The organism is Bradyrhizobium sp. WSM1417 (genome assembly GCF_000515415.1).
Classification (GTDB): domain Bacteria; phylum Pseudomonadota; class Alphaproteobacteria; order Rhizobiales; family Xanthobacteraceae; genus Bradyrhizobium.
On the sequence record NZ_KI911783.1, the window covers coordinates 2300912 to 2358582 of the forward strand.

The 57671-nt window shown below is 59.1% G+C and carries 44 protein-coding genes, 17 pseudogenes and 1 other annotated feature (2 of these 62 running past the window's edge); of the genes and pseudogenes, 39 read left to right on the plus strand and 22 right to left on the minus strand.

Annotated features, from left to right (window positions below; translation table 11 throughout):
• The 6 genes and pseudogenes from istB to BRA1417_RS0111010 form a co-directional block, all read right to left on the minus strand.
• Positions 1-85, minus strand: partial view of an IS21-like element helper ATPase IstB gene (gene istB / locus BRA1417_RS0110985; protein ID WP_027515747.1) — the beginning only. 677 nt of this gene lie to the left of the window's left edge; 85 of the gene's 762 nt are visible here — the first part of the coding sequence; it begins with the start codon at positions 83-85; its stop codon lies off the left edge, out of view.
• A gap of 19 nt (positions 86-104) precedes the next feature.
• Positions 105-1646 carry an IS21 family transposase gene (gene istA / locus BRA1417_RS0110990; RefSeq protein WP_027515849.1) on the minus strand — a complete coding sequence of 514 codons (1542 nt, stop codon included), beginning with the start codon at positions 1644-1646 and terminating at the stop codon, positions 105-107.
• A 688-nt stretch (positions 1647-2334) separates the two neighbouring features.
• Positions 2335-3566 (minus strand): IS3 family transposase gene (locus BRA1417_RS0110995; protein ID WP_156948677.1). Its coding sequence is split into 2 segments (ribosomal slippage): positions 2335-3275 and positions 3275-3566, totalling 1233 coding nucleotides; the frame shifts between segments, so codons are not numbered across the junction.
• Positions 3166-3282: a sequence feature (AL1L pseudoknot), on the minus strand. It overlaps the preceding gene by 117 nt.
• Before the next feature lie 1240 nt (positions 3567-4806).
• On the minus strand, positions 4807-5934 hold the full coding sequence (locus BRA1417_RS40015; protein ID WP_051448317.1) for an acyl-CoA dehydrogenase family protein: 1128 nt from the start codon (positions 5932-5934) through the stop codon (positions 4807-4809).
• Positions 5935-6494: 560 nt separating this feature from the next.
• Positions 6495-7596, minus strand: a pseudogene (locus tag BRA1417_RS42490) (IS3 family transposase); the annotation flags it as partial.
• A gap of 159 nt (positions 7597-7755) precedes the next feature.
• Positions 7756-7977: a hypothetical protein gene (locus tag BRA1417_RS0111010; RefSeq protein ID WP_027515851.1), complete on the minus strand. Its 222-nt coding sequence runs from the start codon at positions 7975-7977 to the stop codon at positions 7756-7758.
• Between the two features lie 588 nt (positions 7978-8565).
• On the opposite strand from BRA1417_RS0111010, the gene BRA1417_RS0111015 reads away from it, so the two are divergent.
• Entirely contained in the window at positions 8566-9498 is a 933-nt protein-coding gene (locus tag BRA1417_RS0111015) for a TauD/TfdA family dioxygenase (protein ID WP_027515852.1), read from the plus strand.
• Positions 9499-9825: 327 nt separating this feature from the next.
• Positions 9826-10187, plus strand: a pseudogene (locus tag BRA1417_RS0111020) (IS21 family transposase); the annotation flags it as partial.
• A gap of 1037 nt (positions 10188-11224) precedes the next feature.
• On the opposite strand, the gene BRA1417_RS45460 reads toward BRA1417_RS0111020, so the two are convergent.
• Positions 11225-11428: a hypothetical protein gene (locus BRA1417_RS45460; RefSeq protein ID WP_245286187.1), complete on the minus strand. Its 204-nt coding sequence runs from the start codon at positions 11426-11428 to the stop codon at positions 11225-11227.
• Between the two features lie 24 nt (positions 11429-11452).
• Between BRA1417_RS45460 and BRA1417_RS40020 the strand changes: the two genes are divergently transcribed.
• From BRA1417_RS40020 to BRA1417_RS42500, 10 genes and pseudogenes are all read left to right on the plus strand, one after another.
• Positions 11453-12244 carry a hypothetical protein gene (locus tag BRA1417_RS40020; protein WP_245286188.1) on the plus strand — a complete coding sequence of 264 codons (792 nt, stop codon included), beginning with the start codon at positions 11453-11455 and terminating at the stop codon, positions 12242-12244.
• Between the two features lie 804 nt (positions 12245-13048).
• Positions 13049-13489, plus strand: a complete 441-nt coding sequence (locus tag BRA1417_RS40025) for a transposase (RefSeq protein WP_245286189.1) — start codon at positions 13049-13051, stop codon at positions 13487-13489.
• 1049 nt (positions 13490-14538) lie between these two features.
• Complete coding sequence (locus BRA1417_RS0111045; RefSeq protein WP_027515855.1) at positions 14539-15762, plus strand: condensation domain-containing protein; 1224 nt, start codon at positions 14539-14541, stop codon at positions 15760-15762.
• A 304-nt stretch (positions 15763-16066) separates the two neighbouring features.
• The gene (locus BRA1417_RS0111050; RefSeq protein ID WP_027515856.1) at positions 16067-17119 is read left to right on the plus strand and encodes a KamA family radical SAM protein; all 1053 of its coding nucleotides are present in this window, start codon (positions 16067-16069) and stop codon (positions 17117-17119) included.
• Positions 17120-18488: 1369 nt separating this feature from the next.
• Positions 18489-19382 carry a 3-keto-5-aminohexanoate cleavage protein gene (locus tag BRA1417_RS0111055; protein ID WP_027515857.1) on the plus strand — a complete coding sequence of 298 codons (894 nt, stop codon included), beginning with the start codon at positions 18489-18491 and terminating at the stop codon, positions 19380-19382.
• 105 nt (positions 19383-19487) lie between these two features.
• A pseudogene (locus tag BRA1417_RS45975) lies at positions 19488-19712 on the plus strand (3-hydroxyacyl-CoA dehydrogenase); the annotation flags it as partial.
• Positions 19713-19804: 92 nt separating this feature from the next.
• Positions 19805-19882: pseudogene (locus BRA1417_RS45980) on the plus strand (3-hydroxyacyl-CoA dehydrogenase NAD-binding domain-containing protein); the annotation flags it as partial.
• 36 nt (positions 19883-19918) lie between these two features.
• A complete protein-coding gene (locus BRA1417_RS45470; RefSeq protein ID WP_027515859.1) occupies positions 19919-20200 on the plus strand; it encodes a 3-hydroxyacyl-CoA dehydrogenase family protein in 282 nt (93 codons plus the stop codon).
• Positions 20188-20442, plus strand: a complete 255-nt coding sequence (locus BRA1417_RS45475) for a hypothetical protein (protein WP_027515860.1) — start codon at positions 20188-20190, stop codon at positions 20440-20442. The genes BRA1417_RS45470 and BRA1417_RS45475 overlap by 13 nt, the downstream gene beginning before the upstream one ends.
• 846 nt (positions 20443-21288) lie before the next feature.
• Entirely contained in the window at positions 21289-21489 is a 201-nt protein-coding gene (locus BRA1417_RS42500; RefSeq protein WP_245286350.1) for a hypothetical protein, read from the plus strand.
• An 86-nt stretch (positions 21490-21575) separates the two neighbouring features.
• Here BRA1417_RS42500 and BRA1417_RS0111075 read toward each other — a convergent pair whose 3' ends face one another.
• Complete coding sequence (locus BRA1417_RS0111075; RefSeq protein ID WP_027515861.1) at positions 21576-22844, minus strand: aminotransferase class I/II-fold pyridoxal phosphate-dependent enzyme; 1269 nt, start codon at positions 22842-22844, stop codon at positions 21576-21578.
• Between the two features lie 1042 nt (positions 22845-23886).
• Positions 23887-24222, minus strand: a pseudogene (locus BRA1417_RS43820) (IS21 family transposase); the annotation flags it as partial.
• A 226-nt stretch (positions 24223-24448) separates the two neighbouring features.
• Here BRA1417_RS43820 and BRA1417_RS0111090 point away from each other — a divergent pair.
• From BRA1417_RS0111090 to BRA1417_RS40045, 6 genes and pseudogenes are all read left to right on the plus strand, one after another.
• Positions 24449-24907 carry a transposase gene (locus BRA1417_RS0111090; protein ID WP_027515863.1) on the plus strand — a complete coding sequence of 153 codons (459 nt, stop codon included), beginning with the start codon at positions 24449-24451 and terminating at the stop codon, positions 24905-24907.
• Positions 24900-25253, plus strand: coding sequence for an IS66 family insertion sequence element accessory protein TnpB (gene tnpB, locus BRA1417_RS0111095; protein WP_027515864.1), 354 nt, complete (start codon positions 24900-24902; stop codon positions 25251-25253). The genes BRA1417_RS0111090 and tnpB (BRA1417_RS0111095) overlap by 8 nt, the downstream gene beginning before the upstream one ends.
• 52 nt (positions 25254-25305) lie before the next feature.
• On the plus strand, positions 25306-26877 hold the full coding sequence (locus tag BRA1417_RS0111100) for an IS66 family transposase (RefSeq protein ID WP_027515865.1): 1572 nt from the start codon (positions 25306-25308) through the stop codon (positions 26875-26877).
• Between the two features lie 92 nt (positions 26878-26969).
• Positions 26970-27173 (plus strand): annotated as a pseudogene (locus tag BRA1417_RS43825) (TauD/TfdA dioxygenase family protein); the annotation flags it as partial.
• An 87-nt stretch (positions 27174-27260) separates the two neighbouring features.
• Positions 27261-28121: pseudogene (locus BRA1417_RS42510) on the plus strand (IS21 family transposase); the annotation flags it as partial.
• Positions 28118-28462: pseudogene (locus BRA1417_RS40045) on the plus strand (ATP-binding protein); the annotation flags it as partial. The pseudogenes BRA1417_RS42510 and BRA1417_RS40045, both read left to right, overlap by 4 nt.
• 34 nt (positions 28463-28496) lie before the next feature.
• On the opposite strand, the gene BRA1417_RS46195 reads toward BRA1417_RS40045, so the two are convergent.
• From BRA1417_RS46195 to BRA1417_RS0111135, 3 genes are all read right to left on the minus strand, one after another.
• Positions 28497-28868, minus strand: a complete 372-nt coding sequence (locus BRA1417_RS46195) for a helix-turn-helix domain-containing protein (RefSeq protein ID WP_371260018.1) — start codon at positions 28866-28868, stop codon at positions 28497-28499.
• 116 nt (positions 28869-28984) lie between these two features.
• The gene (locus BRA1417_RS40050; protein WP_084462187.1) at positions 28985-30565 is read right to left on the minus strand and encodes a recombinase family protein; all 1581 of its coding nucleotides are present in this window, start codon (positions 30563-30565) and stop codon (positions 28985-28987) included.
• A complete protein-coding gene (locus BRA1417_RS0111135) occupies positions 30546-30734 on the minus strand; it encodes a hypothetical protein (protein WP_027515839.1) in 189 nt (62 codons plus the stop codon). The genes BRA1417_RS40050 and BRA1417_RS0111135 overlap by 20 nt, the downstream gene beginning before the upstream one ends.
• 303 nt (positions 30735-31037) lie before the next feature.
• Between BRA1417_RS0111135 and BRA1417_RS40055 the strand changes: the two are divergent.
• A pseudogene (locus BRA1417_RS40055) lies at positions 31038-31514 on the plus strand (ATP-binding protein); the annotation flags it as partial.
• A 170-nt stretch (positions 31515-31684) separates the two neighbouring features.
• On the opposite strand, the pseudogene BRA1417_RS43830 reads toward BRA1417_RS40055, so the two are convergent.
• Positions 31685-31812, minus strand: a pseudogene (locus BRA1417_RS43830) (transposase); the annotation flags it as partial.
• A 958-nt stretch (positions 31813-32770) separates the two neighbouring features.
• Here BRA1417_RS43830 and BRA1417_RS43835 point away from each other — a divergent pair.
• The 7 genes and pseudogenes from BRA1417_RS43835 to BRA1417_RS0111185 all read left to right on the plus strand — a co-directional run bounded on the left by BRA1417_RS43835 (position 32771) and on the right by BRA1417_RS0111185 (position 37736).
• Entirely contained in the window at positions 32771-32947 is a 177-nt protein-coding gene (locus tag BRA1417_RS43835) for a hypothetical protein (RefSeq protein ID WP_156948678.1), read from the plus strand.
• 265 nt (positions 32948-33212) lie between these two features.
• Complete coding sequence (locus BRA1417_RS46200; RefSeq protein WP_371259986.1) at positions 33213-33584, plus strand: hypothetical protein; 372 nt, start codon at positions 33213-33215, stop codon at positions 33582-33584.
• 672 nt (positions 33585-34256) lie between these two features.
• Positions 34257-34679 carry a transposase gene (locus BRA1417_RS0111160; RefSeq protein ID WP_027515869.1) on the plus strand — a complete coding sequence of 141 codons (423 nt, stop codon included), beginning with the start codon at positions 34257-34259 and terminating at the stop codon, positions 34677-34679.
• Positions 34676-35029 (plus strand): IS66 family insertion sequence element accessory protein TnpB, encoded by a 354-nt coding sequence (gene tnpB / locus BRA1417_RS0111165; RefSeq protein WP_027515870.1) that lies wholly within the window; start codon positions 34676-34678, stop codon positions 35027-35029. The genes BRA1417_RS0111160 and tnpB (BRA1417_RS0111165) overlap by 4 nt, the downstream gene beginning before the upstream one ends.
• A 62-nt stretch (positions 35030-35091) precedes the next feature.
• Positions 35092-36662 (plus strand): annotated as a pseudogene (locus BRA1417_RS46205) (IS66 family transposase); the annotation flags it as partial.
• 268 nt (positions 36663-36930) lie between these two features.
• Positions 36931-37152: a transposase gene (locus tag BRA1417_RS41720; RefSeq protein ID WP_245286352.1), complete on the plus strand. Its 222-nt coding sequence runs from the start codon at positions 36931-36933 to the stop codon at positions 37150-37152.
• A gap of 344 nt (positions 37153-37496) precedes the next feature.
• The gene (locus tag BRA1417_RS0111185; RefSeq protein WP_027515874.1) at positions 37497-37736 is read left to right on the plus strand and encodes a hypothetical protein; all 240 of its coding nucleotides are present in this window, start codon (positions 37497-37499) and stop codon (positions 37734-37736) included.
• Positions 37737-37903: 167 nt separating this feature from the next.
• Here BRA1417_RS0111185 and BRA1417_RS0111190 read toward each other — a convergent pair whose 3' ends face one another.
• Positions 37904-39349 (minus strand): CoA-binding protein, encoded by a 1446-nt coding sequence (locus BRA1417_RS0111190; protein ID WP_027515875.1) that lies wholly within the window; start codon positions 39347-39349, stop codon positions 37904-37906.
• 570 nt (positions 39350-39919) lie between these two features.
• Positions 39920-40084, minus strand: a pseudogene (locus tag BRA1417_RS45505) (IS630 family transposase); the annotation flags it as partial.
• A 93-nt stretch (positions 40085-40177) separates the two neighbouring features.
• Here BRA1417_RS45505 and BRA1417_RS44710 point away from each other — a divergent pair.
• A complete protein-coding gene (locus BRA1417_RS44710) occupies positions 40178-40891 on the plus strand; it encodes a helix-turn-helix domain-containing protein (RefSeq protein ID WP_198034815.1) in 714 nt (237 codons plus the stop codon).
• 96 nt (positions 40892-40987) lie between these two features.
• Positions 40988-41320, plus strand: coding sequence for a transposase (locus BRA1417_RS44715; RefSeq protein WP_198034917.1), 333 nt, complete (start codon positions 40988-40990; stop codon positions 41318-41320).
• Between the two features lie 26 nt (positions 41321-41346).
• On the opposite strand, the pseudogene BRA1417_RS40080 reads toward BRA1417_RS44715, so the two are convergent.
• Both BRA1417_RS40080 and BRA1417_RS43840 read right to left on the minus strand, forming a co-directional pair.
• Positions 41347-42286, minus strand: a pseudogene (locus tag BRA1417_RS40080) (IS630 family transposase); the annotation flags it as partial.
• Between the two features lie 351 nt (positions 42287-42637).
• Positions 42638-42874 (minus strand): hypothetical protein, encoded by a 237-nt coding sequence (locus BRA1417_RS43840; RefSeq protein ID WP_156948679.1) that lies wholly within the window; start codon positions 42872-42874, stop codon positions 42638-42640.
• Between BRA1417_RS43840 and BRA1417_RS46210 the strand changes: the two are divergent.
• Positions 42873-43016 (plus strand): annotated as a pseudogene (locus tag BRA1417_RS46210) (transposase); the annotation flags it as partial. The gene BRA1417_RS43840 and the pseudogene BRA1417_RS46210 sit on opposite strands and share 2 nt — an antisense overlap.
• Before the next feature lie 51 nt (positions 43017-43067).
• Positions 43068-43355, plus strand: a pseudogene (locus BRA1417_RS46215) (transposase); the annotation flags it as partial.
• Positions 43356-43509: 154 nt separating this feature from the next.
• On the opposite strand, the gene BRA1417_RS42525 reads toward BRA1417_RS46215, so the two are convergent.
• A complete protein-coding gene (locus BRA1417_RS42525) occupies positions 43510-44028 on the minus strand; it encodes a GNAT family N-acetyltransferase (RefSeq protein WP_084462190.1) in 519 nt (172 codons plus the stop codon).
• Positions 44029-44277: 249 nt separating this feature from the next.
• Here BRA1417_RS42525 and BRA1417_RS42530 point away from each other — a divergent pair, with 249 nt between their 5' ends.
• Positions 44278-44766 carry a GNAT family N-acetyltransferase gene (locus BRA1417_RS42530; RefSeq protein ID WP_084462191.1) on the plus strand — a complete coding sequence of 163 codons (489 nt, stop codon included), beginning with the start codon at positions 44278-44280 and terminating at the stop codon, positions 44764-44766.
• Between the two features lie 91 nt (positions 44767-44857).
• Here the strand turns inward: BRA1417_RS42530 and BRA1417_RS0111215 are convergent, their stop codons facing one another.
• The 3 genes from BRA1417_RS0111215 to BRA1417_RS41725 form a co-directional block, all read right to left on the minus strand.
• Complete coding sequence (locus BRA1417_RS0111215; RefSeq protein ID WP_084462192.1) at positions 44858-45979, minus strand: IS3 family transposase; 1122 nt, start codon at positions 45977-45979, stop codon at positions 44858-44860.
• 749 nt (positions 45980-46728) lie between these two features.
• Entirely contained in the window at positions 46729-47457 is a 729-nt protein-coding gene (locus tag BRA1417_RS0111220; protein WP_084462193.1) for a hypothetical protein, read from the minus strand.
• A gap of 220 nt (positions 47458-47677) precedes the next feature.
• The gene (locus BRA1417_RS41725; protein WP_051448318.1) at positions 47678-48124 is read right to left on the minus strand and encodes an SET domain-containing protein-lysine N-methyltransferase; all 447 of its coding nucleotides are present in this window, start codon (positions 48122-48124) and stop codon (positions 47678-47680) included.
• Positions 48125-48935: 811 nt separating this feature from the next.
• Here BRA1417_RS41725 and BRA1417_RS41730 point away from each other — a divergent pair.
• The 3 genes and pseudogenes from BRA1417_RS41730 to BRA1417_RS0111250 form a co-directional block, all read left to right on the plus strand.
• Positions 48936-49208 carry a hypothetical protein gene (locus BRA1417_RS41730; protein WP_027515880.1) on the plus strand — a complete coding sequence of 91 codons (273 nt, stop codon included), beginning with the start codon at positions 48936-48938 and terminating at the stop codon, positions 49206-49208.
• 1749 nt (positions 49209-50957) lie between these two features.
• A complete protein-coding gene (locus tag BRA1417_RS43845; protein ID WP_156948680.1) occupies positions 50958-51515 on the plus strand; it encodes a hypothetical protein in 558 nt (185 codons plus the stop codon).
• Between the two features lie 169 nt (positions 51516-51684).
• Positions 51685-51942, plus strand: a pseudogene (locus BRA1417_RS0111250) (transposase); the annotation flags it as partial.
• Positions 51943-51944: 2 nt separating this feature from the next.
• On the opposite strand, the gene BRA1417_RS0111255 reads toward BRA1417_RS0111250, so the two are convergent.
• Positions 51945-53327 carry an IS110 family transposase gene (locus BRA1417_RS0111255; protein WP_027515847.1) on the minus strand — a complete coding sequence of 461 codons (1383 nt, stop codon included), beginning with the start codon at positions 53325-53327 and terminating at the stop codon, positions 51945-51947.
• A 228-nt stretch (positions 53328-53555) separates the two neighbouring features.
• Here BRA1417_RS0111255 and BRA1417_RS43850 point away from each other — a divergent pair.
• From BRA1417_RS43850 to BRA1417_RS43855, 5 genes and pseudogenes are all read left to right on the plus strand, one after another.
• Positions 53556-54432: pseudogene (locus BRA1417_RS43850) on the plus strand (IS3 family transposase); the annotation flags it as partial.
• A gap of 515 nt (positions 54433-54947) precedes the next feature.
• Positions 54948-55238, plus strand: coding sequence for an ATP-binding cassette domain-containing protein (locus BRA1417_RS45515; RefSeq protein WP_371259987.1), 291 nt, complete (start codon positions 54948-54950; stop codon positions 55236-55238).
• Positions 55239-55250: 12 nt separating this feature from the next.
• Positions 55251-55703, plus strand: coding sequence for an ABC transporter ATP-binding protein (locus BRA1417_RS45520; protein ID WP_245286193.1), 453 nt, complete (start codon positions 55251-55253; stop codon positions 55701-55703).
• Positions 55704-56016: 313 nt separating this feature from the next.
• The gene (locus BRA1417_RS0111270) at positions 56017-57201 is read left to right on the plus strand and encodes a Xaa-Pro peptidase family protein (protein WP_027515884.1); all 1185 of its coding nucleotides are present in this window, start codon (positions 56017-56019) and stop codon (positions 57199-57201) included.
• 269 nt (positions 57202-57470) lie between these two features.
• Positions 57471-57671, plus strand: the 5' end (the start) of a protein-coding gene (locus tag BRA1417_RS43855) for a hypothetical protein (RefSeq protein ID WP_156948681.1). Its footprint extends 363 nt past the window's final position; only the first 201 of its 564 coding nucleotides appear in the window; it begins with the start codon at positions 57471-57473; its stop codon lies off the right edge, out of view.

Below are 57671 nucleotides of genomic sequence, written 5' to 3' on the forward strand. Positions count from 1 at the left end.
GTTGGCGTTGCTGATCATCGAAGGCCTTGGCCATTCCGGCGAGCCCGAGAGCGGCGAGACGTTCGTGGGTATGATTGCTGAGCATAATGCCTCCTTGTTGCTGGTCAGTGGTAGTAGTCGCGGCCACGGATGTTACCGTGCTGGATGGGATCGGCGTCGGGGGTGGTGTCGGGAAGGAAGGACTTGTCCAGGCCGGTCTTGAGGATCGAGGCAATCGACCGATAGCTCGCTGAGCCGATGCTGATCCCGCGGCGGCAAGCGGCTTCGAGACGTTGCGTCCCATAGGTCTTTTCCAACCGCAGGATGCCGAGACAGGATCGGAAGCCCTGCTCGGGATGCGGCTTTGTCCGCATGATCGCCTCGCACAGCGCGATTGTGGACGGACCGACTTTCTCAGCGGCGGCCAGCAGACGCGCCGGCGTCCAGAAGGCGTATCGGCGATGCGCGCTCGGCATGTGCTCGGGGATCGTGGTGTGGCGGCGCTTCACCCCCGAGCGTGCATGGCTGGCGATGCGGGTGCCGCGATGGAACACCTCGATGGTGGCTTCGGTGGCCCGAACCTCGACAACCTGGCGGATCATGCGGGATGGCACCGAGTAGAAGTGTCCCTGAACTTCGACATGGTAATCCGGCGCCACACGGGCACGACGCCATTCGGCGTACTGATAGGCCTCGGCCGGCAGCGGCATCAGGGCCGGACGATCGATGGTGTCGAAGAACTCGCGGCGGCTGGCACCGAGCTTGCGCATCAGGCGGGCGTTGAGTTGGTCGACCAGGATGCGGATCGCAACATTCAACTCGGCGAGCGAGAAGAAGCGCCGGTTGCGCAGCCGCGCCAAAATCCATCGCTGGACGATAAGAACCGCCGCCTCCACCTTGGCCTTGTCGCGCGGCTTGCGGGGCCGCGCCGGCATAATGGTGGTGCCGTAATGGGCGGCAAGATCTTGGTAGGTCCGGTTGACGCCTGGCTCGTAGCGGCTCACCACCGTCACCCCGGCCTTCAGATTGTCGCAGACGAGCGCCTTCGGCACCCCGCCCAGGAAGGTGAGCGCATCCACATGGGCGCCGATCCAGTCGGGCAGCGCCTCGCTGAACCGGGCTTGGGCAAAGGTGTAATTCGACGCTCCCATGACCGCGACGAAGATCTTGGCGGCGCGCACCTCCCCGGTGAGCCCGTCGAACACCGGCATGGTATCGCCGGCGAAGTCCACGAACAGCTTTTCGCCGGCCGCGTGGGTCTGCCGCATGGTCGCCGTGATGCCGTGGCGCCATTCGACGTAGAGGTCGCAGAACCGGCTGTAGCCGTAGCCGTCGGGATGATGGCCGCGGTATTCCTCCCACAGCAGTGCCAGCGTTACGCTGCGGCGGCGCAACTCGGCATGGACATGCCCCCAATCCGGAAGCGGCTTCGATCGTGGCGGGTTGTAGCCGGCCGGCGCAAACAGCTTGCGCTCCAGGGCTGTGTCGTCGAGCTCCTCCGGGATCGGCCAGGTGATGCCGATCACCGCGGCCCGGCGGACATACTCCGCGATCGCCGTGCGACCGATCCCGACCGATCGGGAGATCACCCGATCGCTCACCCCACAGGCATACTTCAGGCGTAGAACTTCTCGAATCTTCCGCATCGGCAATCTCTCGGCGGGCATCGGACCTCCCATTGCGTCAACCGCAAAAGGGACCTTGCCCCGTTCAGATTGCCGACAACGCCCCCCGTCTCACCCTATCAACAGGGTGGCCGCATTCGTTCGGATCGAATGGCCGCTTTCGATCGGAATCGGTGGCCGCCTTCCGTCGGAATCGGTGGCCGCTTTGCCCCGGATTCCGCACGCGAGCGCGTATCGTCCATAGTATTCGATACACCCCCGCAGGAGAGGCTTGATCTGGTGCGCGATCTCGTCCAGACAACTCTGTTCGATGTCAGAGGTTCAGTTCCCGCATCGCCGCCCGCATGGACTTCAGCGCCGAGGCGCTCACCTCTGGGTTGAAGCCCCAGAACAGAGTGTTGTCTCGGGATCGTCTAACCAGCCGGGGCCGAAAGCCGGATCCGAGGAAGTCGAATTGAATGTTCGGATACGTGCCTCTGCGCTTTCCGTCCTTGCAGTAAACGATTTGGTTTACGTCGGAGCATCATGTCCAGGGGGCACTCCGCCAGCAGTGCCTGAAGCTTCCCCTTGAGAGCCTGAGCTTGCTGCTCGTTCCGGCAGTGGACCAACCGATCGTCTGCATACCGACACCACGGAAGGTCTGGGTGCGTCCGTGTCATCCAGATATCAAACGCGTAAGCAGGAAGAGGTTTGAACCGCCCCGGGTTTGCCGGAGGCCATTTGGTTTAAGTTATGCCGCCATGGCGGGTTGTTCCAGCATGGCGTAGTAGCGTTGCTCGGCTTCGGCAGGCGGGATGTTGCCGATGGGCTCCATGAGCCGTCGATTGTTGAACCAGTCCACCCATTCCAGGGTCGCGAACTCTACGGCCTCGAAGCTGCGCCATGGTCCACGCCGATGGATCACCTCTGCTTTGTAAAGGCCGTTGATCGTTTCGGCGAGAGCGTTGTCATAGGAATCTCCAACGCTGCCGACGGAAGGTTCTATACCTGCTTCAGCCAGGCGCTCGGTGTACTTAATGGATACGTATTGGCTGCCCCTGTCGCTGTGGTGAACGAGCCCGCCACGATGAACCGGCCGTCGATCGTGCAGAGCCTGTTCCAGCGCATCCAGCACGAAGCTGGCGTGCGCTGTGCGAGAGGCCCGCCAGCCCACGATCCTGCGGGCATAGGCGTCGATCACGAAGGCGACGTAGACAAATCCGGTCCAGGTCGCGACATAGGTGAAGTCGGACAGCCACAGGACATTCGGCCTTGGCGCCTTGAACTGGCGGTTGACGTGATCCAGCGGGCATGGCGCAGCCTTGTCGCTGCTCGTGGTCTTGACGGGTTTGCCGCGGATGACCCCTTGCAAACCCATGTCCCGCATCAGTCGCGACACCGTGCAACGGGCAACATCGAAGCCTTCGCGCTTGAGCTGGCGCCAGACCTTGCGCACGCCGTAGACCCGGAAGTTCTCGTCGAAGACGCGCCGGACCTCGATCTTCAGCCTGGCATCCTGCCTGCCGCGCGCCGACAGCTTGGCCGGATCGCGCCGCTTTGCCACATGGGCGTGGTAGGTCGAGGGGGCAATCGGCAAGACCTTGCAGATCGGCTCGACCCCATGCGCCCCACGATGATCGTCGATGAAGGCGATCATGGCTTGGACCGGCGGTCGAGCTCCGCCATCGCAAAATAAGCGCTCGCCTTGCGCAAGATCTCGTTGGCCTGTCGAAGCTCACGGTTCTCCCGTTCCAGGGCCTTCAGCTTCTCGGCCATGTCGGTCGGAACGCCGGCTCGCTGCCCGCTGTCGATCTCGGCCTTCTTGACCCAGTCATGCAGCGTCTGCGGTGTGCAGCCGATCTTGGCAGCAATTGATGTCACTGCAGCCCAGCGCGACGGGTGCTCGCCGGCGTGATCCAGAACCATCCGAACCGCACGGTCCCGGACCTCAGGCGAAAACTTGTTCGTCGTCTTGCTTGTCATGGCTCCATCCTCTCAGGAGTTGGAGCCTCCGGCAAACCCGGGGCGGTTCAGTTTGCCAAATCGGGCCTAACAACGCGCCCTTGAGGAGTCCCACGGGTTCGCTTAGTGACCGTCAACCCGTTCCATTGGCGCCGTCAGCCATCTTTCAATGTAAAGCAGCGCCCATTTGCACGTCCCGGCCCTCCGGACATGCCGCAAAAGTTCGTGCTCGATCTTGTCGAACGGTCCTTAGATACGAACTCTAGAACCCAGTCATATTCCCAGCACCGATTGCGCGTGAAGCCGATGGCATCGTGCGCGATTTTCTCGGCCGACAGCCACAGGAGTCTGCCGACAATATTGGGTCCTGCTCCGGCTCAATGAATTGCTTGACAGCCATCTCGGCCACGCGCACCAGTCTTTTGGGAACGGAGACGGCGCGCACTGGTGGTGGAAAATAGCTTCCCGACTCGGGTTCTTAAGCTTGTAGCGGTTGTTCCTCAGATCAGAATCGAACTGCTCGACCTGTTGAACATCTGTCGTATGACACTGCATCTCCCGTTCCATGTTTCACAGGACCGCCTGAGATCCCTTTGCTCCCGTTCGATTACAGGGCCTTCATCACTAACCCGGATCGGTCTATCCCGATGCTCCGCTACGGTACTCTCGTCTCATGATTTTTGTCGCTTGTCCCTTGCCATCATAGCGCCGGTTCCTGCAGTTCCCAGCGTCGCAGTCCGATCGGCTTGGTAACGTGTTTCAACGATCTGGTTCCGAACACTTGGGGATGCCGAGTAGGCGTCCGCCGCCTTCGGATCGTCACTCGTCACGCCAAGTGACTCGCAGAGGTCGCCCTATGTTCCAAACTAAAGAAATGCTCGATTGCGGAGCCCACGACGGGCGACCTCACGATGCAGACAATCGCAAACTCGATTTCTCAAGTTCCCGTGATCTTGCTCGCGGCCAAGTGAGGGGCCGCCTGGTATCGAGGCTTACGCGCTCCATACTTTGACCCAGTGACCTGGTAAGCTCGTTAGTGGCGCCTCGACCGTTCCGCGCGCCAGGACGGGCCGATGTGGCTTCATCTGAATTTCGATGAGCCGAAAACCTCCTTCGCATCTAAGTCCTGCACACCGAATCAGCTCGGACCGAGGAATTAGACCCGGAGGAGTTAGGTGCCATTGTTTCAGCGGCCGGTGGAGCGCCGGCGGTTTATCAAACTTTCACGGCTCGCGAAACCTCGATCCCTGTGGAGTAGCCCTTAGGCTAAGAGACGGCGCGCGAGCATGCGGTACTTGTGGACCTCGGTGGGGCCTTCGCAGATGCGCGACATGCGCTGCCGGTCGTGCCAGTGCGCGAGCGGACTCTCGTAGGTGCAACCGGCGGCGCCGTGGATCTGGATTGCGCGGTCGATCACGCGGCACACCATTTCGGTGCACGTCATCTTGATCACGCTTGCTTCGACGCGTGTATCCTTGCCCCGATCGTCCTTCTCCGCGCAAGCGTACACCATCAGACGTTGCTGTTGGATTTCGATCCATGAGTCGACGATCATCGACTGGATCGCTTGCTTGTCGCTTAACGCACTTTCGAACACGACGCGCTGCTTGGCGTGTTCGACCATCATATCATAGCAGCGTTGAGCTATACCGAGTGCCTTAGCGCCAACCCCGAACCGAGCCTTTGACAGTTGCTTTTGTGCATGCTTGAATCCAGCGCCTTCCGCGCCAATGCATGCAACGTCATCGACCCTGCAATTATCAAACGTTAGCTGGTGCGTTGTGAATCCGCCGAGCATCGGCACAGAACGCGCGATCAGGCCTGGGTTGCCCCTCTCCACGGCGAACATCGAAATATCATCAGCATCGTTTCTCTTGCCAGTGCGAGCGAAAACCAACACACCATCCGCTTCATCGAAGAAGCTGATCCAGCACTTCGATCCAGTGATGATCCAACTCTCGCCGTCCCACTTAGCACAGGTTGAAACCGCGCGAGCCGGATCAGCTCCGCCACCGGGCTCGGTCAATGCCCAACTATATCGCTTCGCATCCTGCAAGAACGGATCGAGGTAACGGGCCTTTTGTTCGCCCTGGAGATGAAACATATCGTGGGGGACCTCGCCGCCGAAGCGGATCGGCGCCAGACATTTTGAGTTCTCTTCGATCATAGCGAGTCGATCGACTAGAGAAAGATGCATTCCACCAAATTCTGGCGGCAGTCGGAGCCCCCACAAGCCAGCCTTGCGGGCCGCTTCACGTCCCGGATCGTAGTGGGCCCACGTCAACTTCTCGCCTCTGAGCATTCGCGCCTCAAGCGGAGTTTGATGATCGCTAACGATCTTCCGAACTAACTCGATGAGCGCGCGCGTTTGTTCATTGAATTCGTACATTTTTTCGTCTCCTCTTCCACGTCATCAATGAACCACCGACAGCTAGGCGGGGCTCGACTCCTTAACACCAGTCAACTTTGCGGGCGTCCAGAAGCGTTATCGCCCGTTCATCTCCTCCGCCGAAAGACCAATAACTCGGCCTGTGCCTGCCTTCCGTCCTACCTCGTTCTTTAGTGCCGCTCTTCGGCGCGATTGAGAGAACATCCTCGTAGCGACAACCCCGACTACGATATTATTTCCGCCCTTTGGCTTGGCGCAGTTTGCCGCTCGATTAGACTGACATCTCTTGTATCTGTTGCACGCGAGCGATCCTGCATGAGCGTACGACGGATAGGATCAGGAGGCTACCGTGGGCTAGCGCAACTTCCCTACAAGTCCGGGTAGTTACTTCGACATCGGGCTCACAATACATTGTGGCTTTGATTGCTTGCTGGTAACGCTTCCGCTGATCGCAGCGGCACACAGCGTCCACTGCGGGTTGCTTCTCCTCCCGGCACCATTGTCCGGCATTTTGCCTCAGTCGGCTTATCCTCGGTCCGGTGGACCTGACCTGCCACTGATCATCCAGTAGCGGTCAGAGTCTCGGAGCTTTGTGCGCCAAGTGGCGCAGGTGGAGCACGGGCGATCCGCGGAGTTGGTCGGGATTGCGCAGCCGATCGTCCGTTGCGGTGAGAGCTGGGCGGCATAGGCCGCGGAGTCAGGTATTTCAGCGGCGAGTGAGGCCGCCGGATGTTGTAGTTGGCGACCCAGTTGGCGATTTTGGCGCGGCGTCATCCAGATCGAAGAACAGGGTCCCGGTGAGGAGTTCATCGCGCATCCGGCCGTTAAAACTCTCGAAAAAGCCGTTCTGCATCGGCTTTCACGGCGCGATAAAGTGCCAAACGATGACCGTGTCCTTGCTCCAGGCGAGCACGGCGTTTCAGGTGAACTCGGTGCCATCACGATCATTCCTGGCTTGGCACGTCGCTCGACGATTGCCGTCAGTTCGCGGGCGACGCGCCGTCCTGAAATCGAGGTCTGCGGAATGGCGCCCAGACATTCCTTATTGACGTCGTCGACGATGTTGAGAATGCGGAGGCGCCGGCCGTTGGCGAACTGATCATGGACGAAGTCCAGCGACCAGCGCGCGTTGGGACCTCGCCTCGATTAGGATCGGGCACGGGTCCCCACGGCTTTCCGGCGAGCCCTTCCGCGCGATAAAGCCGGTAGATCCGGTTGATCCCCGATGGCTCACCCTCCCGCCGCTGCAGGACGAACAACCGGCGGTAGCCGAACGGCCGCCGGTCCTTGCAGAGCCGTGGATGCAGGGCGGCTGGAGCGATAACGGATCAACTTCCGATTCGCGCCCATGATCGAGCAGGCCCGCCGTTCCGACAGGCTCGTGACGGCCTGTAGATGCGCGACCGCAGAGCGCTTGGCAGCGGGCCCTACCACTTTTTGAAAGCAGCTCGCAAAGGGCGGCCGCGTCGAGCATCTGCTTCGCCAGAAGCTTCTTCAGCTTCGCGCTCTCCTCTTCCCGCGCCTTTAACCGCTTGGCCTCAGAGACCTCCATGCCGCCGAATTTGGCCTTCCAATGTAGATCGCCCTAATGTAGATCGTCGCTTCGGAGATCCCTTGCTTGCGAGCCAGGTCAGCCGTCTTCGCCCCAGCCTCATGCTCCTTCCGCGATAATCTACTATTCCGTGTTGCTCACTTCATCTGTCCGCCCTTCTTCGGGCCGGACTCTAACTCCTTCTGGAGGAAATACTCAGTGGCAGGCCACAGGCGGCACCAGCTCGGTATAGGACACCAACCCATTTTAACAATATAACATCTTGAAAGTCAGGTTGCGGCATTTTTATCGCGCAAGAGGTGGCTCGGCCGAGCAAGGCGGCGGCTGCTATCAGAACGTGTCCCATCGTCGCGGTCGGTCGAAGACAAAAACCTCATCGGAAGGAACGAGGCTTGGATCGTGCGCGATTGATTGCCCCAATCCAGATCGAACTCGTTGACCTCAGCAGCGATCAAGCGGGCGCGGTACTCCGAGGCGTAAATCAGAGTCAAACTCCTGCACTCGGGATTGATGTCCTATCGTGAGACTTCGCATCGCCAACCCGCACTTCACAGCGGGAGTGGAGCTGACGCGTAGATAGGTCAGCCATAGGAGGTGAGAATGCGTAACAGCTCCCACCATCGTTCAGCAAGATGCTGCCCGATAATACCTGCTGAGCTCACCTAGAGACTATCATGCGCTGAAGGGGGCGACGGTGTCCCAGCAAATTGACGAAATACTCAGAGAATATGATGCGTGCGGTGCTGGGAGCATTTAAGCACGCGAGAGGGTGCGAGCCGTGCCACATCTGGCGCTTTGTCGGGTTTCAGTTGTCGACGTCATCAAGAGGACAGGGGGTCGTCATGAGAGCAGCAATCTTAAGAAGGTACTGGACGCTTCTGATCGAAGATCGTGATTGTGCACCCCGACCGCGTTGGCACGGTTGTTGCTGTTTAGATCCCGCAGCAGTGGGTGTAGAGCATAAGCAGACGCACAGGACGAGCGATGCTCTCGCTTGATTTGCGGGGCGTAATCCGATCGTTGCGCCTGAATAGCTTTGTCTGGCCTATAAACTAAGCCTTCGAAAGGAAATCACCACAATGACTAAAACGGCCTTCACAAGCAATGTCATTCCCCGTGCGGACGTCGTCAAATGCGTAGCGCGCGTCGGCGCTGAAGTCAGGAACATCAAGCTGTCGGGCGATTTGCCGGACGAAACGATCGATGCGATCAACAGCTTAATGCTCGAACACAAAGTAATCTTCTTCCGCAACCAGCTCCATCTCGATGACCGCGAGCAGGAGAGCTTTGCTCGTCGCTTCGGAAAGCTTACGCCGCATCCGGTCCTGGGTGCCGCGAAGGGAACGTCGTCTATTCTTGACGTTAATTCGGCTAGCTCCGGTATGCGCGCAGACTTTTGGCACGCTGATCATACGTTCGTGGATGCCTATCCCAAGATTACGGTGCTGAGAGCGGTTGTGGTCCCAGAATTCGGCGGCGATACAGTGTGGTCAAACACGGTGGCTGCTTATCTCGACCTACCGCAGCCGCTGCAACGGCTTGCAGACGAGCTCAGGGCTGTTCACAGCAACGTCATCGATCCTGCTGTAATGCCCCGCGCCAGCGAGCCCGATAAGAAGCATTTTGACGAGGTCTACAACAGAACGGTCTACGAAACGGAGCATCCCGTCGTGCGGGTCCACCCTGAGACTGGCGAGCGGACACTGGTGCTCGGCGATCGGGTGCAGCGTTTTGTCGGCATTCCGAAATATGACGCCCAGAGGCTGTTCGATTTGTTTCAGGCTCATATCACAGCGCCCGAAAACACCGTGCGCTGGAAGTGGCAGGAGGGCGATCTCGCAATGTGGGACAATCGCGCTACCCAACATTATGCAGTTACTGATTACGGCGACCAGCATCGCGTCGTTCACCGCGCCACCATCGATGGCGACTTGCCTATTGGCGTCGATGGCCGATACAGCAGCTTAACACTTATCAAGCCCACCAAACAGTCGCCCACGAACGTCGCTTAAGCCGTATTGACTGTTGCCATTCTCAAATCAGATAGATGATGGATGGTTGTTTTGAGGAGGCCATAGGGGTTTCATGGATCAGCTCGTTCTGAGCGATACGTAATGAGAGGTGCCTGATGACCAAATCCATTTCGTTGTCTGCGCCTTGGCCTGCTCCGTCCGCTTCTTTGCGGCGCGGCAATCAGGATGGAAGTGCAGCGTCAATCAGGATGAGAGAGCTTCGCCGGGCTCGTGACGCAGGGAGGGCGTAGCCCGACCGGAGTTACGAGCCCGGCGACGGCGCGATCCGAGCGGACCGCGCCGTCTGGTGATCGCGGCTGGCCGGTGATGGATGGTTCTTCTCGCCAAAGAGGAATCACCCGTTGCCAGGCTGCCATGTCACCGATCACCAGATGAGGCTCTACATGAAGTTCCGTCAAACCAATTCGCCGCCAGAGGCGGCCGCGAAGGCGTCGTTCAGTTCGTCGACCGCCTATCGGCTCGAGAAGGATCTGCGTCTTCCGTCGCAAAAGAGGTTACCGCGGCAAAGGCGCCGGCCGGATCCCTTGGCCAACGTCTTCGGCCTGGAGGTCGTGCCGATGCTGAAGGCGGCTCCCGGCGTGCGGCCCGTGGCTATCTTCGAGGAGATGCGTCGACGCCATCCTGAGCTGGGGGCTGGAATCCGCCGCACGCTCGAGCGCCGGATCCGCGAAAGCTATCGCAGGCGCAGCGCGCTCGAACGGAAGCGTGGTCCAGGGCGACCACCCTCGCACGCGAGACCAAAAAACTCTCGCTGATTGACGCTCCGCGACAATCAGAGCGAACAAAACTCTTGCGCGCGACAATCATCGCGGCAATCATCACCTCGCCGCGACACCGACTCGCCATCCTGATTGTCGCGCGCTTCCCATCCAGATTGTCGCGCTATAGCTTCTTCCTAACGACCCTAACGACAGGGCAGCCGGCGATGAACGGCAGCCTAGCCCTGTTGCTGGTGCCGATTCACGAGACGGACCTCTTGTAGAGCTCGTATGGCTTCCGACGCGGACGATCGGCCCATGATGCCCTACTCGCCATGCGATAGGTTCATGGAGCAACGGCTGCGCTGGGTGTGGACGTCGATATCTAGAAATACTTCAACACCATCACGCGCACTTGGGCCGATTCGTCGATCGCCAGTCACCGGACCTCGTCATGCGTGAGGATGACATAAATGGCTGGAGGCGGGGGCTCGAAAAGGACATCCTACGCCGCAGGACCGGTGGAACGCCCTGCTTGCAAACATCTATCTGCACCATGTTCTGGATGAATAGTTCGAGCAGGTGGCTCGACCGCGGCTCAAGGGGCGGTGCCAATTGGTTCGATATGCTGATGACGCGGTCATCGCCTCTGCGGACCACCTGTCCGGCAGTGGCTGAATATATCGGGCAAATTGGCTCGGTCGCTACGTCAACTCTATCCGACCAACGCCCGCGTCGTAGACTTCCGGTTCAAACGCCCGGAAGGGCATCATCCTGCGACGGCGGCGACCACATTTAAACATCCTCGCATTCATCCATATGTGGGTTCAACCGAGGAAGGGCAAAGAATGTCATCAGGCGACGGCAAAAATATGCTCGCGTGCTGGCTTTTCGTGATGCAATGGTGTCGGAGCAACCTGGGAGTTCATCGGCGACCTTTCCTGGCTGAATCAGCACCATGTCCCGCGCTACAGCTGCAGCCGCGCCTGGATGGACAATGGCGGCCCTCACTGCATCGCCTTCGGCGGATTGCGCGTCGAAGATGCAATCGAGGAAGCACTGGCCTTGGCGTCGTCGGTCCAGGCGCTATCGCCGCTGCAACCGCTGCCGCCAAGGAAGCTGGAGAACGACGGGATCAGGTGCGCGATGCTCTTAGTCGCGATCTGGAAGCCGCGCGCTATGCCGCCGACCGGGCTTTCCGGCAATACCACGCCGCTGACCCCGCGAACCGGCTGGTGGCGAGTGAGCTTGAAGCGCGCTGGAACAGGGCGCTCGCTCACGCGGCGGAGGTCGAGGACAAGATCGCCATGCATGATGCGGCGACGCCCGCACCCATTGCTGATCCAGCCTCGCTCGGCGTTCTGGCCCCGAACCTCAAAACGGTCTGGGATGCGCCGACGACGGATGCTCGCCTCAAGAAGCGCATTGTACGCGCTCTCGTCCAAGAGGTCGTGGCCGATATCGACGACGCGGCGTCCGAGATCGTTCTCATCGTCCACTGGGTGGGTGGCGCCCACAGCGAGTTGCGCTTGCCCAAGCGCCGGCGCGGACAGCGCAACGGCACTTCTGCCGATATTATCCAAGCCGTGCGTCAACTGGTGCTGATCGCCAGCGACGATCTGATTGCCGGCCTTCTCAACCGCAACGGCCTCAAGACGGGCAACGGCAATCGCTGGACCCGCGAGCGCGTCACATCAATGCGCTCGAGCTACAACATCCCGGTGTTCAAGCCCGCCGATGACGGGATCGAACCCTGGCTCAACCTTAGCAACGCCGCAAAGCTCCGGAAGATCGCGCCCAAGACGCTCCGCCTGGCCGCTGAAGCCGGCGAGATCGAAGCCTTCCATCCGCTATCGGATGGCCCGTGGATCTTCGCCCGCGCCTCGCTGATAACAACTGCTGCTCAATCTATCGCCGAACGACCCCAAGATACCCCACGGGATCGCATCCCAATCAGCAAAGTCTCTTCTCTTCAACAACATAGACAGATGGGTGTTCTGATGCGCGGTTGTAGACCTCTGCGATGAAGCCATTGATGCGACGGCGAGCATCGCTGGACGCGGCGGCGGCCGCGTTCGGTGATCTCGTGCTCGGCAAGGGTGGCGAGGAAACCGGCCGCGGGCGAGCCTCCTTATCGGACTACTCGGCAAATTGCTGCCACGGCACCTTAACGGCTGGCAGCCGCAATTGGCCGAACAGCGCCGGCCCCACTCGGCTTTGAAACCTCGAGCCTGAGCAGAGCGAGCTCGCCATTCCGGACCTCGTAGATCGCCTTTGATCACGGGCTGGATCCACTTCCGATGCTTTCAGGACACAGGCCGTGCGGGTCAAATGCACGGCAGGCCTGAACCATCGTTTTGTCTATTGTCGAGTCGGGAAGCGCTTCAAGCCGTTGACCGCGGCGATTAGGATATGACCGCCTTGCTCAGATCACTCATAACCTTGGGCCAGAATGTGGCGCCTCCGATCGACTCGATTCACAGCCGGAGCACATGTTTATCGCACGACGCGGTAATACCCAACATGACGAGGACCGCCTCGTTCTTGATCCCGTCTCCCGGATTGTAGCCCTGAGCGCGTCGAAGAAGACCAACGGATAACTCGATTCCAGATGTCTGCTTTGCATTCGCGGGCGTCATCGAAGATCGCGTGGCTGAGTTTGCCGATCAGATAGGTGGGATTCGTCGTGCCCTAGGCCGTGTGGACTCTTGGGATTCTCAAATCGGATAGAACGTGATTCAAAGGTGAGCGTTCGGCCAGTGGAACAGCGCGTTTCGGCGCTTCAGCCGGTGGAGCGCCAAAGGGGGCTCCAGACTTTGAGCACTTGATCGTTGACTCCACCATCGTTCGCGCCCACCAGCACGCCAGCGGCGCAAAAGGGGGGCTCAAAATCAGGCCATCGGACGTTCGCGCGGCAGCCTGACCACAAAAACCATATGGCCGTCCCCGGCTTGGGTTGCTCAGTCCGTTTGTTCCTAATGGTTGGGCAAGCCGGTGATGCGCCTCAGGCCCAGCCACTCATCGAGGGACTTCCAGCCGAGATCGCGATGGGCGATGCAGCCTACGATTCCGATGCGCTGCGGTCTTCCATTGCCGCAAAGGGCGCCCAAGCTGTCATTCCCAACAACCCTTCGCGGCCAATCAAATACCCGCTCAACAAACCACTCTATGCCGAGCGTCACCTGATCGAATGCTGCTTCTCGAAACTCAAGCGGTTCAGGCGTGTCGCGACCCGCTACGAAAAGACAGCCCGAAATTCTTCGCCGTCGTAACTATCGCTGCAGTCCTGCTCTGTCTAAGGTAACTGTCCACACGACCTAGAGCTCAGCCGGCCAGAAGCCCGGATCTCCCGCCGTTCATGTCCAGCTCATGCAACACTGATGATGTTTTCGTCGAGCGTGTTGAAGCGGGTCTGGCCCTTGAACGATCATCGGTTCGGAGGTGCCGGCACCGGCCGCGCGGCACGCCGATTCGGATCTCGCCCTCGTGTGTCAACAATGCTTTGGTGCTCGTGCGGTCGTGGCTGTTCCCCGACTCACGGGCAGCCCTTCTAGATTCGGGGGTGAGCCCTGCGTCCATTGCGCGCTCAGAAACGCCTTCTTCACCTGTCTGAAAAGATCGCGTTCACCGGCCAGCTCTTCCGGCCTGATTCGATACCACCTGCTTGATCGTTTTAGGGACAGCAGCTTGACGGCAGCACGTTCTGGTCACGTCCTTCAGCAGTCAGTCTACGCCTTCACCACAAAAGCGCTGGCGTCTGCGCCGGATCGTCAGCAGGCTATTGCCAAGCGCCGCGGCCTCCGCCGTCAAGTCCATCGCTCGCCAGCAGGACGATCGCTGCTCTCCAAACCACCTTCCGCGGCCTCTTTCGGTCTCAAAGTAGCCGCTCAAATGGTTCGTTATCGACCGCGCTGAAAGCAATCTGGTCGATTTTCGGCGTAGTCTCGCAAGGGCGCGCTGATTGTGAATCGTCTATCAGTCGTGGAAAGCTGGCTTCAGCAGATCGAAAACACTCACGTCCTTGGTCGCAAAGCTGCTTTGCGGAGCGAATCGCGCGGCGCGAATTGTTGGAGAACCATCACCGTTGGATACAGCGGCGCAAGCGCGTGCCGACACCAAAGCCAGCAGACGGCCGAACGGGCGGTGTCCAGTTCAACACATCTAAGTTCCGAATCCGACAACTAGGGCACAAGAGTGCTCCGACGCGGCGCTGCATTTGTTGGCTCTAACGCAGGTCAGTCCAAGTCTTTGTTGGCACGCCGATTGCTGAGACCCGCTGAAAGTCCGTTACCAGTGTCAATCTCAACGGCCAGAGGTTAACATGAAAGTGTTCGGGGTGACCCAAATCGACGCGGCCGCCGGTACACAGTCAGCTGCGCTTCCGCGAATTTCGGCAGTACCGCGTCCTGCGAGCGTGCCGTTGTCGCTGCGTCAGCAGCAATTTTGGTTTGTCTCGCGTCTGAAGGGCGGTAGCGAAGATTGTCACGTGCAGACGATGCTTCGGCTTCGCGGCCAACTGGATGAGGCTGTACTGCAGTCGGCTCTCGATGGATTGGTGGCACGCCACGAGGTGCTGCGCACAACCTTCGCCGCGCAGGACGGCGAGCCATTTCAGAAGGTCAGTCGGGCGCGTACCGGACTCCTCGTGAGACGGGATCATCTGACGGGGGCGGCAGACCTGGAGGCGGCGCTCTCCGAGCTCGTGCGCCGCGAGGTGGAGGTGCCATTTGATCTGGAACTTGGTCCGCTGATCCGCGCGCGGCTTGTGCGCTTGGCGATGGACGACCATGCGCTCGTCATTACTATGCACCACATGGTCTCGGACACTTTGTCAAGGAATATCCTCACGCGGAATCTCAGCGAGTTTTATAATGCGATTAGGGAAAACTGCGCGGGTCGATTCAAGGTGTTGCCGGTGCAGTATGCGGACTATGCGCTTTGGCAGCACCGTTGGCTCTCGGGCCAGGCGTTGCAGCGTCAGTCGGACTACTGGCACCGGATACTGGCGGGCGCACCAGCAGTGCTGGAGCTGCCCACGGATCGGCCGCGTTCATCCCGGCCGGTCAACTACGGCCGCGACGTCGAGCTTGCGCTGCACCCGGGTCTTACAAACCAAATCAAAGCGCTGAGCCGAAATCTTGGCACGAGCTTGTTCGTGATGCTGCTGTCAGCCTCGGTGTTGGTACTAGCGAGGCTGTCGGGTCGCGATGAGCTGGTGATCGGCACGCCGGGTGCGAACCGGGCGTACTCCGAAATAAGGCTGATCGACCTATTTATGAATCCTTTGGCGCTGCGCATCGATTTGTCGAGCGATCCAACGCTGGAGATTTTAGTGGAGAGCGGGCAGGCCGCCGTGGTGGAGGCGAACGCGCACCAAGATCTACCTTTCGAACAGGCGCTGAAGCTCGTCAGTTCGTCGCGCACCTTGGCTCACGGCCCTATCTTCCAGGTAGCGTTTGCATGTGAAAACAATGTTATCGAGCCAGCGCAGCTAGGGGCTGAAACTCGAATGCGTGAACCCTTGCGTCCGCTTCGCGTAACATGATCTTGCGCTCAACGTTAATGAGGTCAACGACCGAGTGTCGCGGTCGGCTATTTTACGCGACGGTTTGGTCCTCGCAGAGATGTCAAGATCTTTGGAATGAGTGGAATGTGAGCGAAGCCGATCCGCACGATCCATGTATCCGGGAACCAATCGACGCACAGCGCAGGAGGCAATCATGACTGACGACAAGGACCAGAATTCAACCAAGACCAATCTGAACGCGCGGGTGAACTCGCCGGCAGCTTCCATTCGCCGACCTGGATCATTGCCCGTAAAATTGGAGGCACCTTGCCACACTACGATCATGAAATTCATGGAGGGGACGCGCGCCCTTGGTAAACATGAGTTGCAAGCCAGCAGCATCACGCGCTATCAGGTCACAAAGTTCTATCGCGAACGGATCACCAATAGTCGTTACTACGAGCAACTTAAGCATATTGTGGAACCTTCAGCAAAGGAGTTTGAGAGCCCTGGCAGTTTGGACACGAGCGGCGAGCACGACAATACGGTCACCCCTGGACTACAGCACAAGTACGCGCAGACCGGGCTGTTGCTGGTAACGGACCGTTGCGCGTCATATTGTCGTTTTTGTTTCCGCAAACGCATTGTAGGCAAAAATTCCGACGAAATCGCACCTAATTTCTCCCTGATTGCGCAGTACATCGGCACTCACCCTGAGATGACCAACGTGCTGTTATCGGGAGGCGACCCATTCGTGCTCAGCAGTGCCAAGCTCGACAGAATACTCGATCATCTGCTGCCGATCCCGCACTTGGAGACAATTCGATTCGGCACGAAAATGTTCGCTTTTGCGCCCAAGCGGTTCGAAGATCGCGCTCTAGCGGATTTGTTCCGAAGGATACATGAATCCGGTAAGACCGCAGCAATAGTTACACATTTTGATCACATCGGTGAAATCTCGGTTGATGCCGAGTGGCGGGTTCGCTCTTTGCGCGCACTGGGCGTGCAGTTCTTCAACCAGTCCGTACTTCTCGCGAAAGTCAATGACGATGCCGAGATCCTGGCGGCGACCTTCGCAAAATGTCACCAAATGGGTGTCCGCCCATATTACCTCTTTCAGGCTAGGCCTGTAAAAGGTGCATCGCATTTTCAAGTTCCTCTCCGTCGTGGGCTTGAAATTGCGCGCAGCGTCAATCAACGTCTCAGTGGAATTCAAAAGACATTCAAATACATCATGTCTCACTACACGGGAAAGATCGAGATTCTCGACTTGGGAGCAGATGGTCGCCTATATATGCGGTACCACCAAAACAAGACTTCCGAAAATATAGGAAGGATCTTTTCTCGGCAGCACGTCGACGCTGCTTGCTGGTTGGACGACTTGCCCGAAGAGTGAGATCGAACCGCACTGCAATGGCAGACCGTGTAGAAGACGGAGTTTTGCCCCTCCACCCAGCACACGACTAGTGGTGACACTCCGCGCGCCGCTCTGTTGGAATCCTTTTTGGCTTGCGCGATGTAATAGAAGCGGCGCTTGACGTGTACGCTGTGGCTGTCTGACCCGAGTGCATGCGCTGCTCCGCCAAGTTGTGTTGCTCGTCCATTTCGCGGATATCGAATGCCGCTTGGCGCGGACCTCAGTGTTGGGAGCTCGCCGACAGCCTCCGATTAGCGAGATCTAAGAGTAAGACCTCGACCAAGCGGTAGGTGGCGTGGACTCCCACGAGTGCCTTTCGGCCGCAATCTAATCAAAGGCTGTTTTGGAGAGGCTATGCCTAGCTGTGATGGATCGGTTGGTATCTAGCGACGCGGCGTGGCAGCGGATGTCACCTCTGATGATGGCCCGGCGTGAGGCCTCGAGAACCGATGTTCCTCGAAGGTGTGCTGAGGATCGTGCGCACGGGCCCCCCTGGCAGGATATTCCGGAGGCTTTTAGGCATTCGAACATCGTGTTTCCGCGAAAGATGCAGCATCAAGGGTGTTCGATGGCTATATTGAGGGATCTCCGAGATTTCGAATATCTGATTGTTGTTTCCGCCATCATTGAGGCCACCAGCATGCTGGCCAGGGTAAGACAGAATAGCAGAAGACCAGGTCGCGTATTCGTAGATCTGGCGGTCGTGAGGAGGCGCCCGGCGCAGTCGACTTGTGGATGACCGCTGCAGCGCCCGCATTCATTGAGGTTGGCGCGCGGCCAGAGCTGTAACTCCCAATCGTCTACACTTTGCTGCATTTTCGTGAACGCGCGCATGAAGGAGCCGGCATGCTCGGTCAGCCGGACGCAGAAGATTGAATCACAATCGGGTAAGGGATGATGGATTAATATTCGCGAGCATCGGCTGTGAGCTCGGGTATCTAGTGCGTCATCGTCAACAGTTGAAGCTCGGCCAATAAGGTGGCGACCGTCTCACATGAGCCTATGTGCAGTGCCGACCGTGTCCGGTTGACTCCGGCGAAGTCGGAAGTCTGACAAGTCGCTTGGTGAGTCTAAGAGCAAGCCGCCAGAAACGTGTCCTCTCTCTCTTCAGACAAGTTGCGCAAGCAATTCCGAGAGCGGCACGCCGATTGCTACGATGAAAACACTGAAGCGAATGCGTTCGCAGAAAGGGTGTCGCAGGAGTCCTGCGAGAGCGGCTCGATGAATTGTAGCCATGCGGGGTCGCGCTCCCGGCATCAAAATGAGTGAACATGATGAGACCAAAGCTATTGCCGACCTGGTCCGGCTTCGGACCGATCGAGCTTTCGGTAGAAAGGAAAGTAGTAGGATGATTTCTGAGGTATTCATTACGTGTGCCGTTACAGGTAGTGCAGGCACCATACGTAGTCCGCTGGTGCCAATAACTCCTGAGGAGATAGCCAGTTCTGCTATCAAGGCGGCGCGCGCTGGGGCAGCTATGGTGCACATTCACGTGCGCGATCCGGAAACCAAGCGGGGGTCGCGCGATATAGCACTGTATCGTGAAGTCGTCGAGCGCATCCGTAACTCCGAGGTTAATCCGCTTATCAATCTAACTTCAGGGATGGGCGGCGACCTCGTGCTTGGTGGGCCAAATGCTCCCCTTCCCCCGAATCCTGCGGGAACGGATATGGCGGGCGCGCTCGAGCGACTCGTGCACGTCGAGGAGCTGCATCCCGAAATTTGTACGCTGGACTGCGGAACAATGAACTGGGGCACCGATAGCAATTACGTCTTTGTCAACAGCGCGGCGACGCTGCGCGCGATGGCTACGCGCTTGAAAGAGCTTGGTGTTCGCCCCGAGCTCGAGGTCTTTGATGCTGGCCAGCTGGTCATGGTGAACGATCTGATCGGGCAGGGGCTTATCGACGAACCGCCGCTAATCCAGTTGTGCATGGGGATTCGCTACGGCGCGCCCGACGATCTGACTACGCTGATGGCGCTCGTGCATCGGCTGCCAGCTCGCGCCATCTTCTCAGCGTTCTCCATCGGGCGGATGCAGCTTCCGTACGTGGCGCTGGCACCATTGGTGGGCGCGAACGTGCGTGTAGGGCTGGAGGATAATGTGTACCTTTCCCGCGGGCGTTTGGCGACGAACGCTGATCTTGTGCAGAGAGCTGTCGAGATACTCGAGCGAATCGATGTCCGAGTGATGAGCCCAGACGAGGTGCGAACGAAGCTCGCGCTTTCAGTTCGTGCGTGAGAGGTCCAGAACCATGTCTGTGAAGCTACCGCGCACTGTCGGACTACTTGGGGTGGAGTGATCGGTGGCGGCTGGGCCGCGCGATTCCTCCTGAATGGGGTGGATGTGCGACTGTATGGCCCGTCGGCTATTGCGGTCCAGCGAGTGCAGAAGACGTTGTGTGGCGCGCGGCGGGCATATCGCCAGCTGACGCAAGTCACCCTACCGGCGGAGGGAGCGCTCATAGTTGTGCACTCGGTGGCGGACGCTGTGCACGGCGTTGACCTTGTGCAAGAATCGGCACCCGAGCGGCTCGATCTAAAGCGCGAACTGCTTGCGACCGCCAGCAGGGCGGCTGCATCTGAGATCCTGATCTGCTCCTCGACATCCTCAATTCGGCCCTTGTTGCTCCAGGACGGCGCGGTCATCCCGAGCGCCTCTTGGTGGCGCATCCGTTCAACCCCGTATATCTGCTGCCGCTTGTTGAGCTATGTGCCGGACGGCATACGGCACCCGAGGCTCTAGTGCGAGCGGCTGAGATCTATCGAGTAGTCGGAATGCATCCGCTTGTGGTACGCAATGAGGTCGACGGCTTCATTGCGAACCGGCTGCAGGAGGCGCTGTGGCGCGACGCGCTATGGCTGGTGCACGACGATCTGGCTACCGTGCAGGAGGTCGATGATGCGGTCTGCTATTCCTTTGGGCTCCGCCGACCGATCATGGGTCCTCTTCTGACCTACCGCATGGCCTGTGGCGGGACAGGCATGCGCGAAGCCATGGAGCGACTTGGACCATACCCGAAGTGGCCACTGTCAAAGCTCACCGAGTGCCCGAGCTGACCGACGCCTTCCTGAACAAACTCGCCGGACAGGCGGACGCGCAGGCGAAGACTAGCCAGTTTACTGAGCAGGCCCGCGACGACTGCCTCGTTGCGTTGCTGCAGGGACTACGATCACAGCGTCACGGCGCAGGCGAAACGGTCGCGAGCTGGGAGCAGCGGCTGCGCGACAACGCTCTGCAGCTCGCGGCAGGCGACTCAAACCCGCTTCTGTCTCCCACACTGCAGATGCCGTCCGATTGATTGAACTCTAACGTCTCTCAACACCGACATATCTACATATTGATACGTCTTGATTGCATCAGCAGCATCCTATCATCTCAAGCAGTGGCAGTTAGATTGAGATGTACCAGCACAAAGTCCGTGAGCTGTACGCCAAGCTCGCCTTCAGGCACTCACGGTGACCTGTCGTGTAGACGGGTGCTGTCCATCTGTTCCAAATTCCAGTGGGAGGTCAGACGAGAGACGGGTGGCCACGGGCGAGCAGAAGCTGCTTCACGCCAGCTCGCCGCGCGGACGCGGCGAATTTGGGGAGGCGACTTGCGAGCGCTTGCTGGAGCTTGCACGCCTACACTCGGAGCTGCCCCTCCGGAACACGACGCAAATATTGGTCTTGCGCAATGGGCGTGCTCGACGCCTCGTCCGATATCGCCCTGAGAAATCTGGTCAGAGGACCCAGATGGACTAAAGCTCCAGGTCTATGTGGCTGCGATGATGGAACTGTTCTCACTTCAGCGGGCCATGATATGCTGAATGGCGCAGCTCGTGATGGACGCTTTTCATTGCCATTGCGTAAGGCGCGCCAGAGCCTCGTTTGTGCACCGCCCGAGTGGGCAGGGTCAGTACACGTCGAGCACTTCAGCGCCCAGGGCATCTTTTTACGATTGATGTTGTGACGCTCGAATACCCAGCGGAGCGCGCCATAAAAGGAACAGGCTTGTTTGCTTCAGCTGGCTGGCGTCTCGCCCGGTCGCGGCTTTATCTGTTCCTGAACTAGACGACAATCATCCGATCGATCGGATCGTGTTGCACGCGGCCTGCCGGTTGCCGTGAAGCCTGCAGCCTGACCTGCGCTTCACGATCCACACGCTGCGCCACAGCTTCGCGACGCATCTTCTCGAGAACGGAACCGCCATCCGGATCAGCCAGGTCTTGCTAAGGCACAATAATTGTCGTCGACAGCTCGATACGCGCGGGCGCCGTCGATTCGATCCGCACGGCGCAGAGCCGGCTCGATCGCCTGTCGATGCAGGTGACTCCACCTGGGACATAGATGGTTCCGCTCCGTAACGTTTGGCTCGCTTCCATCCTCCAAGTGCCGCATCGACCGAGAGCGGTCCAGCACCTAGATTGAGTGCCCAGCGCTGGACGTCATGTCACCTCAAGGGGTAAGGTTTTCCCGTCGTCGCGGCGACGGTATCCAAGATACAATCGCATAGTTGCTCTATATTCCCAAGCTCGTGCTCTGCTGTAATGCGTACCCGGATGCTCGCTGTTCCTGGTGCGGTCTTTGTAGGGAATGTGGCTTGCGTATGAAACCCGCGATTCAGAAGAGTTCTTGCAATTGCAATCCCATTGGTTTCCGATCCGGCGAAGATCATTCTGATCGGAAGTAAGCTGCCGTGCTCGGCGGTTGCGATACGATGGTCAAAAAGCTTGATTCTTTCCGCTACCCGCCTCTGTCGTTCGCCAAGCTCTGCCGAGCGGTGAATCTTGCAGGATCCGAGCGCTGCGCCAACTGCGGCCAGATTCAGTGGCGTCGAAAGCGCATACGGAACGCAGTGCTGCCGAAACAGCGCCTCTTGTCGCGTTGTTCCGAGCATCAACAGCCCGCCCGACGCGCCGAAGCCCTTGGCCAGTGAGCCTGCTATGATGGTTCTCTCACCGAGGACTCGTGAAAAGCGAGAGCGAGCAAATCCTTCGCCATGATGTCCGACGATTGATATGCTGTGAGCATCGTCGATATAGAGAAAGAGCCCGTAACGTTCCTGGAGCTGACGTAGTCTCTCAAGTGGCGAAGAGCCTGCCATCGAGCAGAGGTCGTTGCACACGTAGGCGACCACCGCATTCTCGCGGCACAACCGTTCAAGCGCGCAAATATCGTTGTGTGGGATCGTTTCCACCCTCGTCACATCAGCGACAACGGGCTTGTGATAGCTGAGCGAAATATGTGCAGAGCTATCAAAGACAAGCACGGGCTTTGTTCCGCCCGTTAACCGACCCGAAGCAAGAATAGGCATCGCCCCAAGATTGGCGAGCATGCCACTCGAGAAAACGAGTACGCGCGCGGAGAACAGTTCGGAGAGATCTTCTTCAAGTTGTCGCAGAAGATTGAGAGTGAGGCGCGCTCGAGCAGACGATAAATGCAGCGATTGCTGCGCTTCGATCGCTTCAGCGATAACTACCGGATGATTGTCCAACCCCAAGTAGGAGCATCCCACAAAATCCAGCACTTGCGGACAACTTTTATGCGGACCGTTCACCGAAGCAATGGTTCTTGCGGTGCTGCAATCTTCGCTGGCCGTCATGAAATCAGCTAAGTATGACGCATCGAAGGACGGCTTGCTCTGTCCAATTACGTAGGCGTTGTTCCGAACGTCTGTGACAGGACGGCTACGGTCGGAGTGAACTGTCGGCCATTGCATGTCATTCTCCATTGTGATTTGGTGAGACAGTGCGGTCAACGGCTGAGCCGAATACGTAAAATTGTGCAGGCAGCTCCATCGCTCCACTAGTCCAACTGAAGTAAAGCATTGCTCGCACTGCTTGTGCAGCTACTAGAATAAACAGTCGTCTGGAGCGGATCGGGGACATTCTTGTGTCAGCGCTTTCGCCTACAGCCGCGAAGTAGATGGTGTTGCACTCATGACAAGCGCGGCAGCGGCGTATGAGCTCTGTGTCGCTTGGTCGTGCTCGCATCGAGATATAGAGCGGAGCGACGCCCGATCTGGAATGGCGGAGGTCGGCAGATCCGCCGCCCCGCCGTGATGGCCCGAATGGATTTGTGCATTGCGGCTGATGTACCGTCGCTGATCGTTTGCAAGCGCTTCATCCGCAGGACCCAAGCGCGCGCAATGCCTGAAGCAACCGCGGAAGGGTATTCCGGCGAGTTCGCCCAGCAGCGCCACCATGAGGCCATATGATAGGGCGGAAAGCCGCGCTCCTCATCGTGACATCTATGATCCGCCACAGGTCCAACCCGGCGCGAACCTGCCGCGAACAAAGTGGGACACGTGCCCCGAAGGCACCGAATCTCGGATGACGGGCGGTAAAATGTCTTGCTCATCCGCCGTTTGACTCACCACGCTCGTTCCTCGTCCAGAAATTCCGATTGGTTAGACAGGCTCCTAGCCGACACCGTTCCTGTTTGGCGGGTGCGGTCGCCGATGATGCACGGCCGGCGCACTCAACACGACCGATCTTTTTATGCCGATGTGAATGTTCTCGCCTAGGCTCGGGCTCACAGCCGCGGTCGGGCATGGATAGCTCCAGATCGCCTATCCACTTAGTCCCAGCAGCGTACGAAGACGCTGCCAGGCCGGCTAAGACCGTCACCACGGCGGGACGCTGGTTGCCGGTGTGTGGTGCCCCGGCGCAACGTCTCGACCGAATCTCTGCCAGAAGTTCTGGACGTGAGAAGCGGTTCCGCGACGTTCTACCTCTCCACCGGCACGGCCTGACCCGTGTTGCATTGCGGTCGAGATTGCAGAAGGCGGCCGACAGGCTGTCGGTCCGATGCTCCCGCGGTGCCCCACCGAGCGACCACAGGGCATTCTGCAGCCCTTCCAATGCGACGAAGCTCTCGCCACCGAGCACGACATGGGCGTGTTCAAACCCGCAATTGGCCGACCGGAAGTGATAGAGGCGATGATCGAGCGGTACGCCCGCGATGGTGACCCCAAGCTCGCCCATATCGGTGAAGTCGGAGAGGCCGACCTGGCCCACGTCATGGGTCTGGCGGAAGATGACCTCCTGCTCCTCGCCGCGGATCGCCCGCCAGGCGCGGATCCGGCGCTCGAGCGTCTAGGTGCCAACGATCTATGAAACCGAACATCCGGTTGTGCGTGTCCATCCCGACCGACACTGGCGAGCGGACGCTCGTACTCGGTGATCGGGCGTAGCGTTTTGTTGGGATTCCGAAATATGACGGCCAGAAGCTGTTCGATTGTAAGCGCTAATTTCTCCGCACCTTTTGCTTTTGAGTGCCCTGATGCATGAGGTGTCCACCAAAATAGGTGGACACCTTGTGATGAGCGACGATGATCAGAAACTGCGGGTCAGGCTTGTCGGCCGGAACGGTCGCCGGCGTTACGAGGCGGCATCGAAAGAGCGTCTTGTCACGGCCTGCCTCGAGCCTGGGGTTTCGGTATCGAGGCTTGCACTCGAACATGGGGTCAACGCGAACCTCCTTCGGAAGTGGATCAAGAAGCACAGCGCGACCAGGTCGCTGCCGCCGTCCTCACGCCCGGCGTTCATCCCGGTTCAGCTTGAGGGGAAGGCCGAGCGGGACCTGTCGCGAAAAGACAGCGTGGCGACGGTTGATTTGCCGGCTTGCGATGAAGTGCGTGGTTCGAAACCCAAAGGGACTCCAGCTTTTTGTTCTCCGGCCAAAGTGAGCGTGTCGCTGCCGAACGGCGTGAAGCTCGCGCTGGAATGCGGCGATGTGGATGCATTAACGGCGATTATCGGAGCGCTGGGCGATGTTTAGACTGGGCGGTGACCTGCAGGTCTATCTGCACCGTGAGCCGATCGACTTCCGGGCTGGCATCAACAGCCTTGCGGTCCTGGTCCAGGAGACGATGGCGCTCGATCCATTCACTCCGGCGGTTTTTGCGTTCTGCAATCGCCGTTGCGACCGGATGAAGCTTCTGTTCTTCGATCGGTCCGGCTTTGTACTGGTCCTGAAGCGGCTGACCGAGGACAGGTTCCGATGGCCGCGCCGCCAGGAGGCGATCGTCACGCTGACGACGGAGCAATTGCACTGGATCCTTGACGGCATCGATATCGATGCGATGGTCCGCCATCCGGTGCGGCAATATCAGGTTGCCGGCTGAGCTCTCGAGTTGAGCGGTTGACGCGTCGGTACGGTTCAGATTCAAGAATCCGATGAATCGAACCGGCGATCCGAGTGTTGAAGTGCTGTTGGCACGCATTGCTGCGCTGCAGGCGGAGAACCATCAACTCGCCGACCGCGTCGCCAAGCTCGAGGAAGAACTGGCGCTGGCACGCCTGCATCGTTTTGCGCCGCGCAGCGAAAAGCATGTTGATCGTCTCTTCAATGAAGCCGAGCATGCCTCCGATGAGGATGACGCCGGCAGTGAAACGAACAATATCGCCGAACTTCCGGACACGGGCTTGCCGCCCGTCGAAAACACAACGGGAAAGAAGCGCGGCCGGAGGCCGCTGCCGGGGAACCTACCTCGTGAGCGCGTCGAGTATGACCTGTCCGACGATCAGAAGGCGTGTCCTTGCTGCCGTGGCCAGATGCATCGCATGGGCGAGGCTGTCACCGAGCAACTTCATATCGAGGTGAAGGCGAAGGTTTTACAGAATGTGCGCTTCAAATATGCGTGCCGCCATTGCGATCGCACCGGGATCCACGCCCGTGTTGTGACCGCGCCGATGCCGACGCAACCGTTGCCGGGCAGCGTTGCCACGCCCTCGACGCTGGCGTTCGCGCTGGTTCACAAATATGTCGATGGCACGCCGCTCTACCGCCTGGCGCAGGCCTTCGAACGTGCAGGTGTTCCTGTCAGCCGCGGCGCTTTGGGCCACTGGGTGATTGGCTCGAGCGAGAAGCATCTGCGTCGCATCTACGACGCCCTGAAGCTGCGGCTCAGATCACAACCTCTCATCCATGGCGACGAGACGACGGTTCAGGTCCTCAAGGAGAAGGACAAAAAGGCCACCAGCACATCGTACATGTGGGCTTATCGTAGCGGCAAGGGCAGCCACGAGCCGATCGTTCTTCTGGATTATCAGCCAGGCCGCGGCCAAATCCACCCGCAAGCCTTCCTCGGCGATTACCGTGGCATTGTGATGAGTGACGGCTATACCGCATGGCGCACGCTGGAAGGGGCCACCCACATTGGATGCATGGCCCACTCCCGGCGGCGCTTTGTCGATGCCCTCAAAGCCAGGAAGAAGGGCGGCGGTCCGCCCGAGCAAGCGCTGCGGTTCTTTGAACAGCTCTACCGGGTTGAAAGGCAGGCGCGGGACGGAACACCGGAGAAGGGTGAAACACAGGCCGACTGCATTCGCCGCTTCCGCCAGCAACATAGTGTCCCCATCCTCAATGCTCTCAAAGTATGGCTCGATGACATGGCCCCGAAGGTCTTGCCTGACAGCAAGCTCGGCGATGCCGTATCCTACACCCAGAACCAATGGGAATATCTGACGCGCTACACCGGGGACGGCAGCATGCCGATTGACAACAATCTTCTGGAGCGCGACATCAGGGTTTTTGCAACTGGCAGGAAGAGTTGGTTGTTCAGCGATACTGTGGACGGAGCCAAGGCCAGTGCCGTCGTCTATAGCCTGATGCTGTCCTGCCGCGCCTCACGTGTCGAGCCGTTAGCGTGGTTGCGCCACGTCCTCACCGAATTGCCTCAGCGCGCCGGCGACGCCGATATTACAGACCTGCTGCCCTTCAACTTCCACAAAGCCGCCACTGCCTGAACGGCCCGGTATCGCGCGATACCAGGGCAATCCATCAAAACCGCCGGCGTGCGAAGAAAATCGCGCTTACGTTCGATTTGCTGCAGGCTCATATCGCCGCGCCCGAAAACACTGTGCGCTGGAACTGGAAGGCAGGCGATCTCGCGATCTGGGACAATCGAGCTACCCAGCATGATGCAGTAACTGATTACGGCGATCAGCATCGCGTCGTTCGCCGCGCCACCGTCCATGGCGACGTGCCAGTCAGCGTCGACGGCCGGCACAGCAGCATTATGCGGGTCAAGACGACCAAATAGTCGCCCGCGACCATCGCGTAAATACGCATTCACGAGTTCGTCCTCTCGTCGGCCCCGAGGAAGCTGAGGTGCCCAGGTTCAGTGACGAGGGACGATCTGCCCCGGCGGTACGAGGACCTCTGCGCCCACTACGGCATGCGGCCTTCCCGCAACAATCGCGGCATCGCCCACGAGAACGGGGCGATCGAGAGCTCGCATGGCCATCTCAAGCCCACGATCGCCGATGCGCTGCTGTTGCGCGGCACTGCCGACTTCGATGATCTCGCCGCCTATCGCGGCTTCATCGACGAGATCGCCGCAATGCCCGGAACACCAAACGCATCGACCACGAGCGCGCCACCCTGCCGGCGCTGCCAGATCGCCGCACCTCGGATTACGAGGAGGTGATTGTCCGCGTGACCTCAAGCGGCGGCTTCACCTTGCGCAAGGTGTTCTACACCGTGCCGTCGCGTTTGATCGGGCACCAACTGCGGGTGCGCCTTTACGACCATCGTCTGGACGTGTTCGTCGGCGGCACCCATCTCGTCACTTGCCGCGTGGGCGGCCGCATCCCAACGGCAAGCACGACCACGTCGTCGATTATCGGCACGTGATCCATTCCTTGCGGCGCAAGCCACTGGCGCTGCTCAATCTCGTCTACCGTGATCGGCTGTTCCCGCGTGATGCCTATCGCCGAACCTTCGATCGCTTGCGCGAACGGCTGCCGGACAAGAAGGCCTGCCGGCTCATGGTCGATCTGCTCGCACTGGCCCATGAGCGCGGCTGCAAGGCCGAACTCGCCGATCAGCTCGCGGCTGACCTTAACGCTGGCCAACTGCCCGACCTCGGACGGCTGTGCGCTTACTTGCGCCCGATCCGGCCTGCATGCCGCAGCTCGTGGTGCAGCTCGCCCCGCTCGCCAGCTATGAGTGCCTCATCGGTGCCGGCGAGATCGGAGGTGCCGCATGAGCATGGCCAACACAGTCGACACCGCGCGCCTCAATCTGTCGCTCAACGAGTTGCGGCTGCCCGCCATTAAGGTGCTGTGGCCGCAATTTGCCGAGCAGTCCGACAAGGAAGGCTGGCCGGCGGCCCGCTTCCTCGCCACCATTGCCGAGCACGAGATCGCCGAACGCGGTCGCCGCCGGGTCGAGCGCCACCTCCTCGAGGCGCGGCTGCCCGCTGGAAAGACCTTCGACAACTTCGACTTCGAGGCTGTGCCGATGATCTCCAAGGCGCAGGTGGCCGCGCTCGCCGCCGGCGATAGTTGGCTCGGCAAGGGCGCCAATCTGCTGCTGTTCGGCCCGCCCGAGTCCGATTCATACTGCCCACCTCGCTATGCCATTATAGTTCAAGCTCTCTTTGGCGCAGATCGCCAGACGACGGGCGCCGGACACGCCGCGCCTGCGCGGCATTCCTGACCTCGGGGTGCTCCAGGTCAGGCGCCTTAATCACCCAGGGTGCGCCCTTGCACAGCTGGTGCGCGGGCAAGCTTCGCTCCGCGATCAGGCGGCGAACCGTCGATGGGCTGACCTTCAACACAGCAGCGGCTTCGTCCAGAGTGATTTCTCCTCTCTCCATGCGTTCGCCTTCCCGGTAGGGCGCGATAGCTTGCTGGTTGCGCAAGTGGCGAACGCGGGCGCGGGTCCAGCTGTTACCCCGCCCCGTCGACTTGCCCGCTCGGTTGAGGACCGCTGCGATCGTGCCGTCGGGCATCTGGCGTGCCAGAACACGCACGAGATCGATGACATCTGCGGATGTGCTCCAGCGATGTTGGCCCGTGCGGTTCTTTCTGGTCTTTAGCGCTGTGTGATCGCCGCCCTGCCAGTGGATCACAAGCTCAATTGCCGCATCGCCGACGCGTACAACGACTTCGTGGCTAAGGTTCGGATGATCCGCTTGCGCGTGGCAGGCGTCGCCCCAGGACTGTTCCAGGCCCGCTCCAAATCGGAGCCAAGCGCGAGCAACCGCTCGCGGTCCGCCTCGCTCAGAGGACTCTCCGGCTTGGCCAACAGTGCACCGCGCTCTTCCTCGAGCGCGCGGGCGGCCAGCAGGCGTTCATTCCAACGTCGCTCCAGCTCGCCGGCGACCAGGCGATTGTCGGGATCGACAGCCTCATATCGCCGACGAGCCCGAGTGGCCTCATAGCGCGCTTGCTCAAGAGCAAGTTCAAGTTGACTCAGCTTCTCGGCGTGCTCCCGGCCGCGGTCCTCCATGGCAGACAGCGCAGCTTGGACTCCGAGCGGCTGCAGGCGCGCGATGACTTCGGTGCTGATTGCGGCATCCACACGCAGGCCGCCGAACGAGATGCATGGCTCTCCGCCATGATTGATCTGGCTGCCGCGGCAATGATAGCGCCCGACGTTGCTGTGCGTGCCGCTGTAGGCAACGTGAAGTTTACGACCGCAGTGACCGCAACGAAGGAGCCCCGCAAGAAGGGCCTCACCGCAGCGGACCGAGCCACGACTCATGAAGCTCTTCCCATTGGCGTTATCGGCGATCAAACGCTGATTCCTCTCGAACTCCGCCCATGTAATGTAGCCCTCATGGTGGTCCTTGATCAAAACCTCCCAGTTGCTGCGCTCCCGGCGGAAGCCCCGCACGATTCTCTTGCGGCCGGCCTCGATCGTCACCCGACTGCCTGAACGCCCGAAGGCGTAGGTGCCAGCATAGATCGGATTGGTCAGGATGTGGCGGATCGTGTTGTAGACGGGTAACTTCCACTCGACGTGACGGCCCTCGGGGCCACGGCTGACTGCAGGCAAGGCGATTCGCTCTTGCCGTAACCATAGGTGGACCTGGCGCAGCGTCTGCATCTCGGCGAACTTGGCGAACACGAGTGTGAGCGCCTCCTGAATGCGTCGATCAGGATCCTTCTCGATCTGATCGTGGGAGACTTTGATATAGCCGATGGCAACGTTGAGGAAGAGCTCACCCCTGCGCGCCTTCTGCTTCAAGGCCTCAAGCGAGCGCTGCCGAAAGATCGACAGCTCCATCTCGCTCATTGTGCCCTTCATGCCGAGCAGAAGGCGATCATTGGGGTGGCGCGGATCGTAGACGCCATCCTCATCGACGATCAGCGTTCCAACGAGCCCGCAGAACTCCAGGAGCGTATGCCAGTCCCTGCCGTTGCGGGCCAGCCCAGAGGCCTCGATCGAGACCACAGCGCCAACTCGCCCTTCGCAAATCGCGGTGAGTAGCTTCTCGAACCCGGGACGCGCGGTGCCGCCACCAGAGCGACCGAGATCATCGTCGATCACGATCACCTCGCTCCAGCCCAGCTGGCGCGCACGGTCGGCCAAGCCGTACTGGCGGCGCTGGCTCTCTTTGTTGTTGATAACCTGGTCGGCCGTCGACTGACGAATGTAGACGGCGGCCTGGCGAGCAAGGTGCTCAGGCGTGATCTTGCTCACCGCTGTCCTCCCCGCTCACGTCGCGTGTCTCGGCCGCGCTGTCGGTGAGCGCTTCGGCCAGAAGCTCCTTTAAGAGCTCCAGCATCTGCTGGTGAGCTTCGATCGGAATGCTGCTGTATGTTGGAGGGTTCTCGAAAAGATCCCCCTGACGACGTGATGCGTCCGCCATGACCGCCTCCTCGCGAATGGGATGATTCCCTGGAAGAGGAGGCTAAGACCGCATCGACGAGAACGCGCACCTCCAGCAGACGATCCACCGGAAGCTGCGGATCAGCTATCACTCGGAAGGAAGCGGCGGCGGGAGCCGCCATCCATGCCGGCAGAAGCGTTAACGTGGCATCAGGCTGTCTGATAACAAAATGCGTCTCATCGCCGAGCCGCTTGCAGGCGACAACGACTGACGCTCCGCATCGCGGATGAAACGGGGAGAGGATCTCAATCTCGGATCCTAGACACCCGGCATTATGACGCTGGTTCGCCCGGCGGCGGCAAGAGTCACTTGGCGGCAGCCATCGGCCTGGCCCTTATCGAGAATGGATGGCGCGTCCTCTTCACCCGCACCACCGATCTCGTCCAGAAGCTCCAGGTGGCGCGGCGTGAGCTCAATCTCGAGGCCGCCATTAACCGCCTCGATCGCTTCGACCTCCTGATCTGCGATGATCTTGCCTACGTCACCAAGGACCAGGCCGAGACCAGCGTGCTGTTCGAGCTCATCAGCGCACGCTACGAGCGGCGTTCCATGCTGATCACCGCCAATCAGCCCTTCGGAGAGTGGAACAGGGTCTTCCCGGACCCTGCTATGACGCTCGCCGCCATCGATCGCCTCGTTCACCACGCCACCATCGTCGAGATGAACGTCGAAAGCTATCGCAGGCGCACCGCGCTCGGGTGGAAGCGCGGTCCAGGGCGACCATCCTCGCACACGACACCAAAAACACTCGCTGATTGACGCTCCGCGACAATCAGAGCGAACAAAACTCTTGCGCGCGACAATCATCGCGGCAATCATCACTTCGCCATCCTGATTGTCGCGCGCTTCCCATCTAGATTGTCGCGCTATACGCAGCGCTGCCAGGTCAAAACTCCGGAAGCCGCCACCCTTCACTGCGCCTTCTACGCCGTAACCTGATTGGGGTGGACGTCGAACTGCTCGGCCAGCTGAGCTATGTCCGGTCGCCCTTGACGGCGGCAGGCGCCACCTCCGCCTTGAAGGCCGGTGTGTGGTTCCGGCGTGCTCGTCTGTTAATCGTCGCTCCTGATTCGTAGGCATCAGCGTGCCCGCTGTCAGGCAGAAACTCCACCTATCGACCTGTTCAAATTTGCGGAGCCGGCTCTAGCAGCCCAATCGGGCTCAAAGCTGGCGAACGTAGCGCGAGCCATGGTTGGCGGATCCCGGAGCAACCTTCCTCTTTCCTCGTCGTAAACGTATTGATCGGTCCACAGCTCTCTTCGCAAGGTAAACCTCGCACTGTCGCACTGATTCAGCAGCCGCACTGCGCGGTTAAGATCCCCAACTTCAGTCGATCGAATGCCTGCCGTAGAGGTAGATCTTACCAAGAATGCCCGCAGCAGCCAATTTGATCGAGTGAATAGGTATGCACGAGCTGCCGCTAAGCGGAGCCTCTAGCCCCACCTCCGGCGCGAGAAGGGCGGTCGTGCTCGGCCAACGATTTGACCAGACGATGAAGGTGCGGAACTCGGTCGCGGCGGAACGGTTGCATGATCTCGGCCGCGCATCTGGCACACGTCACCTGCTTATGGGGCAGGGGGCATGTTCGGAATCGACTACAGAATGGACGCGCTGTCGTAGATCGTCTTCAAACGCTTCTTCATCGCACGCTGGTAGCTGACATCGCTTCCTCAGTCTGCCCTCTACAGCTGCTTCAGCCGCATCTCCGCCACCAACTATGCTCGTGCCTTTCTCCAACTGACACAGATCCCGAGCGCGTCGCGGCGTTGCAAAATAGGCCCGCAGCCGGGCCGCCGCTTAACTAGGTCAGCGTTTTCTTCGTTCGAAACATATCCGGCGGCGTCGGCGAGTTTGTCGGACCAAGTATGGGCGATGCAATGGCGATCGATGTCGTCAATTCCAGCCAGGATGCGCTCTTTCAATCTCGCTATCAGCAATCGCCAACTCGACCGCTTGCCGCCATCATGCGATGATCAAACGTTTCCTCCACTCAATCGCAAACGTGGAGTCCAGAAATGAACGTCCCGTTCCATGACTCCCAAGTTCATGGAATAGGTCGTATAGAGCTGGTCCTGTTTGCGGCCTCAGATCAACTCGATGATGAACCTCCCTATTTCTTGGAGGAGATTCCGGCGCTCAGGCTAGTTAGAGGTTACTTGAGGGTGATAGTCATGAAGGCGCCTCCTGTATGAGGTTGGGAGGACGAGGATCACAGACCCTGAAACTTTAGGAGTGGCTGTCTTGCAACGGCAGCAGAGACGACAGCACGAGAATGCGCCTGAGCGGCCGTCCCGCTACAGACCGCTCGTTTGGAGCCTCTCTGGCGCTGCCATCGCCGGATGGGCACGCGTTGCGAGCAAGTACGAAAAGCTCGACCGGCAATCGCAGCAGCATGACCTTCAACGGGATAAGCGGCCGGATTGTGCTCCACCTCTGCTGTTCGAAGGAGTTTAAAACATGGGTCTTGTCGGACTTCCCTTAGCTTACCGTGCAGCGTCAACTGTCGTTTTTGTTGGAAGGAACAGTCGCGGAAATTGGGTCGCGCGCGAACGAAATGGCGTTTTTGGCGGTCTGTTCGTGAGCCGCGCTCAAGCGTTCAAATACGCGATGTTTGAGAGTGGTAATCGTCCCGAAGCGATACTGGAGGTTCTACGCGAAATCGAACTCGATATTCCCGCTAGTCCGTACGCCCCTGTCACAAAACCTCCCAACCAAGCTGCCTCGGGGCAATTTGCCGGAATCGAATGGCTGAGCTCTGCCTCCACCGACGACCAGTCGCCGAACATCACGTTTGCCTTCACCGAACCGAGTTCAGTGTGGATCGATTAAATCGACGAGACCACGAGTCTCGATGCCTTTCTAAGAAGGCCCGAGTCTCCGCACAGCGACGTCACGTACGGTCCCGACTGCGGGCCGAGAGGCGACATGGGTATGCTCGAAATCAACACCGGCGTTCTTGGCGGAATGTCTCGGTCGACACCATGGACAAAGCCGCCCGTCTGAGCGCCGAGACCGTTGCTTTGAAGAAATGCCGCCAAACAAAGCGCCTGCGTGAGACGGCTGTTCACAATGGTGGATTCGCGCCAAGAAGCGCGTGGCGAAGTCAGCCAAATCGGGCCAAGTTTATGAGCCAAGAGTTTGCTTCGGAGTGCTAACGTTTTCGGTCGTTAGCGCTGTCCATGTGTACAGGCCGCCTTCCCGGAGGAAACCACTGTACGAGGAGCGCTGTCGGCGAGCTTTTCTCCGGCAGGAAGCTGAAAGCAGACCGTCTGGAACTTTCGTTGCGCAGCCAGGGCCGTCCTGCAGACTGGTGCGCGGCGAGCCACGCCGTGATGGTTGTGCAGGAGGTTTCGCCAAAGCTCAGCGGCGGGAGCGCTCTGGTAACTCCGGTGGTTTCGAAGATCGCCGCTCGGAGATGAGCGTAAGCGCTTAGCCGGAACCCTTGCTTCGGGATCGGTATAGCTGTGCGAAAGAAGCCTCCGGCTTGGACGGAGGTTTGGGATGGGATTGGACAGCAAAAAGGACGTCCATTTGGACGGCTCATCGGGAGGGCGGGTGAGCCGGCTGGAGGTGCTTGAAGGACCGTCGGGACGCCGCGTGCGTTCGGAGGCTGAGAGAGCTCGGATCGTGGCCGAGAGTCTACTACCGGGTGCCCAGGTGTCCGAGGTGGCGCGCAAGCACGGAGCAACGCGCTGGCAGATTTACGATTGGCGACGACGCTTTCGACAGCGAGGCATGTTGGCGCCGTGCGAGGCGTCGCAGTCGACATTCGCGCCGCTGGTCGTGGAAGGCGCGTTGCAGGAGCGTCAGGTTCCGGCGATCAAGCTTGAGATCGCGATTGGCGATGTCGTGCTGCGGACGGACCCCGCCATAGATGGCGAGCAGCTGTGCCGGGTGATCCGCGCAGTGCGAGCGTCACGATGATCGCGGCCGGTGCCGATCTGAAGATTTACATCGCGACGCGGCCCATCGACTTCCGCTGTGGCCACGATGGACTTGCGGCGAAGGTGCAGGAGATGCTTCGCCTCGACCCGTTCAGCGGCGCAGCCTTCGTGTTCCGATCGAAACGAGCGGACCGGATCAAGATCTTGGTCTGGGATCGAACGGGCCTGGTGTTAGTTCACAAGCGCCTCGAAGGCTGCAAGTTCGTTTGGCCAACGATCGCAGACGGCCTGATGCGCATATCGCCAGCGATGTTCGTAGCCCTCTTCGAGGGTCTGGATTGGAGGTTGGTGCGCCCGGAAGAAGCGCGGCGTCCCCAGGCGGCTGGATAACTGCGGCAGATTGACTCGGGAGCTATTTTGAACGTGGCACGCGCCGTGACGATGTGCTCGAAATAGCGCATGAGCATTGCGGCGCTGCGCAACGAAAACGAACGCCTGAAGGCGCTTTTGGGCAAACGCAGGCTGCCTTGAGCGAGCATCAGGCGGCACTGGCGACGTCGGAAGAGGCGCGGCGTCGGTTGGAGGTTGGAGGTCATTCTCGGCGAATTGCGACGCGAGAAGTTCGGCGCGAAATCCGAGAAGCTGCGGCCAAGTCAGTATCACTTGCCGCTGGAAGACGTGGAGATCGCGCAAGGCATCCTGGACGCGGCGCAGGAGAGAGCCGAGGCTGTGATCCAGGGTGGATCGCGGAGCGTGCCGGAAGGTTCTCATCGCAATCGCGGCTGCTTGCCTGCCCATTTGCCTCGAGTGAACGCATCATCGAGCCTGCGAGCACGCTTGTCCGTGCGGTTGCGGCGCCATGACGAAGATCGGCGAGGACGTCAGCAAACGTCTCGACGTGATCCCGGCGCAATGGCGCGTGCTGGTCACGCGCCGCCCGAAATACATCTGTCACCACTGCTCGGGCCCTGTCGTGCAGGCCCACGCGCCGGAGCACGTCGTGCCCAGTGTGCTGCCGACCGAAGCGGCCATTGCGAACGTGATCGTCTCCAAGTTTGGCGACCATACGCCGTTTTACCGTCAGGCCTAGATCTATGCGCGCCAGGGGATCCGGCTTGATCGGGCGACACTGGGCAACTGGTCCAGCCGCGCCTGCTTCCATCTTCAGCCGATCGCGGACCACATGCGCCGCCGCCTGGCCATGGCGGATCGTCTGTTCATGGACGAAACCACGGCGCCGGTGCTCGATCCCGGGCGAGGCCAAACGAAGAAGGGCTACTTCTGGGCGATCGTCTCCGACGGCCGCGGCCACAGCGGCCCAAGTCCTCCGATCGTGCTGTTCCGATATGCCCCCGGTCGCAGCGGTGCCTTTGCTGAGCAGTTCCTGGGTGGCTTTGGCGGACTCTTCCTGCAATGCGATGCCTATGACGGTTATGACCGGCTGACCGAAGTCGTTCGACCGCAAGGACCATGGACACTCGTGGATTGCTGGAGCCATTTGCGCCGGCGCTTCGTCAATTGGCCCGTAACAGCAAGTCACCGATCGCCGCGGCAGCTGTTCGGCACATCGCGCAGCTTTACGCCATCGAAGCCACGGTGCGCGGCTCATCGCCGGACATCCGGTTGGCCACGCGCAAAGAGCACTCGCTGCCCATGGTCGCCGCGTTAAAGTCGTGGTTCGAGAAACAGCTGTCGATGATCTCCGGCGGTTCGACGCTCGCCGGGGATATCCGCTATGCGCTCAATCATTGGCAGGGGCTGACCCGCTTCCTCGAAGACGGGCGTCTCCAGCTCGACACCAACCCGGTCGAGACCGCCATCCGGCCAGTCTGCCTGACCAGGAAAAACGCTCTCTTCGCCGGTCATGAGGTCGGGGCTGAAAATTGGGCCTTGCTTGCGTCGCTCGTCGCTACCTGCAAGCTCAACGACATCAACCCGGCCGCCTACATCGCCGAAACACTCGAGGCCATCATCGACGGCCATCCCCATAGCCGTCTAAGACCTCATGCCGTGGCGATTCCGCAAAACGTCAGCCAGCCTCAATAGGGTTGCGGATAAGCGCTTACAGATGAGCAGGGACCGGAATGACAGCGGCGAAGATTAGGGCGGATGTCTCTGCCGTCCCACAACTGTCGGTTTGGATAAGGAGTTCCTCAAGCCGCTGATCCAGGCTGCGGTACAAGAGACGCTTGAAGCTGAGATGACGGAGACGCTTGGCGCGGAGAAAGGCGGAGTAAGGGGAGCGCACCGAAGCGCGGCTTGGCTATCGTCGCTGCTACACCCGCTCACTGATCACTCGGGCTGCCAAGTTCGAGCTGAAGGTGCCCAGGATTGCCAGGGGGCGGTCCTCGACCAAGCTGCTCGAGCGCTATCAGCGTTCGGAGAAGGCGCTGGTGGCGGCGTGGTCCGACATGTACGTGCAAGGCGTCTCGACGCAGAAGGTGAAGCAGGTCACGCAGGAACTTGGGGGGCATGCCTTCTCGGCCTACAAAAGCGCCTGGATGCGTCGGTGAAGGTGCGGCCGCGGCAATCAGCATGGAACTGCGCCCTAACCAGCTTGCCGCGCTTATTGAAAGCTGAAGGAACGGTTCCGCTACGTGATTCTGAACTCCCGGTATGAGCGCGCTACTAGATCTATGACCGGCGCGACCTCGCGGAGGTACGGTGCGGTCGGGCCGCCTGGGGAAGAAAAGCGAGCGTTGTTGATCGCGATTGGCGTTGGCTGAGAAGGCACCCGTCTCGCTGTCGAGCTTTCAGTGACAGTCCTGTTCCAAGTGAACGCGTTTTCACATTCTAGAATTCTGAGGTCTTCATCGCCTCCCGCTCATTCCAGCTGAGGAGATTCAGCGCAGAGTATTTGCGCAATGCGCCCGACTACGTGCCGCGTAAGGTCGATGACAATTGCCCGCTCAAGCAGCGCTGGATGCATGACCGGCCCTGCGTTGCAGAGGTGTCGCGATCTCGCCAGCACATGAAGTCGACGAACATGCTGGAGCGGCTAGGACTGACGAACCTATGCGGTGCGAAGCCCAATGTCAAGATCTGTCTGCGGCTCGTCCAGGCCCTGACCGTCGACCGCCACTGGGCGTGGCTCTAGGACTATTGTTAGGTGAACATGGATCCGACCCGATGATCGACTTTGCTGAAGCCGATTATCTTCGTCGCGTTCAAGGGCAAACTCGGTCGTGCTCATCGACCCGTGACAAAGAGGAACGTAGCCCTTCCTCATTGCTGAACCTGCCGCTTGCTTTTCGGCAGCTCCGGTCAAGACGCTAAGGCATGCCACGCGATCACTTTGCCCAGGGCTCGAACCGAGACCGCCGTACCTTGCAAAATCGCTCGACCGGCGAACATGGGCGGGCCTCTATTAATCTCTATGTCGCGATAGGGTCCGGTCATTTGGGAGACCGGCATAACAATAACTTCCGGATACTGTGCCATTAGCTGACTGAGAGCGAGGCCAACCGGAGACTCGTCTTCGATGCTCATCGGCAGGTCCTTGCCCCAGATAAGGATGTCGAACTCACCGCTCCGTCCGAGCAGCTGCATGCAACGGATCAGGATTTCAGTATCAAAAGCACTCTGAGCACTCAGATCTAGCGGATTGAAGCAGTTCGAAAATCTCGGAAGAACCTCTGCCAGTTGCATGCGCAATTCGTTGGAGAATGAAGCCAGTTTCAAGCTGCGCGTCGACAAGATCAGGTCGGCCATGATATTGCCCATTCCGCCTGAAAAACTTGCAAATGCTACGCGATTGCCACGCGGCCTGCGGCACGCGTTGAATGCCACGACGGTTTCGACCAAGTCCTCGGCGGAATCAACCGTGATCACGCCTAGGTCGTCCAACAAACGGATGTCACGTTCGTAGGTGTTCGCGGCCTCTGTTGCCGTATGTCGGTTTATTCCCTTTCGCACCTCGGGATGAGCGCCGACGCGCAACATAATGACCGGCTTTCCTTGTTGCCTTGCGCGCGTGCAGGCAATGGCGAAGTTTTCTGGATCCTTAATGCCCTCGCAGTAGCTAACGATAACTTTTGTTTGCACATCGTCAGCGAAAAAATCGATTAGTTCAGCTGTCGTGACGCTGACTTCGTTACCAGTGGTCGCGATCTTGCTGATCCCAATACCCCTTCCCATTAGCGGATGCATCATCGTGATCATCTGTCCGCTCTGAAAGACACCACTAACGGCTCCTGGCACGATTTCGGGTGTCTTGCTGTCTCCTACGGCAATTATCGGCCGGTGTAGATTGATCACTCCTAGAGTATTGGGACCGATCACGACTGGTGTCGTCGAGTCATTTGCCCAACGCTGAATTTGCTGCTGCCTTGTGCGACCTTCCTCAGAGTCGAGTTCCGCGAATCCGCTCGATATGATTTGTGCGACACCGACCAATTGTTGCTTGCATTCTTCTAGCAAAGCAAGAATGTTCTCGGCCCGAACACATAGCACGGCAAGGTCGATGTGGAAGGGAACATTTGAGATGGAGCTGTAGCAGTCCACGTCGTCGACCTTTGCGTAGTTCGGGTTAACTGCAGCAATCTTTCCAGCAAAGCCGGAAGACACAATACTGTTAAGGATATTTTTCGCGAGGCTCGGTTTCGGTGAGGCACCGATCACGGCAACTCCGTCCGGTTCGAAGAGGGATCGAAGATTACGTTTAACATTGGTGGTATCGAGCTTGTCAGACTTCTGCGCGTGTGAATACATCCCGCTCTCCTGTCACTGCATGTTTCCGGATTTCACATGGCAACTAATGTGCCAACGGAGCTATTAAGCTTCTGAGCCGTTTTGAGAGATGTTCGCCCCATAGGGATGCCGATTCTGCCCTACAGCCGCCCCGCTGTCAGAAAGTAGACAACGACCCGGGCCAAGTTGCGCGCGATAACGACAAATGCCGCGGCAATGCCTCAGCCGCGCTGGAGAGAATCCTCACCCTCATTGAAGCTTCTCCTGCAGGAGATCCGCTCAACTTGGTCTGCGAGACAGCTAGATTCTGGGAAAAGAATTTGGAGCAGTTCCGACCAGTGATCTATCCTCCGGGAGGGAACCACCTTCAAGGCTCGTGGTGGCAGATTAGAGTGTTTCGACCGTCCTGGCTGCGACTTTGCGCTAGCACTCTCGCGCCATTTCCGGACAAAGCGCGTGACGCCCATGCGGACTCTCTCGCGCTTCAAAGGCGCCGTTGAGAACTCCAAAAGGCGATTTTGCCATCGCACCCGCAAGACTCTGAGCCTCTTTCACGAGCTTGCAGAAAAACCTATTACCTCGTCACAGTGATTATGACTCTTTGGAAGTGGCGGGATAGGCGCCTGCCATTTTGGCGCGAGCCTTGTCTGTTGTGAACATCCATTTGACGCGGGAGCGGGCGGCATTTCGTTGTCGTTCCCAGGCGGTGATTTCGCGGCGCAGTCGCTTGGGGTGGTCGATCCTGCGATCGAGGCACTAGACGACCGATTCCGTGAAGTTGGCAGGCATGGAACGGGACGTTTGTTTGTGGATTCCTCGTTTGCGATTGACTGAACGAGGAGTTTCATCATGGCAGGATGGCGGCAAGCGGTCGAGTTGGCGATGACCAATGAGGAGATCGAAACGTTGACGGCTCTTTCGCGGTCGAGGACCGAACCGGCGCGCCGGGTGTCGCGGGCCGCGATGCTGCTTGCCTACCGCGAGACCCCGTCGTTCTTTGCGGTGGGACAAAGACTTGGTGCCCATCATCAGACGGTCCAGCGCTGCGTCGAGCGGGCGGTGGCTGACGGTGCATTGACTGCGCTCGACGAGCGCCCGCGACCGGGCAGGGAGCCGGTGATCACGCCGGAGGCCAAGGCGTGGCTGGTCTCTCTGGCGTGCGACAAGGCCAAGGAGCACGGCTATCCGCACGAATTGTGGACGACGCGGCTGCTGGCCCGCCATGCGCGCGAGCACGGACCGGGGGCCGGACATGAATGTCTCGCCCATCTGGTTCAGGGCACGGTGTGCAAGCTTCTCGGCCAGGAGGAAATCAAGCCGCACAAGGTGCGCTACTACCTTGAAAACCGCGACGCCGAGTTCGAGCAGAAAATGGCGGAGGTTCTGTATGTCTATCGCGAGGTCCAGGTCCTGAAAAAAGCCCGCCGCCAAGTCGAAGAAATCGGACAAACCGGTAGCGATCGTCTCCTACGACGAGAAGCCTGGAATCCAGGCCATCGCGACGACAGCGCCAGATCTGCCGCCCGTGCCGGGCGTGCATGCGACCTTCGCGCGCGATCATGAGTACAAACGTCACGGCACGCTCAGCCTGTTGGCGGGGATTGACCTGCTCACCGGGAAGGTCCACGCGCTCGTTAAAGACCGCCACCGTAGCCGTTCATCGAATTCCTCAAGCTCCTCGATGCCGCCTATCCGGCCGGGACCGCGATCAAGTTGATCCTCGACAATCATTCCGCACACATCTCGAGAGAAACCAGAGCCTGGCTCGACACACGACCGGCAGGCCGCTTCCAGTTTACCTTCACGCCCAAGCACGGCTCCTGGCTCAACCTCATCGAGGGCTTCTTCTCCAAGTTCGCCCGCTCCGTCCTGCGTCACATCCGGGTGACATCAAAGTATGAACTCAAAGAGCGCATCATGGCCGGAATCGACGACGTCAATCGCCATCCCGTCGTCCATACCTGGTCCTACAAACTCGCCGACGCCGCCTGATATGATTCGAACCAAGAAAACGCTGACCTAGCCCGCAGGACGCCGAGTTCGATTTCGATCATGTTGAGCCAGCTTGCGTGTTTTGGGGTGTATTGGAACTCGAGCCGTCGCAAAATCCGCCTGGCTTCGGCGGGCGGGAACGCCTGATAGAGGGCACCGCGGAGTGGGTCGATAAATTGTCCTGGACGACCCGGATGATCTCGGCGTTGGGATAATGGATGTCGACGAGATCACGCATGCATTGGGCGTAATCTCTTGCCGCTCGCCGCTCGGTGACCTTGACCTGCGCCAGGGACGATGCACGTCGAGGAGAACGAAGAGATTAACAGTGCCATTGCGACGATACTCATAAACGTAACGTTCGAGCCTGCGGGGCTTGGCCGGGATGGGCTGACGCGTTTCGCCGATGAGTTGCACCGGGCTTTCGTTGAAGCACACCACTGGCCGCCTGGAGTCGGGCGCCTCGGCATAGAGGTCGAGCACATCCTCCATGCGGGCGACGTATTCGCCGTCGACCTGCGGAATGCACCACATGTCTTTGCGCCAGGGCTTGAGGCCATTCTCGCCCAGGCGCCGCCGAACCGTCTCGTGCGACAGGCTCTTGTTCTCGGTGAGCTTGACCATCGGACCCGCCAGCAGCTTTAGCGTCCAGCGGGCACGGCCCTTTGGCGGACTGGCGCAGGCTGTCGCCACCAGCAAGGCTTCTTCCTTGCCCGTGAGTTTGCGTTCCGCCCGGGACGCGGCTCTTCGCTCAGCGCCCGCTCCAGATTGCCTTCCACGAAGCGTCGCTTTGTCCGGTACACGGTCGAGCCGCTCACGCCGACGCTCCTTGCGATCTCCTCGTCGCTGGTCTCGGCATCGGCGGCCAGCAGGAGCTTCCGGGACGCATGCTTGCCGGCGCTAAGCAGCGCCCTCACGTTCGGTGCGCTCGATTTGGCTGAGTTCGCCCCGATAGCGTACATTCATGGCGTGCCTCCTCGTTCGAGGCACCCACGAACAACTGAATCGGATGGCCGGCCTGAGTCCTTCGACAAAACCTTTCACGCCCACGCAGGGGCAGTATCTGGCTTTTGTCCACCTCTGTACCCGGCTGCATCGCAGGCCCCCGGCCGAAACCGACATGCAGGAATATTTCCTCGTCAGCCCGCCTTCGGTTCACCCGATGGTGCTGACGCTGGAACGCGCCGGCCTCATCAGACGGAAGCCAAGGACGCCTCGCAGCATCCTTGATCAAGCCAAATGCCTGCGCGAGCGCTTGGGGATGCGCTTACTTTGGCGGGTCGTTCGTCTCCTCTCGCAGAGCTGCGCTCGATGGCATCATCGCCGACCTTCTCGGCGCCAATGGATCACCGCAGCGGCCTCTCTGGAGAGCGGCTCTTCAATAGCTGCTAAAAATGGTTTTGTGGGGATAGTATGCAGGATCAGCAGGTATGCTGTTAGCTCTTCGATACGTGAGATCGAAAAATTGAGTGCCGGCTCCGCAAATTTGAACAGGACGATAAGTGGAGTTTCTGCCTGAAGGCGGCGATAATCGCCGTGAACAGGAGAGACCATGAACAGACGACCGCGCCGGAACCACACACCGGCGTTCAAGGCGAAGGTGGCGCTTGCCGCCGTCAAGGGCGACCGGACGATAGCTCAGCTTGCCGAGCAGTTCGACGTCCAGCCCAATCAGATTACGGCGTGGAAGGCGCAGCTGGAGGGTGGCGCTTGCGGAGTTTTTGGACCTGGCAGCGCTGCGCCGGCCTCGCAGTTCACCGGACAGGCTTTTACCGGCGTGCTCGCCGACAACGGCATCGCGATCAGCATGGACGGCAAGGGCGCATGGCGGGACAACGTGTTCGTCGAGCGGTTGTGGCGCAGCGTCAAATACGAGGAGGTGTACCTGCGGGCCTATGATAGCGTCAGCGAGGCGCGCAACTCGATCGGCCGATATCTCGACTTTTATAACAGCAGACGTCCCCATTCGAGTCTTGACGGCAGCACGCCGGATCAAGCCTACTTCAACCCGCTGCCGCTCCGCCTGGCAGCCTAACCCCGGCAGACGCTCCACTTATCGATGCGGAGATTCTGTTCAGACAACCGGGACCAGCTCAACGAGCATTGATCGGCAGTGCGGAGATTCCTCTCTCGCAACAACAGCGGACGTCATTCGCCCCACGGCAGCGCATGTGCGACCCTAATGCAAATCACAAGCGACGGGGGCGATCAGCTACGGTAATAAGCTTTTCAAAGATCAAAATGTCGGAATTCTTCCCGCCATTCGAGAAGATCTCTGGAAAGCAGCCGGCGCGTGAGAACCCATGTTTCTCTACGAAGGAAACAACGTCGGGCGTATCTTCAAATGTCATTGCCAAAACGCAGTGCAGATCAAGGATATTTGCTCGATTTAGAAGAGTACGGGCAAGCGCGCAGCCGACCCCCTTACGACGAGCGGAATGTTGAACATAGATTGACATCTCGGCTGTATGCCTGACGTCTTCCCTGACGCGATACGGCGTGAATGCCGCCCAACCAACCACGGCGCCATTATTTGCGCAAGTATACGCCTCAAGTCCTAAATGGGATTCGGTTATAAATTCGTCCATTTCCTTGACGCTCCAGGGACGCATTCCTTGCGTTGATTCCCTTGCGCGACATGCTGCGTTGTAGATCTCTGTCACGCTTGGGAGGTCACCTGCTCGTAACCGGCGCACTTGGTGCGACATCAGAGGTCCTCCAGTCTCATTTCGCTCTATGGATAGTTATCTGACTGCCGGTCTGCGAGCAACGTGGCAACCTACCAAATTCCCTAGCTTGTGCGGACATATGCGATTGTGGCTTGTTCCGCGTCTTCGCACGTAAACGACTGTTTTGATGCAGAAGACGAGAAAAGCAGCGGCGTGTGGACTCTTGGAGCGCATGGCGCGTTGCAGCGTCCAGCACGCACGCACAGACAAGAACGGACGGCCAAGCGAATGTTCCGACGCGCTACTTTTGCTGATGCCCACGATATCGCAAGGATCTACAATCAAGCGATCAAGCCGGGCATCTTTGCTATAAATCCAATCGCTCCAGACACTCACAACGAAAGGATCATCTGGCTGAAGGAACATCAAGATCCCTATCCAGTGTTCGTCTATGAGAACGAAAATCATAGAGTGATTGGCTGGTGCTCCTTGAGTAGATTTTCTCTGCGCCCCGAATATACAGGCGTCGCCGAGATATCCCGCTACATTGATGAGAGTCATCGAGGGAAAGGACTCGGCGGACTGATGCTTGCACATTTGATTGAAACGGCCGCCAATGTAGGACTGCGACTACTAGTCTCAAACGCATATGAAAGGAATATCGGAAGTATAAAAAGTATTGCTCCTGTCTTTCAGCGCGTCGCAGTGTTACATGAAGTGGCACGGGTGCACGGCGAGTGGCAGAACGTTGCATGGTTCTGGAATAAATTGCGTTGAGCCCTGATCTGCAAAGGGCCTGTGGAAGTTAGAGCCGGTCCCGATTGTCTGAACAAAAATTCCGCGTCGATAAGTGGAGACTCTGCCGGTGTTAGGCCGCCGCGCGGAGCGGAGGAAGATCGAAGTAGGCTTGATCCGGGGTGCGGTCGTCAAGGCTCGAATGTGGGCGACGGCGATTGTAGAAGTCGAAATATCGGCCGATCGAGTTACGAGCCTCGCTGACGCTTTCATAGGCTCGCAGATAGACCTCCTCGTATTTGACGCTCCGCCACAGCCGCTCAACGAACACGTTGTCCCGCCAGGCTCCTTTGCCATCCATGCTGATGGCGATGCCGTGGCTGGCAAGCAGACCGGTGAACGCCGCGCCCGTGAACTGCGAACCCTGGTCGGTGTTGAAGATTTCCGGCCTGCCATGACGAGCGAGAGCATCCTCCAACGTCTCGACGCAGAAGGCCGCCTCCATCGTTATCGACAGCCGCCACGACAAAACACGACGTGTCGCCCAGTCCAGCACCACGGCGAGATAGACGAAGCCGTGCGCCATCGGAATGTACGTGATGTCCATCGCCCAGACCTGGTTCGGCCGTGCAATCTCCAGGCCTCGCAGCAGATACGGATGGATCTTGTGGCCGGGCTCTGGCTTGGTAGTGCGCGGACGGCGATAAAGCGCCTCTATCCCCATCCGCAGCATCAGCGTCTTCACATGCCGGCGGCCGACCTTGCACCCCTGCAAAGCCAGCAGGCCTCGCAACATACGCGAACCGGCGAAGGGATACTCCAGGTGCAGCCGATCGAGACGCTGCATGATCTCGAGGTCCGCTGAAGAGACCTGACGCGGCAGATAGTACACGCTGCCGCGGCTAATCCTCAAAATCTCCGCCTGTTTCGTGATCGACAGATCGTGTTCACGGTCGATCATCGCTTTGCGCTCAGCAATCCCGCCTTGGTGAGCGCTCCTTCTCTCCAGCGTCAGTTCTCCGATCTTGGCGTGGAGCGACTTCACATCGACCGTCGGCGTGGCCGGCGTCCCGCCTCCCGATCCGAAAACGTCGGAAGCGCTGCCTTCAAGTTGCGATTTCCATGCTGTGATCTGATTGTGGTGCACATCGAAATGCTCGGCCAACTGGGCTATCGTCCGATCGCCTTTGACGGCGGCCAGAGCCACCTTCGCCTTGAAGGCCGGTGAGTGGTTCCGGCAGGGTCGTCTGCTCATGGTCTCTCCTGATTCGCGGGGCCTATCGTGCCCGCCGTCAGGCAGAAACTCCACTTAGCGTCCTGTGCAGATTTCCGGGATCGGCTCTGTTTGACGTCAGATTGCGGTGTGGATAGTGCAGCTCAAGCCGGAGTTCCGGAGAGTTTCGACCTGTCAGCGCTATCGAAAAGAGATCGCTGGATTGCACACCAGGGAGCTGAAGCTGCGAAGCGGCTCCGAAGGATTGGCGCGTCGATGGACATGACGATCACCTGGGTGCACAAGACCGCCAACGTTCTTGCGAACTGCCGAAGAGCTAGCACCCGAGGCAAACGAATGAACGCGTGTTGGATTAGATCCAGATGCCAAAGCCGAGCTGCGTTCGACGCGTTCATCGCGAGCTACACGCTGAATAAGAGAAGGCGTCGTCGGTAAACGTTGCCGGGTTGAATGTAGGCGGCCAGCGTGAGGCGGGGCAATGGGTTTGCGTCATGCGATCGTGGTTTGGGCGGTGCGCTCGCAATGAGAAGCGGAATAGCTCAGCGCCCTGCGACGCTCCATTCCACCATGAACCACCCCGGTTCGACCCGCACTAATCGTCGACAGCTATTCATACGACCCCTGCCACAAGGCCGTCGTATCAAGGCGCATGCGCGCTTCCAGTTGCACCACGCACGTAGCCGACCTCAAGAGCGCTCTTATGGAATACCTGGAGAACTACAATCCGCAGGCGCAATCCTCGAAAATAGTCGCTCGCTAGGGAATAAGCATTACGACGAGGACACCAAGCCTCCTCTCGATATCATCTTTGGAGCTCTAATATTATATCGGCTCATTAGGAGATTCGCATTGGTCACGGAATCATACACGGGCAGCTGCATCTGCTCGCGCAGGTGCTGCGTCACTATTGGAAAACCTGCGCACTCAAATAAGATCACCTCGACGTCATGATATCGCCTACACATAAGTGCGATTGCGGCCCGCAGATCTTTGGATACCTGTAGACTCGTGTAGTTGTTTTCGGGTCCCGACATGACTTTCCATGTCTCGGAATGCTCGATGCCACCGATTGCTATTCGGTCGTATGACTCAACACCGGCGCATTTTAGCAGATCGAACGTCAATGCTCTTGAGTCGAATGTCAATATGCCGACACGTCCCTTCACGGTCGCCATGAGATAGGGCAGGAGCAGCAAGCAGGAGGTCGAAACTGGCACTGGTACGGCCTGCATCAACGCATTCTGGTACTTGATCGTGAAACCGCAATTGCTCGTGATCGCGACTGCTCCATCACCCACCAGCTCTTTTGCTGCCCCTATGAACGCCTCTTTTAATTTGTCGTCCTCACCACCATAAACCACGTTCCTGGTCCAAGCACCTGGAACTTGGCGATAAACTGTGGGAAATGGAAAAGTATTAGGATTGCTGAGCGATCCGGCCATCGTCTGTGGCGTATTCTGTAGCTGCAGTATACCAAGTGCGCCGCTGGTATGGGTCATTTAAATCCGGCTCCCGCAAAAATCACAACTCATTGTAGCTCCGGCCTGCGACCAAGATCGCAGCGCCACACCAGTTCTGGCGCGTCATCCGCCGGCTGGCGATCTTGCTCTAAATTCTCTCCCGGCGCCGATGAGACGTTCATTTCGTTCCGAGGGACCGTAAGGTTGTTCGCGGACAGCTATCCATATCGGAGTCCAATCGGTCGATACTGTCCAGTACCTAGTCAACGAATCTAGGAGCATGCGGATAATCGAACACATTCGCATACCGATGCGTTATTTCGTCGTCTATTTCTATGTCGTCTATCGCCACAATGCTCGCCCACACTCCAGACGCTGTATCGGCCCATAGTATTTGTGCATTCGGCCTGGATGAGTGATTTACTATCGAGATGAATCCGAAAACAACGTAGCCTGCCAGCGGGTCACATTTGATATCTCGATCAGGCCGGACGAAGTAGTACTCGAACAGGCCTGTACGATCTAGGAGCTGGGCTTGAGCATGATCAAATCCCCACGTTGGAGCTCGCTCAATTACATCTCCGATCTTGAACGGAATATTTGCAAATACACCGCGGCCCTTTTGTGGTGCAGTTTTGACATACACAGTGCTGCTGCGGTCAAAGACGCTTTCCGCCATCATGTCTTTCTTCTCAGTGCCGGGCATTGAGCCGCCTCTATTGTTTCACCATTCCTGGAGTACCCATTGATGGTCTGGCGTTCGCAAGCGGACTTGGCTCTGGAATGCTGACCTCAAACGAGCCGAGCGCGCGGGGTGCCAGGTACCCGACATAGCGTTGGCCCTTGTCTCCGCCAACAATCGCGGGTACGGAACGCGACCCGCGCATTACCGGATGAACGAGCGGACGCATCTTCTCCATTGCGCAATTCGAACCGTTCATTCAGTTGCCTCCACTCTCAACAAGAGCCTATAGCTGATCCAAGCGCTTGATAACCACCTACGTAGATGGGCTGCCAATATGCGTAGGTAACCTTAGCTGCGGATGACAAAAGTTGAGAAAGCCAGATAGAGCAGCCTACCCGCTTCGTTGAGCCGATGCAGTTGTGGTCCTCCCCGCAGCGAGTTCACCAACGATGCCATGCTGACTTGGGCGATGAGAGCCGCGTTCCATGGCAATAAATCGCCCGGGCAAGCCCATGCGAACGCTAATCGATAGCCTCAACGAACGGCTGCGGCATGAATTGTTGAACGAGGCGCTGTTCACCTCGTTGCCTTGGTAAGCGTCACACTCGGATCTTGGCGCGCCGATTACAACAACACACGACCGCACGCCAGGCCCGGATGGAAGATCACGTCCGTGTTCGCGACCACTTCCCAACCGCGCCGGGATCTGCTCTGCGGTAGGCTGAAGGCTCCACGCCAGCTCCCGTCGCTCCCGGCACGGCCGCGACACCCGAGGGATAAGCCGAAAGCTAAGGCCTGCGTCGGAATCGTCGAACGCTGGTTGGTAGTGCGGTTGCGGAACCCAACTTTTTACAGCCTGGACGAACGCAACGATGCGATCGCCGAATGGCTGGGCAAGCTCAATGACGGACGGGTGCTGCGCCAGTATGGCCGCACACGGCGTCAGCCGTTCAACGAATTTGAGGCGCCCAACCTTAAAGCCGCTCCCGGCGAATCGTGGGTCCATTCCGAATGCCGGCGATATGAGATCGAACGAGACTACCAATCGCTGCCCTATCGCTTCGCCCCGCCACGAGATAAGCCCGCATTTGTGCGCGAAGGTTGAACGCATTCTCGGGGGCGAGTGGATCGCGCGCGCACATGCGCGGCAGCGGCAACGGGCGGCACACGACGATCGGCGTCCACATGCCTCGAGCCAGCGGCGTTATGGCGAGTGGACGCCGAGGCAAGCCGGATCGGCCCGATGCAGCGCCCGCTGATGGACCGGATCATTGAGGATCGGCCGCATGCAGAACAGGGCTATCGTACGTGCCTGGGATCATCCGGATCGAGAAGCGCATTGGCGGCGAGCGCCTCGAGGCGGCCGCGCTGCGCGCGATTGAGATCCAGGCTCGCAACTAGCCGAGTGTCGAACCGATCCTCGAGTAGCGGCCGGTCAGCTTCGCTGCAGTCTCGGACTTCATCGGCCGACAATGTAATCAAGGCCGAGGAGGAACCGGGGGGCGACGCATGGAGTCACCGTTCACTTAGAGCCTGTGAACGTTCTGAAGCAGGCGATCAAGCCTAGCACCACACGAGGCGAGTCGGCCGTAGCCCCGCGCGGGTCCAGTTCTGCGAACAGTCGCTGCAGGCCGGGCGTAAAGTACAGAGTGGGTTGTCCCTAAACGCCTTCTGATCGAGCGCACAGCGAAGCCAACTTTTCCCGACGACAGTTCGGTCGACATCAACGATCGACGGCCGTAGCGGTCTTCAAGGATCTCGAGCAGATATTGACGGCATTGGCGTCGATGGCCTGGGGGCCTGGGTCGTCCAAAATCAGGAGCTCGCCGGGGGCGATGCTCTTCATCCAACATCAGAGGCTCGGAATACTGCCATCGGCTGACCCGCCGCCCCACACTCCACTTGCTTACCGGCTCCGCCTCGCCAGCGTGGCCGCGGCCGAGGCCTTCACGAGCCTCGCCGACAACGAGGAGGTCCATTGTCTCGCGCGCGCCGAGAGAATAGCGTTGCTGCTGGGATGGAGCGAGTTGGCGTAACAATCGGCGCTTGGCGCTTCGTCTTTGCAAGGCAAGATTGCGTCATCATGCAGTGCCCGAGGAGGTCCACTAGGGTCGGCCCGTGGGTTCGACTGGAGATTGTTTGACATCCCACTCAACGGAGACTGGATCAATACCACGAAAACTGCGCCATCGGTCAGCTTCGCCGTCGAGCGGCACCATCAAGCATAGACGTGGTCTCTTCGACAGCTGCTTGACCGCTGGCAAGGATAGTGCCAATTGCCTTTTTGATCGGTAGCTTCGCATGCGTGCGATCAGATTGCAACGCTGCGCGGCATCAGATCGGAATAACTGCACGCGATCATTCGAATCCGCATCCCAAAACCGATCGCAGTAAGCGACCTCTGGGTGCGGTGCTAAAGGACAAACCATCCCAAAGCGCGTAGTCGCGGTGTTGAGCGCCGTTTACGAGGCCGACTTCGTCGGGTTCTCCCTATTCCGGTCGCAGCGGAGCCCTGGCGCTAAAATGGCCGACTGCTGGACTGTGAGACATGCATGCCCCATTCCTTTGATGCGCCTTTCCATCGTGCTCAGTGAAAACCACGCGATCATTTCCTAACATCAAAAACGGCAGTGACAGGAACCGTTCCCTGCCCCTTTACTCTCATCATGTCCAGGATCAATGATCGAACAAATTGGTAAAGTAGCCGCGATCTTGTATTTCCTACCAGAATCAGCAGGAAGGCTTTCTTTTCTTTTGCTGTACTCTTCAGGGGCCATCGGTTCTCGAGCAAGGCCCCATTTTGTACGCGCCGATAACCCGATAGGCATCATACCCGCAAGGAAAACAAGCACCCATGGAAGATCCGAAACGAACCTCATCAACAGCACGTGTGAACCGTGATCACTTAGACCATGTCCAAAGTCAAATTATCTTTGCTCGACGCATCCTGCCGCCCATCGTGGGCCACAATGTTACTATTCGCAACGCGCGGCCGATCGTGCGCGAACTATCTCTGGACCAGGAAGGCTTCACGCTAATTCAGCGCAAGATATCTTGCCGTAAACGAGCGCGCGATCCAACTGTTTTACGCGAGAGATACCAGCAAGAAATGGTTCCTTTCATGAAAGATTACTTCAACGCGTCGTGGGTTGTGGCTCACCAAAATCGTTTGTTGTTCCTGATGGCAGTGGGAAATCAAGTCCGGAAGGATGCGAACCGCTTGTATGGGCTCATCTTGATTTCGCGCCGGTTGCTGGCCCTATGGTTGCCGCCTTGTGGACCAGTCGGAGGGCGTTCCGACAAGGCCGTATTCTCGATTGATGATCGCTCAAACCTGGCATGCTCTCTCGCCGCCTCCGCAGGATTTTCCCTTAGCGTTCTGCGACGGCGCCTCCGTTCACGATACCGATAGTTTTGTGGTAAACTACCGTTTCTTCAATACCACAACTAAGTTGTCGGTCATGTATTTCAATCCGGCGCAGCGCTGGTATTACTTTAGTGCCGGCTCCGCAAATTTGAACAGGACGATAAGTGGAGTTTCTGCCTGAAGGCGGCGATAATCGCCGTGAACAGGAGAGACCATGAACAGACGGCCGCGCCGGAACCACACACCGGCGTTCAAGGCGAAGGTGGCGCTTGCCGCCGTCAAGGGCGACCGGACGATAGCTCAGCTTGCCGAGCAGTTCGACGTCCAGCCCAATCAGATTACGGCGTGGAAGGCGCAGCTGGAGGGTGGCGCTTGCGGAGTTTTTGGACCTGGCAGCGCTGCGCCGGCCGTGCCGGCGGTCGATGTGAAGTCGCTGCATGCCAAGATCGGGGAGCTGACGCTGGAGAACGATTCCTAAGAAACGGCAGCACCGACTTTCGGTTCCAAGGGCTGGAGAACAAAGCCGAATGCCTTGGCACGCCGATGCAAATTGTTGACCACTCGCGTCCGATAACGCGTCTCGTAGGACGAGGCCCCGGGATCGACATAGTCCATTCCGTATCGCACAGCATTGTAGAACAGAACTGCGATCTTGCGGGCCGTGGCGGTCACGGCCTTGGCCTTGCCGATGCGCGCTAAGAGCCGTCTATAAAAGGCGCCGAGCGCGGTGTCTGTACGACCTACGGTCACGGCAGCAAGGCGCAGAAGTGCCGCCGCCCGGCCGCCGGATCGGCGCGTTCGGGACGAGAGCATTTTGCCGCCGGAGACCTTGTTGCTCGGCGCCAGTCCCAGCCAGGAGGTAAAATGCTTTGCACTTGGCCACGAGGAGAGGTCGTCGCCGCATTCAGCGATCAGCTTCAGCGAGAGGTAAGGACCGAGGCCGTCGATCGTGGTGACGTCCTTTGCGAGCAACGCGAACAGCGCCTCGCGGACGTCGAAAGCTAGAGCGTTCGCCTGATCGGTTCGATTCCCACGCCGCGAGGCCCGCGGCGCTGATCCATGGTCATGACCGCGATGGATGCTCAGTTCCTTCAACACTGCTTCGATCCGGGCGTCGCAGGCAGATGCCTTCTCGTGGTAGACGTCGTAAAGTGCAAGTGCCTGCTCGAGCGCAAACAGATGCTCGGCGCGGTAGCTTCCGGTGAGCGCCTTCGCGATCGTCTCAGCGCTGGAGTGGCAACTGTAATGGCGCAAGCACGCCAGCGCCTCAGGATCGCGCTCGCCGGCAAGGATCGCGCGTATGATACGCAGGCCGGTCGCGCCGGTGATGTCGGCGACGACGTGGTGCAGCTGAAGATTCATCTCCGTCAAGGCCTTCTGCATATGCTGGATGTGTGAGGCCGCGTACTCCAGCAGACGCTCGCGCTGACGCACGTAGGCTCGTAGCTCGGCAATCTGCCCTTTGGGCCGAAAGCTGGCCCGCAGCAACCCGAATGAATGGAGCCGCTGCAGCCATTGCGCATCGCTGACATCGGTTTTGCGCCCCGGCACGTGCTTGGCATCGCGCGCGTTGACAAGAAACACGGCAAATCCCCGGGCATCGAGAAGCTCGAAAATCGGAATCCAGTAGACGCTGGTCGATTCCATGACGACGGTCTCGACGCCGCATTCAGTAAACCAGTCGACCAGCCGATGCAGATCGGCCGTGAAGGTACCGAAGCTACGGACTGGCTCCGGTGCGCGATCTGGCCTCACGGCAGCCATGTGCATAGTCGCTCCGACGTCGATGGCAGCCGCGTTCGGGTGCACCATCGGCATCATACCACCGTTCCTCGACTTCGATCTTTTGGGGTTCATCTCCAATCCTCCTGCTGACGGCGGCGGAAGGGCTGGGCTGCGCTATTGGTCAGATTCCTAAACGGGATCGCCGGATGGCGTCACCACTCTCAAGTGCGCAACAACCCATGGACCAGGTTTTTTAACGGGGTCACGTGCCACCAAAATCGTATCGGCCGCTCCCTTCCGGTCGGCAATCTAGCGCCGGTCCGTTTCTATCCCACAGGGGGAGCGCAGCGCCGCGCATAGTTTTTTAGAAGGAGCGCTCACCAAGGCGGGATTGCTGAGCGCAAAGCGATGATCGACCGCGAGCACGAGTTGTCGATCACCAGGCAGGCGGAAGTTTTACAGATCAGCCGCGGCAGCGTTTATTACCTGCCGCGCCCGGTGCCGGATGCCGATCTCGCGATCATGCGGCGTCTCAACCGGCTGCATCTGGAGTTTCCCTTCGCCGGTTCGCGAATGCTGAGAGGCCTGCTGGCTGCCGAGGGGTGCAAGATCGGCCGCCGACATGTCAAAACGCTGATGCGGCGGATGGGGATAGAGGCGCTCTATCGCCGCCCGCGCACCACCAGACCGGAGCCCGGCCACAAGATCCACCCATACCTGCTGCGCGGCATGGAGATCACGCGACCGAACCAAGTCTGGGCAATGGACATCACCTACATCCCGATGGCGAGTGGGTTCGTCTATCTCGCCGTGGTGCTGGACTGGGCAACACGCCGGGTTTTGTCGTGGCGGCTGTCGATCACCATGGAAGCAGCCTTCTGCGCCTAGACGCTGGAGGATGCCTTGGCTCGTCACGGCAAGCCGGACATCTTCAATACGGATCAGGGCTCGCAGTTCACCGGACAGGCTTTTACCGGCGTGCTCGCCGACAACGGCATCGCGATCAGCATGGACGGCAAGGGCGCATGGCGGGACAACGTGTTCGTCGAGCGGTTGTGGCGCAGCGTCAAAATACGAGGAGGTGTACCTGCGGGCCTATGATAGCGTCAGCGAGGCGCGCAACTCGATCGGCCGATATCTCGACTTTTATAACAGCAGACGTCCCCATTCGAGTCTTGACGGCAGCACGCCGGATCAAGCCTACTTCACCCCGCTGCCGCTCCGCCTGGCAGCCTAACCCCGGCAGACGCTCCACTTATCGATGCGGAGATTCTGTTCAGACAACCGGGACCAGCTCACTTTCCAGAGATGACCGCGGACGAGTTCATTCTATTTAAGGGGTATGATTCCGAGGTCTGTTGCAACGCAAAGGCAGCTCACGCGGCGTTTGACAATCGTCGCGCCTATACTAAGGCAAAGCCTCGAGTGAGTGTCGAGGGTCGCTTCCTCGTGTACTTCGCTTGATCGGTTGAGGTCTTTCTGGCGTTTTCCATCGCTGGAAAGATGCCGCTTCGCGCCGCGCCGCTGCCCGAAGCGCGTGTCGGTCTGCGACGACGATCTCCCGGGGACCGATCTCGGCGACCGTCATGTCGTCAATTGCTGGCTCGCAGCGAAGGAGTAACGATCATGGGGGCAGAGGCTCGCACTGGTCGGAGAATCCGGCTGCGGCAAGCCCACGATCGCCAAGCTCGTGCCGAAGCCCGAAACGCCCACCTCCGGCGCCGTGAGCTCCGACGGAAGAATCTCGAGGAGATGCCGCGCAAGGAGATCAAGAATTATCGTCGGCAGGTGCAGGCCGTGTTTCAGGATCCTTACGCCTCTCTCAACCCACGCCTTACGGTGCGTCGGATCATCACTGAGCCGATACTTGCGCGCTACAAGCGCGATCGCGCGACACTCAATGCACGCGTCGCCGAGCTCCTGGAGATTGTCGGCCTGCCGCCGAGGGCGGCCGATCTCCGTCAATTCTCCGACGGACAGCGCCAGCGAAATCGCGATTGCGCGAGCGCTTGCGCTCAATCCGCGCATCATCATTCTCGATGAGCCGATCTCGGCGTGTCGATCCGCGCGCAGGTGTTGCATCTGCTGATGGACATCCAGGAAAAGTTCGGCCTGACATATCTTCTGATCGCGCACGATCTCGCACTGGTCGAGCATCTGTCGCCGCGTGTGGCAGTGCTCTACCTTGGCGGCGTGGTCGAATACGGTCAAAGCGAGCAAATCTTTACCGCTCCAAAGCATCCTTACACGCAGGCGCTGCTGGACGCTGGTCCACGTCTCGATCCGGACTACACACCAAAAGCAGCCGATAGCTTCGCGATACGCGCTCGAACCGCCCAGCGGCTGCGAGTTTCACCCGCGCTGTCCACATGCGATGGCGGTTTGCAAGTCGGTGAATCCGGCACTCGTGAAACTCGCTGGCGGCGCGAGGCAGCATGCATTCGCTCAGTGATCCGCCAGCGGCTCAAGAGTGAACAACCTGAGCGCGCTTGTGAGCTCACGAACTAAGTAAGGTGCGAAGCTCGCCACAGTGCACGGATCTGCACGTGGCATCCGCGTACATTATTATATCATTCCGATCAGGCATTGGAAAGGACCAAGTAAGCTCAAGGCGGATGACAGCGTGATTTCCCGACTGCGGCGCACTCGATTCCGGGTCGATAAACTGCCTAATATGACAGTGGCCCGCAAGAATACTTGGTGTTATGGCAATATGGAGTAATTCAGCTAGCTCAGTTGTTGTACCCATATATCGTCGCCCAGTGAGCTTTCCGTTCTGTTCCGCAAATTGAAGTTACGCGACAACATGGAGCCTAGAACGATGGCAATTGCAAAAGCGCCCCAGGCCTTCCCGAGGACAGAATATTTGCGCAGATTGGCAGCAGTGAAATCGGAAATGGCCCGGCGTGAAATCGATGCTCTTATCATCTTAAGCTGGGGCAACATCACTTATCTGACTGGCAACGTGACGCGTATGCTGGCTCTACATGCGCTTGTCGTCTCGATCCAAGATGAAGAGCCGACTCTTATCGTGCGCAAGATGTGCGCGCCAGGAGCAGCTCACCAGAGCTTCATGGTCAGAGAAAAGATTATCGGCTACTCGGAAAGTCTAGTAGGTAAGGCAAATGCCGATGGCTACGATGCGGTGATTGAGTTCCTCCATGACGTCGGTGTCGCGCGGGCAGCGATTGGCCTTGAACAGGGTAACCTAATGGCCCCGGCCGTAAACAAGTTCATAGGGAAATTGCCGCAGGCCCGGATCGTCGATTGCACGCGATTGGTGGACTGGATCCGCTGCGTTAAATCAGACTTGGAAATCGCGGTTATGCGCGAGGCGGCGGCGCTTGCTGACGCGGCCGTTATGCGGGCTAGAGACGTTATCCGCCCTGGTGTGCGAGAAGCCGATGCAGCAGTTGAGGTCATGGCGGCGCAGGTTAATGGCGTTAAGGGCGGTCCCGCTGCGACCGGATTGCGGCCGCCGTTGATTTCCTCAACCCCGCGCACGGGTACGCCCCATATTTTGTGGAGCGAGAGTGTCTTCTCCGATGGCATGCAGATCAACTCGGAAGTCAGCGGAAATCGGTATAACTATCTTGCAGCTCTTATGCGTACCTTCTCAATCGGTGCGCCTGCCGACCGCGTACGCCGTCTACATGATGCGCAGGTCGCTGCTATCGAAACGGCACTCGATCTCATCCGACCTGGACTCACTTGCAGTGAGGTCGCGCACGCCATGTACAGTGCGATTGAGAAGCACGGCTTTCCGAAGGAATCCCGGTGTGGCTATTCCATTGGGATTGAAAATCAATTCACTGCTTGGATTGAACCGACCGCAAGTTTTGGCAGGGAAGATATGACTGTTCTCCAGACCAACATGACCTTTCATCTGATGCTGGGCAACTGGATAGAGGAGGAGTTCGGGGTTACGGTGAGCGAAACAATCCGCGTAACTGACACGGGTGTTGAGGCGCTGACTCGTGCGCCGCGCGAGCTCTTCGTACTCTAGTGTTCTTAACCAGAAGTTCCAGGATCACGTCGTGTTTGCTGGGGCATTGTACTGCTAGAAGGTTCGATCGAAGCGCGCATGTCATCGGCGGACTTAGTCCATCGGCTGAGTTGGATGCGCGTCTGATCTGGACGCATTGGCAGCGTCGGGCTGACTGCGATCCGGCGCCCTGATGGGGCGTCTCACCCACACATCGGACGACAGCGTGCTCCGGCGGTAAGACGCAGACGTCGCTCATTTTGGCCACGAAGTGTGGATCGCTTAAGAGCTTGAACGTCACCAGCCAGCGTGGCTGGGGCCTGAAGGCCAACAGCGACAGCGCGCTGGGCTTCGCCATCCGGAACTCCGTCGGGGGGCGTCCTCGGGGAACTCTCCAATGTTTTCACGATTGCGGATTCGATGTTGACATTCTCAACCTTGGTTGGCGCCAGGGGCGCGGCTCGTCGTGCAGCCCAAGCGCCGCTCCACAG

Coding starts and splice junctions, on each gene's coding strand:
- tnpB (WP_027515864.1), top strand. CDS start 24,900: ATGTTTAGACTGGGCGGTGACCTGCAGGTCTATCTGCACCGTGAGCCG.
- BRA1417_RS0111090 (WP_027515863.1), top strand. CDS start 24,449: ATGAGCGACGATGATCAGAAACTGCGGGTCAGGCTTGTCGGCCGGAAC.
- BRA1417_RS43840 (WP_156948679.1), bottom strand. CDS start 42,874: ATGGTCTCTCCTGTTCACGGCGATTATCGCCGCCTTCAGGCAGAAACT.
- BRA1417_RS0111270 (WP_027515884.1), top strand. CDS start 56,017: ATGGCAATTGCAAAAGCGCCCCAGGCCTTCCCGAGGACAGAATATTTG.
- BRA1417_RS0111255 (WP_027515847.1), bottom strand. CDS start 53,327: ATGAACCCCAAAAGATCGAAGTCGAGGAACGGTGGTATGATGCCGATG.
- istA (WP_027515849.1), bottom strand. CDS start 1,646: ATGCCCGCCGAGAGATTGCCGATGCGGAAGATTCGAGAAGTTCTACGC.
- BRA1417_RS0111100 (WP_027515865.1), top strand. CDS start 25,306: ATGAATCGAACCGGCGATCCGAGTGTTGAAGTGCTGTTGGCACGCATT.
- BRA1417_RS41725 (WP_051448318.1), bottom strand. CDS start 48,124: ATGCCCGGCACTGAGAAGAAAGACATGATGGCGGAAAGCGTCTTTGAC.
- BRA1417_RS43845 (WP_156948680.1), top strand. CDS start 50,958: ATGGAAGATCCGAAACGAACCTCATCAACAGCACGTGTGAACCGTGAT.
- BRA1417_RS46195 (WP_371260018.1), bottom strand. CDS start 28,868: ATGCCCGACGGCACGATCGCAGCGGTCCTCAACCGAGCGGGCAAGTCG.
- BRA1417_RS0111215 (WP_084462192.1), bottom strand. CDS start 45,979: ATGAGCAGACGACCCTGCCGGAACCACTCACCGGCCTTCAAGGCGAAG.
- BRA1417_RS0111055 (WP_027515857.1), top strand. CDS start 18,489: ATGATTTCTGAGGTATTCATTACGTGTGCCGTTACAGGTAGTGCAGGC.
- BRA1417_RS0111160 (WP_027515869.1), top strand. CDS start 34,257: ATGGGATTGGACAGCAAAAAGGACGTCCATTTGGACGGCTCATCGGGA.
- BRA1417_RS0111050 (WP_027515856.1), top strand. CDS start 16,067: ATGAAATTCATGGAGGGGACGCGCGCCCTTGGTAAACATGAGTTGCAA.
- BRA1417_RS43835 (WP_156948678.1), top strand. CDS start 32,771: ATGAACGTCCCGTTCCATGACTCCCAAGTTCATGGAATAGGTCGTATA.
- BRA1417_RS0111015 (WP_027515852.1), top strand. CDS start 8,566: ATGACTAAAACGGCCTTCACAAGCAATGTCATTCCCCGTGCGGACGTC.
- BRA1417_RS46200 (WP_371259986.1), top strand. CDS start 33,213: ATGGGTCTTGTCGGACTTCCCTTAGCTTACCGTGCAGCGTCAACTGTC.
- BRA1417_RS0111135 (WP_027515839.1), bottom strand. CDS start 30,734: ATGGCGGACGCATCACGTCGTCAGGGGGATCTTTTCGAGAACCCTCCA.
- BRA1417_RS45470 (WP_027515859.1), top strand. CDS start 19,919: ATGCATCCGCTTGTGGTACGCAATGAGGTCGACGGCTTCATTGCGAAC.
- BRA1417_RS40015 (WP_051448317.1), bottom strand. CDS start 5,934: ATGTACGAATTCAATGAACAAACGCGCGCGCTCATCGAGTTAGTTCGG.
- BRA1417_RS0111220 (WP_084462193.1), bottom strand. CDS start 47,457: ATGACCCATACCAGCGGCGCACTTGGTATACTGCAGCTACAGAATACG.
- BRA1417_RS0111045 (WP_027515855.1), top strand. CDS start 14,539: ATGAAAGTGTTCGGGGTGACCCAAATCGACGCGGCCGCCGGTACACAG.
- BRA1417_RS42525 (WP_084462190.1), bottom strand. CDS start 44,028: ATGTCGCACCAAGTGCGCCGGTTACGAGCAGGTGACCTCCCAAGCGTG.
- tnpB (WP_027515870.1), top strand. CDS start 34,676: ATGATCGCGGCCGGTGCCGATCTGAAGATTTACATCGCGACGCGGCCC.
- BRA1417_RS0111075 (WP_027515861.1), bottom strand. CDS start 22,844: ATGCAATGGCCGACAGTTCACTCCGACCGTAGCCGTCCTGTCACAGAC.
- BRA1417_RS44710 (WP_198034815.1), top strand. CDS start 40,178: ATGGCAGGATGGCGGCAAGCGGTCGAGTTGGCGATGACCAATGAGGAG.
- BRA1417_RS42530 (WP_084462191.1), top strand. CDS start 44,278: ATGTTCCGACGCGCTACTTTTGCTGATGCCCACGATATCGCAAGGATC.
- BRA1417_RS0111190 (WP_027515875.1), bottom strand. CDS start 39,349: ATGTATTCACACGCGCAGAAGTCTGACAAGCTCGATACCACCAATGTT.
- BRA1417_RS45515 (WP_371259987.1), top strand. CDS start 54,948: ATGCCGCGCAAGGAGATCAAGAATTATCGTCGGCAGGTGCAGGCCGTG.